Here is a 42369-nt window from a genome sequence, read left to right on the forward strand (position 1 = left end):
GGTCTGACACAGCAGTACATCGCGCAGGGAACTTACACGGATGGTACCACGTTTGATGTCACCGACCAGGTAGCCTGGAGCAGCTCTTCGCCCACGGTTGCTCTTATCGATGCCAGCGGGATGGCAACTGCCCTCACCAAAGGCAACACCAACGTAACCGCCATGCTAAATGGCCTGCGTGCCAGTGCCGAGCTAAATGTCACCGATGCTGTATTGGCTGGACTCATCGTCACTCCGCTGAGTGAGACTATCCCAATTGGTCTGACACAGCAGTACATCGCGCAGGGAACTTACACGGATGGTACCACGTTTGATGTCACTGATCAGGTTGCCTGGAGCAGCAGTTCGCCCGCGGTTGCCCGCATCGACACCCGTGGGGTGGCAACAGCCCTCACCCTGGGCCGCACCAACGTCACCGCCATGCTAAATGGCCTGCGTGCCAGTGCCGAGCTAAATGTCACCGGTGCGGTGCTGACCGGACTCACCGTGACTCCGCTAAATGGGGTCATCCCAAGAGGTCTGACTCTGCAGTACAACGCTAAAGGGAGTTACTCGGATGGCAGCACGTTTGATGTCACTGACCAGGTAGCCTGGAGCAGCAGTGACCGCACTGTTATCAACATCGACGCTAGCGGCATTGCCACAGGCGCAGAGCGGGGAAATGCATCGATAACTGCGCGCTTGGAGAGCATCATGGCAACACAAGCTGTGACCGTTACAATTCCCGGGCGTGTTGTGGTTTGGGGAAATACTGACTTTGGCGGTGATACTACCGGTATAGACGTAACAGACATTCTATATGTAGTCGGCAACAATGGTGCCATTGCCGGCCTCAAACAGGATGGCACCGTGGTGACGTGGGGGGATAGTTCTTCAGGTGGCGACAGCTCATCCGTTACTGACAAGCTCACAGGGGTGAAGACTATTTACTCAACTAGTTCAGCTTTTGCCGCCCTCAAAGAGGATGGCACCGTGGTGACGTGGGGGGATAGTGATTCAGGTGGCGACAGCTCATCCGTTACTGACAAGCTCACAGGGGTGAAGAGCATTTTCTCAACTATTTTTGGAGCCTTTGCCGCCCTCAAACCGGATGGCTCCGTGGTGACGTGGGGGCGGAGTAATTATGGTGGCGACAGCTCATCCGTTACAGACAAGCTCACAAGTGTGACTGCCATTTACTCATCTATTGGAGCTTTTACCGCCCTCAAAGAGGATGGCTCCGTGGTGACGTGGGGGGATAGTCGTTATGGTGGCGACAGCTCATCCGTTACAGACAAGCTCACAAGTGTGACTGCCATTTACTCATCTATTGGAGCTTTTGCCGCCCTCAAACAGGATGGCACCGTGGTGACGTGGGGGGGTAGTGATTCAGGTGGCGACAGCTCATCCGTTACAGACAAGCTCACAAGTGTGACTGCCATTTACTCAAATGGGCTAGCCTTTGCCGCCCTCAAACAGGGTGGCGCCGTGGTGACGTGGGGGCGGAGTAATTATGGTGGCGACAGCTCATCCGTTACAGACAAGCTCACAAGTGTGACGACTATTTACTCAAATGATAACGCCTTTGCAGCCTTAAAACAGGATGGCACCGTGGTAACGTGGGGGCGGAGTTATTCAGGTGGCGACAGCTCATCCGTTACAGACAAGCTCACAGGGGTGACCGCCATTTACTCAACTACTGGAGCTTTTGCCGCCCTCACACAGGATGGCTCCGTGGTGACGTGGGGGAGTAGTGATTCAGGTGGCGACAGCTCATCCGTTACTGACAAGCTCACAGGGGTGAAGACTATTTACTCATCTGCTGGAGCTTTTGCCGCCCTCAAACAGGATGGCACCGTGGTGACGTGGGGGGATAGTGATTCAGGTGGCGACAGCTCATCCGTTACAGACCAGCTTAAAGAGGTGCAGACGATAACTGCCACTAATTTAGTATTCGCCGCATTACTTGCTCCATAAGTGTGATGATTTTGATTAAATTGGGTAGCACGAGCCAAGGTTGAAACCTTGGCTCGTCTATTTTCTAAACCTTCGTTGTGAATAGTAGCGGGCATGGTCAGAAGTAAGCGCCCAGCGAAGAGCCTGTTGACAGTCGTAGCAGGTTATTCAGTAGGTAGAACAACACGCCATGGCTGCAGTTGCTTCTCAAGGCATAGGCGAATGCCTTGGCCAACTCTGAGTGACGCGAGAGGGAGGACATCCTATCCAGTAATCAGGTCTCCAGCTTATTAGACGTCAATTACTTTGGCCGACACGCGACAACTACCCTGCCACTGAGGGGGAATGGCTGTTCAACTTCACCGGAATACGCAGGTATCACCGTCGCTTGCTGGCAGAGACGGCGATGTATCGGTTCAAGCAGCTAATGATGGGCAAAATCAGTCTGCGAATATACAACGGTCAGGTAGGGGAAGTGATGGCGTATGTGAGTGCGATAAACAAACTGAACAGGCTTGGTCTGCCAGTCAGAAAGCCCCGAGTGTAACGGTCATCTGGGGCAGGGGGCATGACTTGTTGGCTGATTTGGGCAACAAATTTATGGAGAATTAATTATTTTTAATTAATTTTAACTCCTAACTTCACACTTAGCACACAGAGCAGCCATATTATTCTTTTCGTGTCTAATCATACAGGAAACACAAAATGAAAACCTTTATCGTAACATCTGCAATTTTTATACAATCGCTGTCTTTTAGTGCATTTGCTTTTGATGCTAGTTTGATTGGAGCTAGAACATTAATTATAAAAGGCATCGACTCGCAGAATGAGCTATTCACTGTAACTGACAATGTCGGTACATTTAGAGATTCACAAGAAGCCACTAAAGCGGTTGCTGTATTTCATCTTCCTATGAGCCTAACTGGTGAGGTTGATGTTTGCAGCAGACAAACATGCAAAAAAATCGCTTTACCGTTCCAGTTTGGGGGGGGGCGTAACAACTAGGAATAGTTTACAAAACCTACATTAGGAGTTATTTATGAAACGTATTGCTATATATTTTGCACTATCAATCTCTACTTCAACAGCTTTCGCTGATGAGCACAACAAAAATATGGCTGATATTGAAGCTGCTTTTGAGGGGCGTGTCGGTGTTTACGCAATAAACACTGGCAGCGGCAAGGCATATTCATATCGAGCCAACGAACGCTTCCCCTTATGTAGTTCATTTAAAGCATTTTTGGCGGCAGCAGTTTTAAAAATGGATCAAGATAGTCCTGGAGTCCTGCTTGAAAAAGTAAATTATCATAACAGAACTATGGAACCCCATTCACCCATAACAGAGAAATTTCAGTCACAAGGAATGGCCGTAGGGGAACTGGCTGCTGCAACACTTCAGTATAGTGATAATGGCGCTGCTAACCTTCTCATGGAAAAATATATAAAAGGACCAGCGGGCATGACTCAGTTCATGAACAGTATTGGTGATACTAAGTTTAGGTTGGACCGATGGGAGTTGGACCTTAATAGTGCTATACCAGGAGATGAACGTGACACATCAACACCGAAGGCCGTGGCAGAAAGTCTGAACAAGTTAATATCCAATGCAGTCTTAGACAACTACCATCAAGAGATATTCAAAAAGTGGATGATTGGTAATACTACAGGAGATAACAGAATAAGAGCTGCTGTGCCTGATGGTTGGGTTGTCGGTGATAAAACGGGAACTTGCGGAAATTATGGCACAGCAAATGATCATGCGTTTATTTTACAAGGTAATAATGCTGCCCCCCTGATTTTATCTATATATACAACCAGAAAAGGAGAAAATATGAAGCATGATGATGAGGTGATTGCTAAAGCAGCTAGGATTGCAATAGAAAATGTAAAGTGATGGTTGTTATGGTCGTACAAACTGTATAGATCTAGTTATCAACTGACACCGGTCTCAAACCGGTGTCTTATTTATGCTACTTTAATGCACACTTCCTTCTGTATAAATTTCAAACCCTTCTTGAACATGCTGTAGGGGGCGGCAGACTGACTCGATGGCCAGCCACCCTAAAATGCCATAAGTTTGCCGAGTATGGGGGTAATGAAGGACTCTTCTTGCAACCAAGCAATCTGTCTTGCAAGCTGTTGGTCCTCATATTTGGTCAGTAGAGATCCTGTGACAAACTGAGCCCAGGCATCCATCATAGGGCGACGTTGCTCCAGCAAGTCAGTACGGTGGTAGGCCGCCTCTACTTTGCTCTCGACTTTATGAGCCAATGCTCGTTCTGCTAAGTCCTTTGGATAGCCTTGTTCACTACACCAATCTCGCAGAGTTGAGCGAAAGCCATGGGCTGTTGCATAGCGTCCAGGAGTAGTACTGGGGGCTTTCACTCTCCTTAAAAAGGAGGTAAGTGCCATGTCAGACAGTGGAACTTGCTTTCTTGGGGATGGAAATACCCATTTTTGATGTAATCCTCTCATGCTCAGCAAAATGTTAATCGCCTGTTGGGATAACGGCACTCTGTGCATCTGCTTTGCCTTCATGCGATCAGCTGGGATAAGCCAAATAGATTTATCCCAATTGATTTCATCCCATGTCATTTCACGGGCCTCCTTGGAGCGGCATCCGGTGAGCATCACAAATAGCATCAGGGACTTTCCTGCATCAAATTGATTGATATTGCTCAAGTGCTGATGCACAAAAGCGGGAACATGGCGCCAGTCCATCGCTGGATGATGCTTGGTATGTTCATCTTTGGTGGGTTGTATCGATAGCAATTTATGAACGACCTTTACCGGATTTGAATTGCAGTACTCATGAGCCCATGCCCAGTCCATCACAGCATGCATGCGCTGTTTAACGCGCTTGGCTGTATCTGGAACTGATAGCCAGATGGGTTTGAGGACATTGGCGAAATGAGAGGGTGTTAATGTATCAACAGCTAGGTGGCCGATCGTGGGTAGCGCATAGTCCTCCAAGGTTTTTAGCCACTGCTTCTCATGTTTGGGGTTTTTCCAGCCAGGTCTCAGACTGTCGTGTACTTGGCGGACAGCCTCAGCGAAGGTGGGAACTGTAGGCTTGCTTGTTTCCAGTTGTTTCTGGTCAAGAGGATCCAGCCCTTTGGCAATGAGCTCACGCATGGACTGCCCTTGTTTACCGGCATCAGCGATGGAGATCTCAGGGTAAGTACCTAAACCGGCATTTCTGCGTTTTTTGGTGACTGGGCTGACAAATCGGAATACCCATTTTCCTCGGCCTTTAGTAGAGGAAGGATGCAGGGTTAGACCGGTCACGCCACCATGTGGTAGTGGCGTATCGTCAGGTTTGATACTGCGAGCTTTCGCATCAGATAGTTGTGCCATGAGGGCTCCCTTGTATGTATATGGCATGCCATCTAGTATGCCAATTTGAGCTGACTTTCTTCAACTCTCATTGGACGTCATTGGTGGGTGGGCTGATTTAACTGATTGAGTTTATTCAGCAATTTAAACTTTCATGTACTTCTCTGAACTCATATATGGCGGTCTCCCTCACCGCCAAATCTAAAAAAACCGACCTCAGGGTCGGTTTTTTGCTTTCCGGCAAACGCAAACACCTATGCCGACAAGTGAGCCAGAGCCACGCAGTGGCAGATCATCCACGCACTCATCCCCCGGTTTGCAAAGCCCTGATGGAACATCACCGCTTTTCGTATTGCCAGCTCCCGCCCCCTACCTTGCTTTTGTGATTGCCCCACCCGACAAGCGTTCCTTCCTGTCACAACAGGAGCAACAAGATGATTGCAATGCCATCTTATGGCCGCAACACGCCTTCTTTTATGGACGTTACCCAGCGCCCATTAATTGCTCAGCGATTGGATTTCATTTTGAAAAACTGATACTTAAGTAGCTACACTAGCCATTATCAACATGCAGGGACGTGTAAAAGATGAGCTTGATTGGCTTGGTACTGGCGTTGATCGCCATCCTTGGCGGCAACATGATCGAGGGTGGTCATCCCAGTGCACTGCTCGATCTGCCCGCATTTCTTATCGTGATAGGTGGCACCATAGGTGCTGCGCTGACCCAGTTCCCTTTCTCCGTCGTCGGCAGCACCATGAGGCGTTTCAAATGGCTGCTCTCTCCCCTCAAACTCGACCTGCTGGAACAGGCCCAGTTGCTGGAGACCCTGGCAGGCAACGCCCGCCGCAGCGGTATGCTGGCGCTGGAAGGGATGATCGAGGAGATCAAGGATCCCTTCCTGAAGAAAGGGGTGCAGATGATGGTCGATGGCTACGAGAAGGCCAAAATCCACGAGGTGCTGGAGAACGAGATCGAATTTGAACAGGAAGATCTCGAACAGACGGTCAAATTCTATGAAGCCATGGGCGGCTACTGCCCGACCATGGGGATCGTCGGGGCGGTATTTGGCCTGATCCACGCCATGGGTCTGCTGGATGCCCCCGACAAGCTGGGCGGCGCCATCGCGGTGGCCTTTATCGCCACCATCTACGGGGTATCCGCAGCCAACCTGATCTTCTTGCCGTTCGGCAACCGCTACAAAGGGTTCGCCCACCAGATCCGCCACTACAAGGAGATGACCCTGACCGGCATTCTCTGCATCGTGGATGGCGAATCCCAGGCACGCCTGCAAGTTACCCTCGAACCTTATCTGGGAGGTCACGGTGGCCAAAAAGAAAAAGGCTGAAGCACCGGAGAACCACGAACGCTGGCTGGTCTCCTATGCCGACTTCATGACCCTGCTGTTCGCCCTGTTTGTGGTGCTCTACTCCTTTGCCATGGCAAAGCAGTCCGAAACCCGGGTGCTTATCCAGGGCTTTATCGAGTCGCTGGGTAAAATCGGCCTCATCTCCCCGCCTGCCGGCTCACCTTTGATGCAGGGGGGCACAGGGATTCTCGAGCCAGAATCAAAAACTACGCCGAGCAGCCCGAAAGAGGAGACTGTGCTGGAGAAAGATGCCCCCATGGCGGCATCGGACCCCTTCAACGAGACCATAGGTGCCTCGGAAAAACCGAGCGCCACCGAAGCCTGGCCCCACAAGACCCAGGAGCAGGAGTGGGTGCAGGTGACCAAGCAGAAGCTGGAGCAGCAGCTAAAGGCCCAGATTGAATCGAAGGATCTGGAGGTCGAGCAGCTTGGCAGTCAGCTGGTGATCCGCATCGGCGAGAAGGCGCTGTTTCCCGCCGATTCGGCGTTCCTGCAGCCCCAGTTCATCCCGCTGGTCAACAAGATCGCCGGCATTTTGGCCAACATCCCGGGGCAGGTAGTGGTCACCGGTCATACCGACAACTCCCAAGCGCCGGTGGAGCTCTATCGCAACAACTGGGAGCTCTCGGTGCTGCGGGCCTCTTCCATCGTGCAGACCATGCTGACCAACCCCCAGCTGGATGCCAGACGAGTCATCGCTCAGGGTGTTGCCGACACCCAACCCCGCTTTGCCAATGACACCCCCGAACATCGCCAGGCGAACCGCCGGGTCGATATCACCCTCTCCCAAGGCAAGGCCGCAGAAGAATCGCTGCAACTGCTCAAGCCCTGATCCCCCCGCTCCCGCCTCGCGCGGGAGCTTCTTTTTAAAAACAAATAACTCAATAATATCAACACCATAAGATCTTAATGATAATGATTGCCATTTATTGTCAAGTGGTCAGGCCTCTGCAATAATGCCGCCCCTCAGGCTTAAATAAAAACAATTATCATTATGAACAAACTGCTTCAGGCATGGCCGGCACTCTTGTGTGCCTCCGCTGGCGCGGCCGATCTCCCCCCTGTGGAGAAGGCTCGCAGCGACGATACCATCATTGTCACCGGGCAACGTGTACAACAGCAACTCTCCGATGTTTCCGGCTCCATCACCGTCATCACCCAGGAAGAGCTGGACCGTCAGGTCGCCAGCGAGCTGACTCATGTGTTTCGCAAGATCCCCGGTGTCTCGGTCACCGGCTCTGCCGGGCGACCGCAAAACATCAGCGTGCGCGGCATCGGTGGCAACCGTATCCTGCTGATCAAGGATGGGGTGCGCGTCAGCGACGGCTTTGGCGCCGACAACATCAATGACAAGGTAGGTCGCTTCAACTTCGACCTTGATGACATCAAGCAGATTGAGGTGGCCAAGGGGGCCGGCTCCTCCCTGCATGGCTCCGATGCCATCGGCGGCACCGTGGTGATGAATACCAAGCAGCCGGAAGATTATCTGCAACAGCAAGATAGCTATCTGGCGGCCAAAACCCTCTACGGTGGCGACAGCAACAAGAAGAAGCTCAGCATGACCGGCGCGGTACGGGCACTGGAGAGCGAACATCTGTTGCGCCTCTCCGGCTGGCGTGGCAACGAAACCGCCAACTTTGAAGAGAACCGCATACCGGCTGATTTGGATGGCATGAGTGCCTCCACCAGCAGCCGCCTCCCCCTCAATGCCCATCACGCTCTGCGGCTGGAGCTGGACTACTACGAGGATCACGCCAAACGCCAGATGGGCCCAAAGGCGGTGCCCCAACCCGATGGCAGCTGGGACGTGATCGGTTTTCAGGAAGATGGCGATCAGCGCACCCAGGGCGGCAAGTTCAGCTGGGAAGCCAGCGATCTGGGCATGGTCGATACCCTCAACTGGAGCCTGTTTGGCAACCAGTCACGCAACGAAGCCAACCAGCGCCAGCTGCTGCGCAACGATGCCCTGAGCGGCTATCCCAGATATCGCAGCCAGCGCACCCTCTCCACGTTCGAGGAGCTGCGCCTTGGCAGTGAGCTGGAGCTGCAGAACAAGCTGAGCACCGGCTCGCTGGATCACACCTTCAGCTACGGTGTGGAAGTGGAGCAGGCCAACCACGAGCGACCGGTCAGCAATCTGACCCTGGAAGATGGCATCACCACCCAGGGACAGAAAGCCCCCTTCAGCAAGGCCGAGACCCGCCGCGATGGCATTTGGCTGAGCGATGTGATCGATCTGGGCAGTTGGCAGTTTACCCCGACCCTGCGCTTTGACCGCCAGCGCCTGCGCGCACCGGACAGCAATCTGGCCGAGAACCACAGCGACCACATCTCCCCCAGTGTGGCGGCCAGTTACCGCTTCAACGAGACATGGCGCAGTTGGCTCAGCTATGCCAACGGCTTCCGCGCCCCCGCTTACGATCAGGTTTACGGCAACATTCCTCACTACTTTGCCATGCCGCCGTTCGAGATCATTGCCAACCCCAACCTCAAGGAGGAGACCAGCCACAGTCTGGAGTGGGGAGTGAATGGCCAAAGCGACAACTGGAGCGTCAAACCAGCCGTTTTCTACAACCGCTACTACAACTTCATCGACTGGCGCCAGACCGGTTTTCGCCTCGATGACGGTGTCTTCCTGCGCCAATATCGCAACGTTGCCAAAGCAGAAACCTGGGGCGCCGAGCTGGCCGCCAGCCTCTGGCTGAGCGACGAGTGGGAGCTTTCGACCAATCTGGCCTGGATGGACGGCAAAGATCACCGCGGTGAGCCGCTGCGCACCCAGACACCGCTGGAAGGCAACACCACCCTGCGCTGGCAACAGCTCGACTGGGGGGTTGAGCTCAGTGGCAACTATGCCGCCGCCATGACCAAGGTTCCCCAGTGCGCCAATGCGCAGACTGGCTACAACGGTGCCTGCCAGAGCAGCGCAGGCTGGTTCAGCCTGGACCTCACCGGCGACTGGCAGATCACCGAGGCGCTCAAGGTCAATGCCACCATCGGCAACCTGCTCGATACCCGCTACGTCCGCTATCAGGATGTGGCCGGACTCCCGGCTGGCAGCGACACCTCCCTCTACAGCCAGAGCGGCCGCTACCTGTCAGCCAGCCTCAGCTACCGTTTCGTGGGGATGTGATGAAGCATCATACAATCATGGCGGCCCTGTTGGCCGCCCCGTTGGCGTGGGCGCAAGAGGCCCTGCCACCGCCGATCCCGTCCCAATCGCACCTGATTTCAGGCAATCCCGTACGCCAGGATCCCTACTTCTGGTTGCGGGACGAGAGCCGTAGCAACCCGGCCATTCTCGCCCTGCTCAAGCAGCAAAATCGCTGGAGCGAGCAGCAACTCGCCGCGCAGCAACCGCTGGAGGCAACCTTGCGCGCCGAGTTTGCCCGTCATCCGGCGGGGGAATCTGTGCCAGAGAACTGGCTTGTCCGCGGCGATCAGGCATGGCTGCTGCGCCCGGATGGCTCACTCTGGCAACGCCACGGGGGCAAGGTGCTGCAGCGGCTTCCCGCCAGAGCGGGTGAGGCCTATTACGAAGCGGGCGGCTGGGCTCTGAGCCCGGATAACCGCACGCTGGCTATCGCCGAAGACAGGCGCGGCGATCTCGACTATCAGGTCACCCTGCTCGATCTCCAGAGCGGCAAGGTGCTGGCCAGTTTGGCGCAGCGCAGCGCTGATCTCGCCTGGTCACAAGATGGTCGCACCCTCTACACCATCGCCAACGAGCGCTACACCCTGCGCCCCTGGCAGCTGCGCGGCTGGCAGGATGGCCAGGAGCAGACTCTCTATGAGGAGCAGGATCCCGCCTGGCTGCTCAGCCTCTATCGCACCACGGATGGCCAGCATCTGGTGTTGCAGGGCAACAACCACGACAGCTCGGAGCAGTACCTGCTCGACTCGGACAAGCCGCAGCAGATCAAACCCCGCCAGCGCGGGGTGGAATACTATCTGGACAGCCAGTCTGGCTGGGTGATCAAGAGCAACCGGGAGGGGGCATTTGCCCTCTACTCAGCCAGCACGCCGCTCGGTGAGTGGCAGCGCCTGTGGCCCGCCAAAGAGGAGGATCTCGGCGATCCCGAGAAGTGGCGACTGTTTGATCGCCATCTGGTGGTGCAGTTTCGCCAGCAGGGGGAGGATTGGCTCGCCCTGCTCGATCGCAACGGCCATGAACGCCAGCGCCTGCCGCTGGCCAGTGGCGCCGGTACCGGCTGGCTGCAAGGAGAACATGACCCGGCCAGCGACCGTATTCTGGTGCGCAGTCAGGGCTTGAGCCAGCCCCCCGGCCAGCGCTGGCTGGATTTGAACAGCGGCCAGTGGATCAACGACCAGCACACCGCAGGCAATAAAGCATTGCCCTATCAGAGCGAGCGGCGCTGGATCACCTCTGCCGATGGCACCCGGGTGCCTGTCTCGCTGGTGTGGCGCAAGGATCTGGTCCCTCGCGCCGTACTGCTCTACGGCTATGGCGCCTATGGCACGCCGATGCGCCCCTACTACCAGAAAGAGCTGTTGAGCCTGCTGGATCGGGGCTTTGTCTACGCCATCGCCCATGTGCGCGGCGGCGGCATGCTGGGGGAGCAGTGGACCCGCGACGGGCGGGGCATCAACAAGCAGAACGGCATCAGCGACTTTATCGCAGCCGGCAACGCCCTGCGCCACTGGTTGCCCGACTCTGCTCCCCTGCCCATGTTTGCCATGGGGGGCAGCGCGGGGGGCACGCTGGTTGCTGCGGCCCTCAACCAGCAACCGACACTCTTTAGCGGCGCCGTGTTGCAGGTTCCCTTCGTCGATATGCTCGGCACCATGAGTGATCCCGCCCTCCCCTTGACCCGTCAGGAGTATCAGGAGTGGGGCAACCCGGCCAAGCCCGCAGAATATCAGGCGATGCGCCGCATCAGCCCCTACGACAACCTGCACCGCGCCCCCTACCCACCCCTGCTGGTCACTACCGCCCTGCACGACAGCCAGGTGCCCTACTGGGAGCCGGTCAAGTGGCTGGCCCGACTGCGGGAGCACAGCACGGGCTCCGGCCCCTACCTACTGCTGACCGAATTGGAGGGAGGCCACCGCGCCGGTGGTGGCGATCGGGCTCGTGAATTTGCCTTCTTGTTGCATCTGGCGGGGATAAATCAATGACCCTGCCGCTGATTGGGAGTACCACTATGAAACCCCTGTTGCCCGCCCTCTTGCTGGGGCTGGCTGGTTTTTCCACTCAGGCCGCCGAACTGCGTTTTGTCGAACAGGACGCCCCGGCCGATACCCGCCTCTGGCTCGAACAGCAGCTCGGCGTCACCCTGAGTGATGCCCCGGCCTATCAGCGCCAAGGCAAGCTGGGCCACTATCTGCATTATCGCCAGCAGCTCAATGGCGCACCGATCGCCGGCCTGATGGCCGCCATCAGTCTCGATGAGCGGGGTCGCCCGTGGCGTCTCTATCACAATACCCGGCTGATGCAGGCACAGGCGGCTCCATGTGATGAAGCAAGCCGCGCCGGGGTGGATGCCTATACCGCCACGCTGGATGGTACGGTGTGGCAATTCGCCGGCAGTGACGAGGCCCAGCCCTGGTACTGGCAGGATGGCGACACACTGACTGCTGCCTGGCGTCTGCTGGCGGTGGAAAGCCAGCCGGGCAACAGCAAAAGCAGCCACTGGCAACTGTTTGTCACCTGCGATGGCAGCGCCCTGCTGGGGCGCACGCTGCAAGAGGCCAACACCCGTGCCGAAGCGGCACCGCTGGCAGGGGAAGCGGCTACGGTGCAGGCCCGCATCTTTGCCCTCGACCCACGCACCCAGCTGCAAGATGGCAACCTGCTGTGGCGCCACGATCTGGTGCTGGACAACGGGGCCTATCGCACCGTGCCGCTCACGGTACAAAAGGTGGATGACACCTACCAGCTAAATGGCCCACGCGCCCGGGTCGTGGATGGCACGGCGCCGGAAACGGCCCCCTTTAGCAGCCCTGATGCCGATGGCTTCCAGCTGGATCACCAGCAGCCCGCCTTCCTCGATATCAATGGCTACTACCATCTGGATCTGGCCCAGCGCCATGTGGAATCCCTTGGCTACCCGACGCTGATGGGCGGCCCCCTGGCCATCGATACCGATGCCGGGGAGCAGGACAACTCCCTCTATGACCCCTTCCTGCGCCGGTTGGAAATTGGCCGGATAGGGGTGCCCGACGCGGAAGATCCCATGGTGATCTGGCACGAGTTTGGCCATGCGGTGCAGCACCATATCCTGCCCGACATGGGAGAAGAGGGTGACTGGGGCGCCATCGGCGAGGGCTTTAGCGACTATCTGGCCGCCAGCTGGCGCCAGCGTAGTCCAGAGGCTCGCCAGTTCGAGCCTTTCATGGTCTTCAACTGGGATGCCAGGATCAGCGGCCGAACGCCCCGTCAGCTCGATGATCTGCGGGCGCGCTATCATCCGGGCTTCCTCTATCCGGCTCACCTCACTATCAACGGCAGCAACGGCGACCAACTGTGGGGCACCCCGCTCTTCACCGCGCTGCGCCAGGCCGTTGAACAATATGGCGAGGTAGCCCGTGACGAGTTCGATACCCTGCTGATTGAATCTCACTTCGGCCTCGGCCCGCAAGTGCGGATGCCCCAGCTGGCGCGCGTCACCGTGGATACCGCCAACCGCCTCTATCCGGACCGCAGCTATGGCAAGCTGCTGGAGCAGGCCTTCCGCCACCACGCCCTGCTGCCAACGCCCATCGCGGCCCGCCTTGCCGATGACAGCTACCTGTTGCCCGGGGAGAAAAAGAGCCTCGCCATCGAATTGACCAACCAGAGCGGCCGCCCCCTGACCGTGGCTGACGCCAGCCTGCTCCCGAGCAAGGGGCTCATGGGTGACGGTCACTGGCAGGGAGAGCTCAACGCCGATGGCACCGCCCGCTGGACCCTGCCGCTGGAAGCAGCGAGCAACCTGACCTGTGGCGAGGCAGTCACCTTGCCGCTGCAGTTCCAGCTCACCCTGCCCAGCCCCACCGAGCGCCAGACCCGCCTTGACCTGCAACTGCCGATCGGTGAACCGCTCTGGCAGCGGGCCATCGGCCAGGGTGGCCAGATCAAGGATGCGGTGAGCGATGAACGGCACGGCCTGTCCCGCTTCACTCTCACCCTGCCCGAGAGCAAGGCCCGCATCGACAGCGGATTCGTGGTCGCCCTCGATCTGGAGCACAGCAAGCTGGAGCAGCTGGAGATCTGGCTCACCTCCCCTTACGGCACCCGGATCAGCCTGTGGAACAAGGGTTACGCCAGCCATACCCGGCTCAAGGGGGAGTTCCCCCGTGAACTGGTACCGTTCGAATCACTCGATAAGCTGCACGGCGAACCGCTCGCTGGCCGCTGGCTGCTGGAGATCAACGACACCAGCGCCGGTGACACCGGTCAGTTGCGCAGCTGGCGGGTAGCCCAGCAAGTCGGCGCCCGCTGTGACAAGGATGAAGCCCTGCCCAACACCGGCATCATTCCCCTTGAGCAGGATGAAGGGGGTGGCGGCACGACTTCGCCCCTGCTGCTGTTGCTGGCCCTCTGGCCCCGCCTATGGCGCCGGAGCACCCCGCGCCGTTGAATCCTGTACCACGGGGGTTACCGCCCCCGTGAACCTGTGACCGAATCAAGGAATGTGAAGTGAAACCATCCGTACTGGTTATTGCAACCCTCTCAGCCCTGCTCAGCGCCTGTGGCGGCGGGGAAGATAACGCACCACTGGCGATCCCGGACTACCGGGTCGATGTCGCCCTGCCAACCGCCGGTACCCTGTGCGCCGATCTGGATCAGAATTGGCAATGTGATCCTGCCGACCCTGCCGTCAGCGGCGAAGGAGCTGTGGCCCTGGTCAGCCGTTCGGCCAACATCGTCAACTCGCCTCTGCTTTTCGTACCGAGGAGCGGAGGCCTGCTACTGGCACATCCGGCCGCCAAAGGGGATCCACAACGGCTGCAACCAACCCTGCTCAGTACCCTGTGGCAGAGCCGCATTGCCGAAGGGGTGGCCGCCGATCGTGCACTGACGCAGCTGCTGGCCGATCTCGCCCCGCTGCAACCGGGCAGCGATCGCGCGGCCCTCGCAGGTCTCGGCCAGTTTGATCAGGCCCTGCAACAGGTGGCGATCAACTTGCAGCAACAGGCCCGCACACGCCTTGCCACCGCCAAGGAGACCCAGCTGCTTACCACCAGCTATCGCGCCATCAGCCTGATGCTGGCGCAATTGGCTCAGGAGTGGCAGCGCAACGGCCAGTTTGCCGAAGAGACCCAAAGCGAGCTGCTGACCCTGCTGGTGCAGCAGCAGCCACGCAACCTGCTGACCGTCACCGGCGTCACCACCTTCAGCGATGGTAACGATCCGCTGCTGGAACAGGAACCCGATGACTATCCGGGACAAGATGCCAGCTGGAATCGCACTCGTCCCCAGCTTGCCTATCGCAAACTCGATGATCGCGGTCAGGTGCTCCCCGACAACGCGCCGAGCTGGCAGTGCGTCAAGGATCTCAATACCGGTCTGGTGTGGGAGGTCAAATCGGACGATCCCTTGAGCCCGGCCTGGAAAAGCAGACCCTTTGCCTATGAGGATGAGCAGTTCAAGGCGACCGCAGGCGAGCAGCAAGCGGCCTACCAGCATATTCATAAGAGGATCGAACAGCTCACCGCCGAAGGAGATCTGTCGGCCCTCGCCCGGGCACAGGCGCTGACCACCATGCTGACCACCCGCGCGTATCAGCAGTGGCTCAATGGCGAGCAGCGCTGCGGCATCAGCCAGTGGCGGCTGCCCACCATGGGTGAACTGATGTCACTGATGCACTACGGCAGCCTGGCCAAGGACCCGCTGGGTCAACGCATCATCGTGGATACCCGTTACTTCCCGGATATCGCCCCCTCGGAAGATGACACCTACCATGGCTACTACTGGAGCGCCACCAGCAACACCGCCCAGCGCTTCTCCGGTGGCCCCATCAGCAAACGCACAGTCCTGCTCCTGGGAGAAGATGCGGGCACCACCTATCCCGCGCTGGTGCAGCAAGATACCTATGTCGAGCTGATGCAGGTACGACTGGTCGCCACTCCCCAATAATCCGAGGAATATCATGAGCCTTTATCGCTTTTCGTTCGCCGTGCTGGCACTGCTGGCCCCCCTGGCCCACGGTGCTGCCATTTGTGATGACACTATGGATCGCACCGCCCCCTCTGCCCGTTTTCTTGACCATGGCAACGGCACCGTCACGGATCAACACACCGGCCTCACCTGGATGCGCTGCAAACTGGGGCAGACATGGAGTGGCAGCAGTTGCCTGGGTGAACCGACCGTTTACTACTGGCAGCAGGGGCTGCAAGTGGCGGAGCGGATCCGCAGTGACAGCAGCCATGCTCTCTATCACTTCGGCGGTATCAGCCAGTGGCGCCTGCCCGACATCAAGGAGCTGGCGACCCTGGTCGAGCACGCCTGCTACAAACCCTCTCTCAATGAAGCCATTTTCCCGCGCGCCATGGCGGGGGGCGGTAAAGAGGTCAATGAGGGCTATGTCTATCTGATGAGCAGCACGGTAACCTCCGCCAATGGTCAGCGGGCGTATCTGGATATCACCTCGGGAGATATCGGTCTTCGCGCCATTGGCGCCTACCCGGATCAGGTCTTGCTGGTCGCCAATAAACCCTGACCGCCCCACGCTCGAAACCGGAACGCGATGACAGGAGAGGCTTGCGAGCCTCTCTTTTTATTGCTCTTGCCCCCCCCTATCTCACCCGCCATCACGCTCTTCTCCCGCCTGTGCCCGCTGCCCGCGATACCGACCTGATCCGGCTTCGCCCGCGGCATTTACCCCTTTCAGGTGATGACGAGGAGCAGCTCTCTGCGCTTTCCAGGCCTTTCTCGCCCGCCATAACCAGCAAAAAAGTGCGCTTCTTAACAAAATTTAATTACCGGTTAACCGATTAATAATTAACCCGTAAAAATGACATGTAAATCAGTGCGAAAGTGTCATAATGCGTAACATTATTGTTAAGTCACTTGATTAATTTGGTTAGGAAAAACCTCTATGTTTGCTGATATTTCTGCTCAACATTGGGCTTTTGCCATTTATGTCATCGGTGCCATCACCATCTGTCTGGTGATGATAGGCCTCGCTGCCCTGCTGGGGGGTCGTGCCTACGGCCGCACCAAGAACAAGCCATTTGAATCTGGTGTCGACTCGGTCGGCAGTGCCCGCCTGCGTTTTTCCGCCAAGTTCTATCTGGTCGCCATGTTCTTCGTCATCTTCGACGTCGAGGCCCTTTACCTGTTCGCCTGGTCTGTCTCCGTGCGGGAGAGCGGCTGGGTCGGCTTTATTGAAGCCACCATTTTCATCGGACTGCTGCTTATCGGCCTGATCTACCTCTGGCGCATCGGCGCACTGGACTGGTCACCGCGCAAACCGCAGTTGAACAACAAAAACAGTGATTGAACCACAGACCCTTTCCTTGAGGTTGCACCATGAAGTACACCCTGACCCGGATTGACCCGGATGCACCCGTTGAGCGCTACCCCCAGGAGCAGCGCCAGACCGTCGATGACCCACTGGCGCAAGAAGCGACGCGCGGCATCATGATGGGCCGTCTCGAGGAGGTGCTGCAAGACACAGTCAACTGGGGCCGCAAAAACTCCCTCTGGCCTTACAACTTCGGCATCTCCTGCTGCTACGTGGAGATGTGTACCGCCTTCACCTCCCCCCACGATGTGGCCCGCTTCGGCGCCGAAGTTATCCGCGCTTCGCCCCGTCAGGCCGATTTCATGGTGATTGCAGGGACCCCCTTCATCAAGATGGCGCCAGTCATCCAGCGCCTGTATGAACAGCTGCTCGAACCCAAGTGGGTGATCTCCATGGGGGCCTGTGCCAACTCCGGCGGCATGTATGACATCTATTCAGTGGTGCAGGGGGTGGACAAGTTCCTGCCGGTCGACGTCTACATTCCGGGTTGCCCGCCCCGTCCCGAAGCCTTTTTGCAAGCCCTGATGCTGCTGCAGGACTCCATCGGCAAAGAGCGCCGCCCCCTCTCCTGGGTGGTGGGCGATCAGGGGATCTACCGTCCGCAGATGCAGGCCGAAAAAGAGCGCAAGCGCGGCGAACGGATCAATGTGACCAACCTGCGCACGCCGGATGAGATCTGACCATGAAACTGACTCGTGATTTTCCCAGCAATTACGCCATGGCCCAGTGGCAGCCCAGCGACCACAAGGATGCCAAAGTCATTGGCGAACTGTTTGCCCACTTCGGGGCCGAGCACTTCACCGTGCAGACCACGCGCACTGGCGTGCCGGTGGTCTGGCTTCCCCGCGAACTGCTTCAGGATGTGATGGGCTTTTTGCGCAAGGTGCCCTCCCCGTTTGTGATGCTGTTTGATCTCAGCGCCACCGATGAGCGGCTGCGCAGCCATCGCGACGGTCTGCCCCAGAGCGATTTCACCGTCTTCTATCACCTCATCTCCATCGACCGTAACGCCGATGTGATGTTGAAAGTGGCGCTGGCCGAAAGTGACCTGCATCTGCCCACCATCACCAACCACTTCCCCAATGCCAACTGGTACGAGCGGGAAGTGTGGGATCTGATGGGCATCACCTTCGATGGCCATCCCCATCTGACCCGGATCATGATGCCCAAGAGCTGGCAGGGTCACCCGCTGCGCAAGGATTACCCGGCGCGCGCCACCGAATTCGATCCCTTCATGCTCGATGCCGCCAAACAGGACATGGAGCAGGAGAACCTGCTGTTCAAACCGGAAGAGTGGGGACTGGCCCGCGGCAACGAGAATGAGGACTACATGTTCTTGAACCTCGGCCCCAACCACCCCTCTGCCCACGGTGCCTTCCGGTTGGTGTTGCAGCTCGATGGCGAGGAGATCCGCAACTGCGTGCCCGACATCGGCTACCACCATCGCGGTGCCGAGAAGATGGGTGAGCGCCAGTCCTGGCACAGTTACATCCCCTATACCGACCGGGTCGAGTATCTGGGCGGGGTGATGAACAACCTCCCCTATGTGCTGGCGGTCGAGAAGCTGGCCGGCATCAAGGTGCCGCAGCGGGTCGACATGATCCGGGTAATGATGGCGGAGCTGTTCCGCATCCAGAGCCACCTCTTGTTCCTCGGTACCTATATTCAGGACGTGGGGGCCATGACCCCGGTCTTCTTCACCTTCACCGATCGGCAGAAGATCTACACCATCATCGAAGCGATCACCGGTGCCCGCATGCACCCGGCCTGGTTCCGTATCGGCGGTGTGGCCCACGACCTGCCGAAGGGATGGCAACGGCTGGTGCAGGACAACCTGTTGAGCTGGTTGCCCAAGCGGCTGATGGATTACGAAAAAGCGGCGATGCGCAACAGCATTCTGCGCGGTCGAACCATAGGCGTCTCTGCCTACACCACCGAGCAGGCGTTGTCCTGGGGCACCACGGGGGCCGGATTGCGCGCCACCGGCCTCAACTTCGACGTGCGCAAGTGGCGCCCCTACTCCGGTTACGATCAGTTCGACTTTGAAGTGCCGGTCGGCAGCAATGGCGATGCCTACGACAGAGCTACCGTGCGGATCGAGGAGATCCGCCAGAGCATGTCGATCATCGAGCAGTGCATGAAAAACATGCCGGAGGGCCCCTTCAAGGCGGATCACCCCCTCACCACACCGCCGCCCAAAGAGCGCACCCTGCAGCACATCGAGACCCTGATCAACCACTTCCTGCAAGTGTCTTGGGGCCCGGTGATGCCCGCTGCCGAGTCGTTCCAGATGATTGAGGCGACCAAGGGGGTCAACAGTTACTACCTGACCAGTGACGGCTCCACCATGAGCTACCGGACCCGGATCCGCACCCCGAGCTTTGCTCACCTGCAGCAGATCCCCTCGGTGATCAAGGGCAGCATGGTGTCGGACCTCATCGTCTATCTGGGCAGTATCGATTTTGTTATGTCGGATGTGGACCGTTAAGTGATCCGCCCTCCCGGCCATGGCCGGGAATTGGGATCGCCGGACGAGCAGTAAAAGGACAAGCCACCAAAGGTCAAGTCATGAGCCAGCAATGTCAGTGTCACAATAATCAGACCCCACAGGGGCAAGGGGCATGCAGCAGCAAACAGGACGACTTCGTTCTGAGCCAGGCTGAACACGATGCCATCGAACACGAGAAACACCACTACGAAGATCCCCGCGCCGCCAGCATCGAAGCGCTCAAGATCGTGCAGCAGGCCAGAGGCTGGGTACCCGACGGCGCCATTCACGCCATCGCGGCCGAGCTCGGCATTCCCGCCAGCGACGTGGAGGGGGTCGCCACCTTCTATAGCCAGATCTTCCGTCAGCCAGTTGGTCGCCATGTCATCCGCGTTTGCGACAGCATGGTCTGCTACATCAACGGTCACGAAGAGCTGCTGGCTGGCCTCAAGGAGGTGATGAACCTCGCTCCCGGCCAGACCACTGCTGATGGCCGCTTCACCCTGTTGCCGGTCTGCTGCCTAGGCAACTGCGACAAGGGGCCGGCCATCATGATCGATGACGACACCTATGGCGGGCTCGACCCCGTCACCTTGCTGAAAACCCTGGAGGCTTACCCATGAGCCTGCAGCAGAGCAAGATCCTCACCTCCTTTGGCACCGCCAACCGTACCCCGCGTGCGGCCGAGACCCATCCGCTCACCTGGCGGCTGCGTGACGACGGCCAGCCGGTATGGCTGGAGGAGTATCAGGCCAAACAGGGTTATGAAGCGGCGCGCAAAGCGCTTGGCCATATGAGTCCGGACGAGATTGTCAGCACCGTCAAGGATGCCGGTCTCAAGGGGCGTGGCGGCGCGGGCTTCCCCACTGGCGTGAAGTGGGGGCTGATGCCCAAAGACGAGAGCATGAATATCCGTTACCTGCTCTGTAACGCCGACGAGATGGAGCCCAACACCTGGAAAGACCGGCTGCTGATGGAGCAACTGCCCCATCTGCTGATCGAGGGGATGATCATCAGTGCCCGGGCGCTCAAAGCCTATCGCGGCTACATCTTCCTGCGTGGCGAGTATGTCGATGCCGCCATCAACCTGCGCCGTGCGGTAGAAGAGGCAAAAGCCGCCGGTTTGCTGGGCAAGAACATTCTGGGCTCGGGTTTTGATTTCGAGCTGTTCGTCCACACCGGCGCCGGTCGCTACATCTGTGGTGAAGAGACAGCGTTGATCAACTCGCTGGAAGGGCGCCGTGCCAACCCGCGCGCCAAACCGCCCTTCCCCGCCGTTTCCGGCGTCTGGGGTAAACCCACCTGCGTCAACAACGTCGAGACCCTCTGCAACGTCCCCGCCATTATCGGCAACGGGGTGGCCTGGTATCACGGGCTGGCGCTGCCGGGCTCTGAAGACCACGGTACCAAGCTGATGGGCTTCTCCGGCAAGGTAAACAACCCCGGGGTGTGGGAGCTGCCATTTGGCATCACCGCCCGCGAGCTGTTTGAAAACTATGCCGGCGGCATGAAGAGCGGCTATAGCCTGAAAGCCTGGCAACCGGGCGGCGCGGGAACCGGTTTCTTGCTGCCTGAGCACCTCGATGCCCAGATGTACACCGCTGGTATCGGCAAGGTAGGCACCCGGATGGGGACCGGCCTCGCCATGGCGGTGGATGACTCCATCAGCATGGTGAGTCTGCTGCGCAACATGGAGGAGTTCTTCGCCCGCGAGTCGTGTGGCTGGTGCACGCCCTGTCGCGATGGCCTGCCCTGGAGCGTCAAGCTGCTGCGGGCACTGGAACGTGGCGAAGGGCAATCCGGCGATCTGGCGACTCTGGAACAACTCTGCGGTTTCCTTGGCCCGGGCAAGACCTTCTGCGCCCACGCACCGGGCGCTGTCGAGCCGCTGGCCAGCGCCATCAAATATTTCCGCTCCGAATTCGAGGCCGGGATCAAAGGCAGCGGTGATAACCGCAAGCCGGTCAAAGGGATCCAGCCCAATCTGCTGGGCGAGCGCTGGTAACGACACCACAGATTTCACAAAACAGGTTTCAGGGAAGTTGTATGGCAACCATTTATGTAGACGGCAAAGAGTATGAGGTAGACGGGGCAGATAACCTGTTGCAAGCCTGTCTGTCGCTGGGTCTGGACGTCCCCTATTTCTGCTGGCACCCGGCGCTGGGTAGCGTGGGAGCCTGCCGCCAGTGTGCGGTGAAACAGTATCAGAATGCCGATGACAAGCGCGGCCGTCTGGTCATGTCCTGCATGACCCCGGCCACCGATGGCAGCTACATCGCCATCGAGGATGAAGAGGCTAAAGAATTTCGCAAGAGCGTGGTGGAGTGGCTGATGACCAACCACCCCCACGACTGCCCGGTGTGTGAAGAGGGCGGCGCCTGCCACCTGCAGGACATGACGGTGATGACAGGCCACAACAGCCGTCGCTACCGTTTCACCAAACGCACCCACCAGAATCAGGAGCTGGGCCCCTTCATCGGTCACGAGATGAACCGCTGCATCGCCTGCTACCGCTGCGTCCGTTACTACAAGGATTATGCCGGTGGCGAGGATCTCGGGGTCTATGGTGCCCACGACAACGTCTATTTCGGGCGGGTCGAGGATGGCACCCTGGAGAGTGAATTTTCTGGCAACCTGGTGGAGGTCTGCCCCACCGGCGTCTTCACCGACAAGACCCACTCCGAGCGCTACAACCGCAAGTGGGACATGCAATTTGCCCCCAGCATCTGCCAGCAATGCTCCGTGGGCTGCAACATCAGCCCGGGTGAACGTTATGGCGAGCTGCGCCGCATCGAAAACCGCTTCCACGGCAGCGTCAACCACTACTTCCTCTGTGACCGTGGCCGCTTTGGCTATGGCTACGTCAATCTGGCGGACCGCCCGCGCCAACCGCTGCTCAAAGATGGCAACGACCAGCTGACCATCACAGTCGATGGCGCCCTCAACCGCGCCGCCGATGCCCTGCGCACGGCCCGTGGCCTCATCGGCATCGGCTCGCCCCGCGCCTCGCTGGAGAGCAACTTTGCCCTGCGCGAGCTGGTGGGTGAAGCCAACTTCTACGCAGGCGTCGAGCAGGCCGAGTGGGCCTGTCAGCTGAAGATGCTGCAGATCCTGCAACAGGGCGGCGTATCAACACCAAGCCTGCGCGACATGGAAGAGGCCGACGCCATTCTGGTACTCGGCGAAGATGTCACCATGAGCGCGGCTCGAATTGCACTGGCCCTGCGTCAAGCTGTCAAGGGCAAGGCCCGCGAGCTGGCCCGCAAGATGAAGGTCGACCTGTGGCAGGTTGCCGCCGTTCAGACTCTGGGTCAGAACGAGCGCTATCCGCTGCTCATCACCAGTCTCGACACCACCCGCCTTGACGATGTGGCGGCCGACAAGCTGCACGCCCCCTATGCCGATCAGGCGCGCCTTGGCTTTGCCATCGCCAACCTGCTCGACCCGGCCGCACCGGCCGTGAGCGACCTCTGCCCCGAGCTGCAGGCACAAGCGACTCGCTGGGCCGAGCTGCTCGGCAACGCCAGGAAGCCGCTCATCATTGCAGGCTCCACTGCCCGCGATGTGGCGCTGCTTGAGGCGGCCAGCAACATTGCCCGCGCCCTGAAAGGCCGAGGTCTGGAAGCCAACATCGCGCTGGTTGGCCAGGAGGCCAACTCGCTGGGTCTGGCCATGCTGGGCGCCCAAACCTTGTCAGACAAGCCACTCGAAGCCGCCCTTGCGCGTATCGAGTCAGAAGAGGGGTTGGCGCTGGTCACCCTGGAGAACGATCTCTACCGCCGCGCGCCGCGCAACCGGGTGGATGCTGCTCTGGCACGGCTGCAGCACCTGCTGGTCATCGACCATCAGGCGACCCCGACCGCCAACAAGGCAGATCTGGTGCTGCCAGCGGCCAGTTTTGCCGAGGCCGATGGCACCCTGGTGAACATGGAAGGGCGCGCCCAGCGCTTCTTCCAGGTCTATGCACCCGCCTTTTACAACGCCGATATTCAGGTGCGTGAAGGGTGGCGCTGGCTGGCGGCGCTGCAAGGGGCGATCGAACGCAAGCCGCTGCGCTGGCAGAACTTCGACCAGGTCAACCATGACTGTGCCACCAGCAATCCGCTGCTCGCTACCATGCTGGAAGCGGCGCCCAACGCAGGCTTGCGGATCCGTGGCATGCGACTGGCCCGTGAGCCGCATCGTTACAGCGGTCGCACCTCCATGCTGGCGGATCAGAACGTCAGCGAGCCGCGGGTAGCGCAAGATCCCGACTCCCCCTTCAACTTCTCCATGGAAGGGTATGCCGGAGCCCGTCAGCCGCTGCCGCAAGTACCGTTCGCCTGGGCGCCGGGCTGGAACTCTCCCTCCGCCTGGAACAAGTTCCAGGATGAAGTGGGTGGCAAACTGCGCGCTGGCGATCCGGGTCGCCGTCTGCTGGAAGCAACAGACCCGCAGGCAGAAGGCAAGGAGCCGCTCGGCTGGTTCACCACCATCCCCGCCCCCTTCAAGGCCGCAGAGGCGCTGCAAGTGGTCAATTATGCCCAGCTGTTTGGCGGCGAGGAGCTCTCCGCTCGCAGCCCGGTCATTCAGGCCCGGATGAACGAACCCGAGCTGGTGCTCAATCCCCTTGATGCGCAGCGTCTGGCCCTCCACGGGGGCAGTCAGGTCTCCTTCTCCTGGGGCGGTAGCCACTGGCAACTGCGTCTGCGGCTGAGCGAGCAGCTGAGCGCCGGTCTGGTGGGGCTCCCCCTTGGGGTGAACGGCCTGCCGACGGCCCTGCAACAAGCCTCAATCACTAACCTGCAGGAGGTGATCGCATGAGCGAGTCGCTGATCGATCTGTTGCTGGAGGTGGGCAAGGCACTGATCGTGCTGGTGGGGATCGTGGGGGCTGGCGCCTTCATGAGCTTCATCGAGCGCCGTCTGCTGGCCCTGTGGCAGGATCGCTACGGCCCCAACCGGGTGGGGCCGTTTGGTCTGCTCCAGCTGGCCGCCGACATGATCAAGATGTTCTTCAAGGAGGACTGGATCCCGCCGTTCGCTGATCGGCGGATCTTTATCCTGGCCCCCATCATCGCCTTCACCGCCTTTATTCTGGCGTTTGCGGTGGTGCCCATCACCCCCACCTGGGGCGTGGCGGATCTCAATGTGGGGCTGCTCTACATCCTGGCCATCGCGGGGCTGGCGGTCTATGCGGTGCTGTTCGCCGGCTGGTCGAGCAACAACAAATACTCATTGCTCGGCAGCTTGCGCGCCTCGGCCCAGACCCTCTCCTACGAGGTGTTTCTCGGGCTATCCCTGATGGGGATTGTGATCCAGACCGGCAGTTTCAACCTGCGGGATATCGTCGAGGCACAAGCAGACTTGTGGAACGTGGTGCCCCAGATCCTGGGCTTTGTCACCTTCCTGTTTGCCGGTGTCGCCGTCACCCACCGTCACCCGTTCGATCAGCCGGAAGCCGAGCAGGAGCTCGCCGATGGCTATCACATCGAGTATGCGGGGATGAAGTGGGGTCTCTTCTTCGTGGGCGAATATATCGGCATCGTGCTGATCTCCTCGCTCATTGTGACCCTCTTCTTCGGTGGCTGGCACGGCCCCTGGCTGCCCCCCTTCATCTGGTTTGCCCTGAAGACCGCCTGTTTCATGGTGTTCTTCATCCTGCTGCGGGCCTCCCTGCCTCGCCCGCGCTTTGACCAGGTGATGTCGTTTGGCTGGAAAGTCTGCTTGCCGCTGACCCTGATCAATATGCTGGTCACCGCGGCAGTTGTACTGATAAGTACGCAGTGAGGCACTCAATATGAAAATTGTTAGCATTATTCAGGGTGTCGGCACCCAGTTACGCAGTCTGGCCATGGTCTTCTCCCATGCCTGGCGGCCCCGTGAAACCCTCAACTATCCGGAGCAGGCAGTCTATGCGGCCCCCCGCTACCGCGGTCGCATCGTGCTGACCCGCGACCCCGACGGGGACGAGCGCTGCGTGGCCTGCAACCTCTGCGCAGTTGCCTGCCCGGTCGGCTGCATCTCGCTGCAAAAATCCGAGCGGGAAGATGGTCGCTGGTATCCGGAGTTCTTTCGCATCAACTTCTCTCGCTGCATCTTCTGCGGCCTGTGTGAAGAGGCTTGCCCCACCACCGCCATCCAGCTGACACCGGATTTCGAGATGGGTGAGTATCGCCGCCAGGATCTGGTGTACGAGAAGGAAGATCTGCTGATCAGCGGGCCAGGCAAATACCCGGACTACAACTTCTATCGCATGAGCGGGATGGCCATCGACGGCAAACCGAAAGGGGAAGCCGAAAACGAAGCCAAACCCATCGATGTCAAGAGCCTGCTGCCCTGAGGAGTCAATCATGGAACTGGCATTTTATGCCTCGGCCCTGGTGGCCATTTACAGCACGCTGCGGGTGATCAGCACCAGCAACCCCATGCATGCGCTGCTTAATCTAATTATCTCCCTCATCGCCGTGGCCATGATCTTCTTCTGCCTGGGTGCCGCCTTTGCCGGCGCCCTGCAGGTGATCGTCTACGCCGGCGCCATCATGGTGCTGTTCGTGTTTGTGGTCATGATGCTGAACCTAGGCTCAGCGCAGGCGCAGGAGAAAAAGTGGCTCACCCCCATGACCTGGGGGGGCCCTGCCCTGCTCTCGCTGATCCTGCTGGGCTTTCTGGCCCACGGCATTCTCGGGGTGACCGGGGGCCTGATCGGAGTGACCGAGGTGACCGCCAAGCAGGTGGGTGTCGAGCTCTTTGGCCCCTATGTGCTGGCGGTGGAGCTTGCCTCCATCCTGCTGCTGGCGGGTCTGGTAACCGCCTATCACCTGGGCCGGGAAGACAAGAGTGGTGAAGTGCTCTCCGTCCCCCGCACAGCATCCCGCTCTGCACAAGAAGGAGGTCAGCAATGAATGGAATCCCCATGGAGCACGGGCTTTTGCTGGCCGCGGTGCTCTTCTGCATCGGCTTGTGCGGTCTGCTGATCCGCCGCAACCTGCTCTACATCCTGATGAGTATCGAGATCATGATGAATGCCTCGGCACTGGCGTTTGTGGTGGCGGGTAGCCGCTGGGCCCAGGCTGATGGCCAGATCATGTATATCCTGGTGATTTCTCTGGCGGCAGCGGAGGCCAGTATCGGCCTTGCCCTGTTACTGCTGCTCTATCGTCGTTACCACACCCTGAACGTGGACACTGTGAGCGAGATGCGCGGATGAGCCTCTTATATCTGACTTTTCTATTTCCGCTGCTGGGATGGCTGGTGTTGGCCTTCTCCCTCGGCCGGTTTGGTGAGCGTACCTCGGCGCTGATCGGGGTAGGCTCCATTGGCCTGTCGGCCCTCACTACCCTGTGGGTGGGCATCGACTTTCTGGGCAACCCGCCCGAGGGGGGCGTCTATGTCCAGCGCCTGTGGCAATGGATGGCGGTGGGCAACTTTACCCCGAGCTTCTCGCTGGCACTGGATGGCCTGTCGCTGACCATGCTGGGGGTGGTGACCGGGGTGGGTTTCTTCATCCACCTGTTCGCCTCCTGGTATATGCGCGGGGAAGAGGGTTACTCCCGCTTCTTCACCTACACCAACCTCTTTATCGCCAGCATGCTGTTCCTGGTGCTGGCCGATGACCTGCTGTTTGTCTACCTCGGCTGGGAAGGGGTAGGGCTGTGCAGCTATCTGCTGATCGGCTTCTACTACAAGGATCGCAAGAACGGAGCGGCGGCCCTCAAGGCATTTGTCGTGACCCGGGTGGGTGATGTCTTCCTCGCCATCGGCCTGTTTATCCTCTATCGGGAACTGGGCACCCTCAATATCCACGAGCTGCTGGTGCGCGCACCGACCCTGTTTGCCGAGGGCTCCCCTGCCCTGTCGCTGGCCTGCCTGATGCTCTTGGGCGGCGCGGTCGGCAAATCGGCACAGCTGCCGCTGCAAACCTGGCTGGCGGATGCGATGGCAGGCCCGACCCCTGTCTCGGCGCTGATCCACGCCGCCACCATGGTGACCGCCGGTGTCTACCTGATTGCCCGTACCCACGGCCTGTTCCTGCTGGCGCCAGAGATCCTCCATCTGGTCGGGCTGGTTGGCGCCATCACGCTAGTGCTGGCAGGCTTTGCCGCGCTGGTTCAGACCGATATCAAGCGGATCCTCGCCTACTCCACCATGAGCCAGATTGGCTACATGTTTCTGGCACTGGGTGTCGGCGCATGGGAAGGGGCCATCTTCCACCTGATGACCCACGCCTTCTTCAAGGCGCTGCTGTTCCTCTCCGCCGGTGCCGTTATCGTTGCCTGCCACCATGAGCAGAACATCTTCAAGATGGGTGGGCTGCGCAAGAGTCTGCCGCTGGTCTATGCCTGCTTCCTGGTGGGTGGCTCGGCGCTGGCGGCGTTGCCGCTGGTCACCTCCGGTTTCTACAGTAAGGACGCCATCCTGTGGCAAGTAGAGGCCTCTGGCCAAAGCGCGCTGCTGTGGGCCGGTCTGGCGGGGGCATTCCTCACCTCGCTCTATACCTTCCGGCTGATCTTTATCGCCTTCCATGGCAAAGAGCAGACCAAAGCCCATGCGGGCCACGGTCTGGCTCACCATCTGCCGCTGCTGGTATTGCTGGTGCTCTCCACCAGCATCGGCGCGCTGATCACCCCGCCACTGGCAGGTGTACTACCCGCAGGCCCGGGGGACCATATCGAAGAGGGGCGCCATGCGCTGGAGGTAGCCTCTGGCATCATTGCCATTACTGGCATTGTGCTGGCCGCGTTTCTGTTCCTTGGTGAGCGCCGTCTGGCCACCTCCATTGCCAACAGCGCGCCGGGCCGCCTGCTCAGCACCCTCTGGTTCAACGCCTGGGGCTTTGACTGGCTCTATGACCAGCTGTGGGTCAAGCCCTATCTGCTGGCCACTCGGCTGCTGGCCCGCGACCCGCTGGACTGGATGATGGGCCTGCCCGCCTGGTTTGCCCTGCGTGGCAACCAGCTGTTGGCCTGGACCGTGACCGGCAAGTTGCGCTGGTATGCCGCCTCCATGGGGATCGGCGCCGTGCTGGTGCTGGCGCTGTTGCTGCTGGGATAACGCGATGAACAACACGAAGATCGTACAGCCGGGCTGTTTGCTCTCCCTGATGGAACAAGGAGCGCAATCTCATATGAACTTGAACGAGAGCTGATACCGTGACCTTACTCTGGATCTTGCTAATTCCTTTTATCGGCGGCTTGCTCTGCTGGCAGATGGAGCGTCTCGGCGGGCAGTTTGTCCGCTGGGTTGCCCTGCTCTCCATGAGCGCCAGCCTGCTGCTCTCCTGTGCCATCTGGCTAAGTGGTGATTTCTCCCTTGCCACCACGGGCCTCGACAGCGCGGGCGTCTCCGGTGCTGCCTCCGCCTGGGCCGCCGAGTGGCGCCTGCCGTGGATCCCCCGCTTCGGCATCTCCCTGCATCTGGCAGTGGATGGTTTGTCACTGCTGATGGTCATCCTCACCTGCTTTATCGGGGTACTGGCCATCCTCTGTTCGTGGAAAGAGATCGTGCAACGCATCGGCTTCTTCCATCTGAACCTGCTCTGGATCCTGGGTGGCGTGCTCGGCGTCTTTATGGCGCTGGATCTGTTCCTCTTCTTCTTCTTCTGGGAGATGATGCTGGTTCCCATGTACTTCCTGATTGCGCTCTGGGGCCATTCGGTCACTGACGGCAAATCACGGATCAACGCGGCGACCAAGTTCTTCATCTACACCCAGGTGAGCGGCCTGATCATGCTGGTGGCCATCATCGGGCTGGTGCTGACCCACCAGCATGCCACCGGTGTCTTCACCTTCAACTATCTGGATCTGCTCAATACCCCGATGAGCAAGGGTGTACAGTGGCTGCTGATGCTGGGCTTCTTCATCGCCTTCGCGGTCAAGATGCCGCTGGTGCCGCTGCACGGCTGGCTGCCGGATGCCCACAGTCAGGCGCCGACCGCAGGCTCGGTGGACCTGGCCGGTATTTTGCTGAAAACCGCGGCCTATGGACTGCTGCGCTTTGCCCTGCCGCTGTTCCCGGAAGCCTCCGCCGAATTTGCTCCCTACGCCATGGTGCTGGGTCTTGTCGGCATCGTGTATGGCGCCATCGTGGCCTTTGCCCAGACCGACATCAAACGGCTGGTGGCCTACACCAGCATCTCCCACATGGGTTTTGTGATGATCGCTATCTATTCGGGTAGCGAAGTGGCCCTGCAGGGTGCCGTTGTGCAGATGATCGCCCACGGTCTCTCCGCCGCCGGCCTCTTCATCCTCTGCGGTCAGCTCTACGAGCGCCTGCACACCCGCGATCTGCGCCAGATGGGTGGTCTGTGGGGACGCCTGCGCTATCTGCCGGGTGTGATGCTCTTCTTCTCGGTCGCCTCTCTGGGCATGCCGGGCACCGGCAACTTCGTCGGCGAGTTCCTGATCCTGATCGGCAGCTTCCAGGTCGCCCCGGTGATCACTGCGGTCGCTACCTTCGGTCTGGTGCTGGCCTCGGTCTACTCCCTCATCATGCTGCAGCGCGCCTGCTTTGGCCCGGCCAAAGACGAGAGCATCCTGAAAGGACTGGATCGCCGCGAACTGACCATGATGATGGTAATTGCGGGCCTGCTGGTTCTGCTTGGCCTCTATCCCCAACCCGTGATTGATACCGCCAGCAGCAGCCTTATCAACGTGCTGCACTGGTATCTGCTGCCAACTGCTGGAGCTCTGCAATGACTTTCTCCGCTTCCCAACTGCTGGCACTGCTTCCCCTGCTGCTGACCACCGGGGCCATGGCGGCCCTGATGCTGGCCATCGCTTGGCGCCGCTGTGTCACCACCGCCTTTACCGTGACCATTGTTGGCCTCAACCTTGCTCTGTTCTCGCTGCCCATCGTGATGGCGCAAGGGGATCAGGGGGTCACCCCGCTGCTGCAAGTTGACAGTTACGCCGTCTTCTACATGGGACTGGTGCTCATCGGCGCCCTGGCCACCTGCACCTTCGGTCAATCGTGGCTGAAAGCCTACCCGGACAACCGGGAGGAGTTCTTCCTGCTGCTGCTGATCGCCACCGCTGGTGGTCTGGTGCTGGCCTGCTCTCGTCACCTCGCCTCTCTCTTTATCGGGATCGAGATGCTGACCCTGCCGATGTTCGGTCTGGTGGGTTACGCCTACCGCGAGCGCCACTCGCTGGAAGCGGCAGTGAAGTACATGGTGCTCTCTGCCGCCGCCACCGCCTTCCTGTTGTTTGGCATGGCGCTGCTCTATGCGCAGGCAGGCAGCCTGAGCTTTGCAGCCCTGGGGCAGACCCTGGCCGAGAGCCCGGCTCACCATCCGCTGCTGATGGGCGGTTTGGGGTTAATGCTGGTCGGCTTTGCCTTTAAACTCTCCCTGGCCCCCTTCCACCTCTGGACCCCGGATGTCTACGAAGGTGCCCCGGCACCGGTCGCCACCTTCCTCGCCACCGTAAGTAAGGTGGCGGTCTTTGCCGTGCTGCTGCGCTTCTATCTGGCGGTACCGGCGGCGAGCGATCCCATGATCCACTGGCTGCTGGCAGCCATGGCGGTCATCTCCATCCTGGTCGGCAACCTGCTGGCCCTGGTGCAGACCAACGTCAAACGGATGCTGGGTTACTCCTCCATCTCCCACTTCGGTTACCTGCTGGCGGTGATCGTGGCGAGCCGATTCGGCCAGATGCCGGTGGAAGCAGCCGGGGTCTACCTGCTGATGTATCTGTTCACCAGCCTGGGTGCCTTTGGGGTGGTGAGCATGATGTCGAGCCCCTATCGCGGCAAGGATGCAGACTCCCTGCACAGCTATCGCGGTCTGTTCTGGAAGCGCCCCTATCTGACTGCCGTACTGACGGTGATGATGTTGTCACTCGCGGGCATCCCGATGACCCTCGGCTTTATCGGCAAGTTCTACCTCATCGGCGTCACCGTCGAGGCGCAGCTCTGGTGGCTCTCCGGTGCCATCGTGCTCGGCAGCGCACTGGGTCTCTACTACTACCTCAAGGTGATGGTGACCCTCTATCTGCGCGAACCGGGTATGCAGCAGCGCGATGCCAGCGCCGACTGGGCTCTCTCCTCCGGTGGAGTGGTAGTGCTGCTCTCTGCAGCGCTAGTGGTGTTGCTGGGGCTCTATCCCCAGCCGGTCATCAGCCTGGTACAAGGGTTCCAGCACGTGGTATTGCAGTAACCTTTACCGTCGCTACCCCTCATTACCCGCAAAACCGGCAGCCTTGGCTGCCGGTTTTCTATTTGCGGACCGACAGCATCGCGCACTCCGCGAGCCAGCAAATGACAGATCAATCAGCGAGGGTGATGTCCATCATGGTTTTTGCCATACAACCAGAACCGGGCGAGATCCTCATACCCTCTTGAATTCCTTATTGATATATTGGTTATATTCTGGAATGGAGTTCAGATTGATGAAGCAACACTACGTTTGCCAATTTAACCCGACAGAACTGGCTGCCACGCTGGCACCCTTGCAAGGAGGCAAGCTGACCATACTGCTGGCCGAACAGGATTGCGCTCAGGTCCCCCTGTTGCAGCAGTTGTGCCGCGACTTCAACATCGCCCTGGATGGCGCCATCTTCCCCCAGCTGATCGGTGCGCAAGGCTTGTTGCCGCAAGGGGCCTGGCTACTGCCCAGAGCCAACCCCTATCACGCCACACTGCTGCCCCTGACACCGCAGGCCAGCGCAGCATCCCTTGCCCAACTGATTGCGGAACAGGTGGAGAGCATGCTGGCCACCTGGCCAACCCCTTCGCAGCCACCAACCCTGTTTCTGACCTTCGACAACCTCATTCCCAATATCGCCTCCATTCTGGATGCGCTTTATCTGCAACTGGCCAATCGCGTCAACTATGCCGGCGCCAATGCAGGCAGCAGCAGCTTCACCCCCCTTGCCTGCCTGTTCGACAATCAACGGCAACTTGCCTACGGGGTCACCTGCACGCTGCTGCCCAGCAACAGCTTTCCCTTTCTGGAACATGGTTACCAACTCTCGGCCCAACCGATGCTGGCCACCAGCAGTGAAGCGAACAAGATTGCCTACATCGACTGGCAACCGGCCTTTCAAAAATATCAGGGGCTGATCAGCCAGCAATTCCAGCACACTATGGTGCGCGAGGAGCTCTACCGTTTCGTGGTGCACATGCCACTGGGCCTGCTGCGGGCCAACGGGGATGTGATTGTCAGGATCCCCGTCGAGGCAAACGATGACGGCGCCCTGCTCTGCGCCGGCGAGGTTGCAGAGCACAGCATCCTCACCCTGCTGAAGGCGCCAGAGAGTGCCACCGCACATGCCTGCTCACTGGCCAGGCGCCTCAACCAGCAACAAACCCTCACCCGGGCACACTTGCTGGAGGTCTACTACTGCGCGGGACGCCAGCTGCACTTCGACCAGCAGACGGTGACCGAGCTGCGCACCCTGCTGACCCACTCGGGGGCCGGCGATCTGGCAGGAGCCCTCTCCCTTGGCGAAATTGGCAGCGTGCGCCATGGGGATTACCCCCAATTTCATAACGGCGCCATTCTCTGTAACGGGGCAGTGATATGAACAACGACCACGCCATGGCCATCGTCTGCGATCTGGCGCTCTGCATCGGGCGTGAAGTCACGCTGGATGCGCTGCTCACCAAGGTACTGCAACGTTTTATGCATCACTGCGCCACGCCGGTTGGCGCGGTATTGCAGCAGCAACAGGAGGGATACAAGCTGCTCAAGGTGATCGGCGACGAGCAGTTGCGTCAGCACACCGGCACCACCCTGACCCTGCCTGGGTGGGTCAGCGAGGAGGAGCACTGCCTGCTGCAACAGACACTCCCCCTGCCGGGCAGCCGCCCCTACCAGTTTGCCTATCGGCTCAAGGTTGAAGGAGGTTATCTCATCTTGCTGCTCGCCCCCCAGCCACATCAGCAGATCGTACCGGTCTGCCATCTGTTCAGCCCGGTGCTCGGCAACCTGGCCCGCGCCATTTCCCTCTGCAAGGACAGCGAGCTGCTCGCCCTGCGTCAGCAGGCCGAACTGAAGGATCTGAAACACTTCAACGAATCCCTGCTCAAGGCCATCCCGATCCCGGTGTTCTACAAAGATATCGAAGGGCGATTTCTGGGCTGCAACCAGGCCTTCAATCAGGTGATCGGCCTCGGCAAGGAGGCGCTGCTGGGTCGACGAGTCGAGGAGCTGCTGCCAGTCGGGCTTGCCGAGGCCTACAGCATGCGGGAAGCCGAGCTGCTGCGAAGTCGCCAGCCCCAGTGCATCGAACAGCAGTTGCATGACCGCAATGGCATGCGCTATCAGGTCATCTGTTTCAAGGATCTCTTCTATGACCATCAGGGGATGGTTGCAGGCATCATCGGCACCCTGGTCGACATCACCCGCCTCAAGGAGAGCGAGCGCCACCAGCGTGACCTGCTGTTCCAGACCATCAGTGCCCTCGCCAGCGCCATCAGCCACAAGGATCGCAACAGTGCGGGCCATGAGCTGAGGGTGCGCGATTTGGCACTGGCCATCGGGCAGGCCATGCAACTGCGGCAAGAGCGGCTGGATGCGCTGGGACTGGCGGCCATGGTGCACAATATCGGCCTGCTGCAGATCCCCACCGAGATCATCACTCGCCCCCGTGAATTGCGGCCGGTGGAGTTCGAACTGATCAAGCAGCACCCCCAAGCCGGCCACGATATTCTCAAACAGATCGACTTCCCCTGGCCCATCGCCACCATAGTGCTGCAGCACCACGAAAACCTCGATGGCAGCGGCTATCCGCAGGGGCTGGCGGGCAACGCCATTACCCTGGAGGCGCGCATTATCCGGGTGGCCGACTCGCTGATCGCCATGACCTCCCATCGCCCGTTCCGCCGGGCCATGCCCCTGAGTGACGCCTTTGCCGAACTGACCCGCTATGCCGGGATCCATTACGATGAAAAAGTGGTCAATAGCTGTATCGTGCTCTGGCAGACCGGCTACCACTTCGGTCCTCCCATCAGTCAACTTGCAGACAAGGCGGGATAAGATGTCCGAACTCCTCACCTCCTGTGCACTCCCCCACCCACTGACCGATGCGCTCCCCTCCTCGGCGCTGTTGCTGACCCAGGTGATGGATCAGCTTCCCTATCGGGTGCTGCTCAAAGACACCCGCTTCAGCTACATCGCGGGCAACCGCCTGCTGGCGGCGGATCTCGCCCTCTCCCCAGAGGCACTGGTGGGCAAGAATGACTGCGACTTCTTTCCCCCCGAACTGGTACAGCGCTATCGGGAGGATGACGCCCGAGTCATGCGCGAGGGGATACACCAGCACATCGAAGAGCCCTATCTGAAGGGGGGAGAAGCCCGCTGGCTCAGCACCACCAAGTTTCCCCTGCGTGATGAGGCGGGGGTCATCGTGGGGGTCGGCGTCTTCTTCGAAGACATTACCGAGCAGAAGTGGCAGCAGGAGAAACTGCAACAGTACAGCTGGACCCAGCAGGCGATCAGCCGCGCCCACCACGCTCTGCTCAAACCGGGCGATGAGCCGCAACTGCTGCAGGATATCTGCGATGCCATCGCCGTCGATGACCGTTTTCCGCTGGTTGCAGTGCTGCAAGGCCAGCCCGAACTCGCCCAACCGCCGATGATCGTGGCGCAGGCAGGCAGTGCCGATGCATCGGAACAAACGCTTTGGTTGAACGATGAGGCCCTCACCCAGGCCATCCTCCACCAGCGGCGTCTCAATCAGGTGATCTTCCACGAGCGGCCCCATACCAGCCGCCACCCGTTGCGATCCCGCCTGCTGATCCCCTTGCCACTGCAGGAGGATCTGGCCGGTGCGCTGATCATTCACAGCGACCAGCCACGGTTGTTCAGCCAGGAGGAGGAGCAACTCTTCATCCAGCTGACCGACTACCTCACCTATGGCCTGCAGGCGCGCCATACCCAGCAGGCTTATCTGCGCTCGCAACAGGAGAAGATCTTTCATGCCCGCCAGCTGGAGCTGGCACTGGAAGATGCGCTGGGTGCCATCGCCGCCGTGCTGGAGCAGCGCGATCCCTATACCGCTGGCCATCAGAAACATGTGGCCAAGCTGGCCCAAGCCATCGGCCGGGAGCTCAGGCTGGAAGAGAAGCGGCTGCGAGGGATCTATCTGGGCGCCATGGTGCACGATATCGGCAAGATCCAGGTTCCGGCCGAAATTCTCACCAAACCGGAGCGCCTCACGCCACTGGAGTTCGAGCTGGTCAAGGAACACCCCGCCATCGGCTATCTGGTGCTCAAGGATATCGACTTCCCCTGGCCCATCGCCCGGATGATCCACCAGCACCACGAGTATCTCGATGGCTCCGGCTATCCGCTGGGACTCAAGGGGGATGAGATCCTGCTGGAGGCCCGCATCCTCACCGTCGCCGATATCGTCGAATCCATGTCCTCTGATCGCCCCTATCGCGCCGCCCTCGGCATTCCCCAAGCCAGGGAGCAGATCATCCAGATGCGCGGCCATCAGCTCGATGCGGATGTGGTGGATGCCTGTCTGCGGATCCTCGACCGGGGAGACTTTATCCCCCAACCGCTCGGCAAGCCGTAACGACACGGATAAAAAAACCGGCCAATTGGCCGGTTTCTGTTTTTATGCGCTGGTGCTGTCTCTATTAACCCAGACGAACCCGGGCGTTGCGGAACATCCGCATCCAGGCGCCGTCCTCGCCCCAGTTGTCCGGGTGCCAGGAGTTGGCCACGGTGCGGAACACCCGCTCCGGGTGCGGCATCATGATGGTGGCACGACCATCAGTGGTGGTCACGGCGGTGATACCATCCGGCGAGCCGTTGGGGTTGGCCGGGTACTGCTCGGTCACGCTGCCGCGGTTGTCGACAAAGCGCAACCCTACCAGACCGCTCTGCTGCAGCGCGTTCAGGTGAGCGGCATCGCGCACCTCGACACGCCCTTCCCCGTGGGAAACGGCAATGGGCATCACCGAGCCAGCCATCCCCGCGAAGAAGGCCGACGGGGACTCCTGTACCTGCACCAGACTGAAGCGCGCCTCGAAGCGCTCGGAGCGGTTGCGTACAAAGCGCGGCCAGAGATCGGCACCCGGGATGAGTTCTCGCAGGTTGGACATCATCTGGCAACCGTTGCAGACACCCAGAGAGAGGGTATCGCCGCGCTCGAAGAAGCGCTGGAACTGCTCGCGGGCGTTGTCGTTGAACAGGATGGACTTGGCCCAGCCTTCACCGGCCCCCAACACATCACCGTAGGAGAAGCCGCCACAGGCCACCAGGGTCTGGAACTCCTCCAGCTTGATGCGACCGGAGAGAATATCGCTCATATGGACATCGACCGCCGCGAAACCGGCACGATCGAACGCCGCCGCCATCTCCACGTGGGAGTTGACCCCCTGCTCACGCAGCACCGCCAGACGGGGGGAGACCCCACGGGCAATGTAAGGTGCAGCCACATCCTCGGACGGGTTGTAAGTCAGCTTGGCATGCAGACCCGGATCGGTGGCGTCCTGACGAACAGCATGCTCCTGATCCGCGCACTCTGGGTTGTCGCGCAGGCGCTGCATCTGCCAGCTGGTCTCGCCCCAGATGGTGCGAAGAGCGGTACGGCTGGCACGATAGACCTCCTGACCGCCCCGCTGCAAGGTGATGAGATCCCCTTCGCGCACGGTGCCGAGCACATGGGAGCAGGCTGCCAGACCGTGACCGGCCAGCAGGGTCATCACCGCCTCTTTATCTTCACGACGCACCTGAATGACGGCGCCCAGCTCTTCGTTGAACAGCGCCGGCAGCAGCTCGCCGCCGATGCGATCGAGCTGGATGTCGAGGCCGCAGTGGCCGGCAAACGCCATCTCGGTCAGGGTGACGAACAGGCCACCGTCGGAGCGGTCGTGGTAGGCGATCAGTTTGCGATCAGCCACCAGCGCCTGAATGGCGTTGAAGAAGCCCTTGAGCTGGACCGGATTGTCGAGATCCGGCGCCTTGTCACCCAGCTGGCGATAGACCTGCGCCAGCGCCGAGGCGCCGAGGCGCTGCTTGCCATTGCCAAGGTCGATGAGGATAAGGTCGGTTTCACCGAGATCGGTACGCAGTTGCGGAGTAACCGTGTTGCGCACATCCTCGACCCGGGCAAAGGCGGAGATGAGCAGGGAGAGCGGCGAGGTGACGCTGTGCTCCTTGCCATCCTGCTGCCAGCGGGTCTTCATGGACATGGAGTCCTTGCCCACCGGAATGGTGATGCCAAGGGCCGGGCAGAGCTCCTCACCCACCGCCTTGACCGCCTCATAGAGCCCGGCATCTTCGCCCGGGTGACCGGCGGCGGCCATCCAGTTGGCGGAGAGCTTGACCCGTTTGAGCGAGCCGATGTGAGCCGGTGCCAGGTTGGTGAGTGCTTCCGCCACCGCCATACGAGCGGAGGCGGCGTGGGAGAGCAGCGCCACCGGGGTGCGCTCGCCCATCGACATGGCTTCGCCGTGGTAGCTGTCGTAGGTGGCGGCAGTGACGGCGCAATCGGCCACCGGGATCTGCCAAGGGCCAACCATCTGGTCGCGGTTGACCAGACCGGTCACGCTACGATCGCCGATGGTGATAAGGAAGGACTTCTCCGCCACGGTCGGTAGACGCAGCACCCGCTCGGCAGCTTCGCCCAGGGTGATGCCATCGAGTTGGAGCGCTTTGCCTTGGGCAGGCAGGCTTGCAACATCGCGATGCATCTTGGGGGTCTTGCCCAGCAGCACATCCAGCGGCAAATCGATGGGGTGGTTGTCAAAATGCTGATCGGAGAGCGTCAGGTGCTTCTCTTCGGTGGCAGTACCGATGACGGCATAGGGTGCGCGCTCGCGCTCGCACAGCGCCTTGAACAGCGGCAGCTTCTCCCTGGCTACCGCCAGCACGTAACGCTCCTGGGATTCGTTGCACCAGATCTCGAGCGGGCTCATGCCCGGCTCGTCGTTCGGGATGGCACGGAGGTCGAAGCGACCGCCGCGATCGCCATCGCTCACCAACTCCGGCATGGCGTTGGAGAGGCCGCCTGCCCCCACGTCGTGGATGAAGACGATGGGGTTATCGTCCCCCAGCTGCCAGCAGCGGTCGATCACCTCCTGACAGCGGCGCTCCATCTCGGGGTTGTCACGTTGCACCGAGGCAAAATCGAGATCTTCGGCCGACTGGCCGGAAGCCATGGAGGAAGCTGCGCCGCCGCCCAGACCGATGTTCATCGCCGGGCCACCCAGCACGATGAGGGCCGCCCCGACCGGGATCTCCCCTTTCTGGACGTGTTCGGAGCGGATATTGCCGATGCCGCCCGCCAGCATGATGGGTTTGTGGTAGCCACGTACCTCGACACCGTTGTGGCCCGGCACCTCCTCTTCGAAGGTACGGAAGTAGCCGAGAATGGCCGGACGGCCGAACTCGTTGTTGAAGGCGGCGCCGCCGAGCGGCCCCTCCTGCATGATATCAAACGCGCTGACGATGCGGCTCGGCTTGCCAAAATCCTGCTCCCAGGGCTGCTCAAAGCCGGGGATGCGCAGGTTGGAGACGGAGAAACCGACCAGACCCGCCTTGGGCTTGGCACCGCGACCGGTGGCACCCTCGTCGCGGATCTCGCCGCCGGAGCCGGTGGCTGCCCCCGGGAAGGGGGAGATGGCGGTCGGGTGGTTGTGGGTCTCCACCTTCATCAGGATGTCGACTTGCTCCTGATGATACTGGTACTCGCCGCTGGCCGGGCTCGGGAAGAAGCGGCCACCCTGGCTCCCTTCCATCACGGCGGCGTTGTCTTTATAAGCAGAGAGGACATGATCCGGCGTCTGCTCGAAGGTGTTCTTGATCATCTTGAACAGCGACTTGGGCTGCTGCTCACCATCGATGGTCCAGTCGGCGTTGAAGATCTTGTGGCGACAGTGCTCGGAGTTTGCCTGGGCAAACATGTAGAGCTCGATATCGTTGGGGTTGCGACCCAACTTGGTGAAGTTCTCCACCAGATAGTCGATTTCGTCGTCGGCCAGCGCCAGACCGAGCGCCACGTTGGCTTCGGCCAGGGCTGCGCGACCACCGCCCAGCACATCCACCTGGGTGAAGGGGCGCGGCTCGTGGTGAGCAAACAGGGCGGCAGCTTCGCTCATCTCGGCAAACACCACTTCCATCATCCGATCATGAAGCACGGCGGCAATGGCACTGCGCTGGGCGGCACTCAGCTCACCCAGCCCCTTGATGGTCAGGTAATAGGCAATACCACGCTCCAGCCGCTTGACCTGTTTCAGGCCGCAGTTGTGGGCGATGTCGGTTGCTTTGGAAGACCAGGGGGAGATAGTGCCGGGGCGGGGGGTAACAAGAAACAGCTGACCGCTGGGGGTGTGTTCGGGGATGGTCGGGCCGTAGCGCAAGAGCTGGCCCAAGGTCGCTCGCTCGGGGGGAGAGAGGGGGCTTGTCAGCTCGGCAAAGTGCACATACTCGGCATAGACATCCTCTATCTCTACTCCGCTCTCTACTCCACTCTCGTTTCTCATCTGTGCGAAGCGTTGCAGCAGTTTTTGGACACGAAAATCAGACAGTGCTGGGGCACCACGCAAGATATCCATATGACCTTTCTCACCAAGTTTTAAAGTGGGGGGGAATTGAGACGCGCGTATTATAGGGATCTGGCTCACAGCGGACAAACGTTTTTCTCACTTCGTGCAGTGTGACTCTGCGCACACTCTCTGGTATAAAGGTGCCTCTTTTTTGACAAATGCCGATTTTTTCAACAAAGGTACTCACCTACTTGCGCTGCATTTTTCGACTGTTTATCGGGCTGTTGTTGACGCTGACACTGGTTGGCTGCGACTTCTATAGCCCCTCCAGCCAGCTGGAGCAGATCCGCCAGCGAGGCGAGATCCGGGTTGGCACCATCTATGGTCCCACCTCCTATTACCAGCGTGACGACCTCGCCCAGGGGTTCGATTACGAGCTGGCGCAAAATTATGCCGACTGGTTGGGGGTGAAACTCACCATCATCCCGGTCGACACCACTGACCAACTGGTCACCCTGCTGAAAAAGGGCAAACTCGATCTGGCGGCTGCCGCCATCATGGTCACCCCCGAGCGACGCGAGCTGTTTCGCTTCGGCCCGGGCTTCTACCAGGTCTCCCCCAAACTGGTCTACCGCAACGGCAAACCCAAGCCGGCCTCATTGAACGATATCAAGGGCAAGCTGGTGGTGGCCGCCGGCTCCACCGGTGAAGATCTGCTCAAAGAGATGAGCAAAGAGAATCCGAAACTAGCCTGGAGCACCAGCGACAACGCCGATGTGGAGGAGCTGCTCAAACAGGTGGTGGATGGCAAGATTGACTACACGGTGGTGCAGGATACCGTGCTGGCCCGTACCCAGCGCTACTACCCGGAGCTCACCGAGGGGCTGACCCTGGCCCAGAAGCAGACCGTTGCCTGGGCCATGAGCAAGCTGCCCGATGACAGCCTCTATGCCAGCGTGATCGACTTCTTCGGTCAGCGCTTTATGGATGGTGCCATCGCCAAGCTGGACGAGAAGTACTTCGGCCACGTGCAGAACTTCGACTTTGTCGATACCCGTACCTTCCTCAAGCGCGCCAAGAGCCTGCTGCCCAAGTACCAGCCGCTGTTCCAGACTCACGCCAAGAATATCGACTGGCGTCTGCTCGCCGCCATCAGCTATCAGGAGTCTCACTGGGACCCGCAGGCCCGCTCTTACACCGGCGTGCGCGGCATGATGATGCTGACCGAGCCAACCGCCAAGGCGATGGGAGTCAACGACCGGCTTCATCCGGAAGAGAGCATCAAAGGTGGCTCCCTCTATCTGCAACAGATGATGGAGAAGGTGCCGGATTCGGTGCCCGATGACGAGAAGGTGTGGTTTGCCCTCACCGCCTACAACATCGGTTACGGCCACATGATGGATGCCCGTCGCCTGACCAAAGAGCTCGGCAAAAATCCCGACGCCTGGAGCGACGTGAAAGAGGTGCTGCCGCTGCTGCAACAGGCGCGCTGGCACCGCAAGGTACGTTACGGCTATGCCCGTGGCAGCGAGGCGCGCAACTATGTCAACAACGTGCGCCAGTATTACCAGAGTCTGCTCTGGCTCGACAACGAGCAACAGAAGGCACATCAGCGGGAGAGTCTCGACAACGACAGCGAGCCCGAGCTGGCCGAGCGCCCCACCGCCATCGCCGAAGTGGTCAATCAGATCACCATGCGCTAACCAGCCATTATTCGGCTGTTTTCACGCAAACTTCTCTGTTACCATCGATTCACATCGGAGCCTATCCGAAATCGCATTGTTTTCATTATGTTGAGAGATTAAATAACAGCAATTTCGGATGGGCTCCATCAATGACCCAAGGCCTGGATGGCCACCTGAGTTGGGAGGAGACCAAGATGCAAAAACGTAGAAAAATCAGTCTGGTCAGAAAAGCGAAGTGCAGCTGGAGCCCCAGACGCAAACTCAAGCTTAATGACATCAAGCGCAATCTGTGGCGCAGAAATCGATCCTATACCCTGCTTATTGCAGAGCACACAGCATAAACCCGGCATTCGCCGGGTTTTTTTATCTTCTTTCTCACCTGAAAATCGTCTTACACCAGCGCAGCTTTGAACTGTACCGACCGCTTGGAGATCAGCGAGTTGCAGTGGTTGCAGAAGTAATCCACCGCGCCGCACGCCTTGAGACGCTCCAGCTCCTGCTGGCAGGTGGGGCAGATGGCCGTGACGCGAACAGGGGCCTGGCACTGGCCACAGGTTTGCTCCTTGCTGCGGGTGTCCAGTTCAGCCTGGCATGATGGACAAAGCAGGGCTTCCATAATCAACTCCTCGAAAAGTGGATCTGCCATGGTCTTGTTCCATGGCAG

30 protein-coding genes and 1 pseudogene are annotated in these 42369 nt (G+C 59.7%); 28 read left to right on the top strand and 3 right to left on the bottom strand.

Going from position 1 to position 42369, the window contains the following annotated elements; genetic code table 11:
* From AB5Z09_RS04670 to blaVCC, 4 genes and pseudogenes are all read left to right on the top strand, one after another.
* Nucleotides 1-1956 (top strand): Ig-like domain-containing protein (locus tag AB5Z09_RS04670; protein WP_368194733.1); only part of this gene is annotated, 1956 nt, incomplete at its 5' end.
* A 355-nt stretch (nucleotides 1957-2311) separates the two neighbouring features.
* Nucleotides 2312-2482: pseudogene (locus AB5Z09_RS04675) on the top strand (IS5/IS1182 family transposase); the annotation flags it as partial.
* A gap of 158 nt (nucleotides 2483-2640) precedes the next feature.
* Nucleotides 2641-2940, top strand: a complete 300-nt coding sequence (locus AB5Z09_RS04680) for a hypothetical protein (protein WP_368194734.1) — start codon at nucleotides 2641-2643, stop codon at nucleotides 2938-2940.
* A 34-nt stretch (nucleotides 2941-2974) separates the two neighbouring features.
* Nucleotides 2975-3829, top strand: coding sequence for a VCC family carbapenem-hydrolyzing class A beta-lactamase (blaVCC, locus tag AB5Z09_RS04685; RefSeq protein ID WP_368194735.1), 855 nt, complete (start codon nucleotides 2975-2977; stop codon nucleotides 3827-3829).
* A 167-nt stretch (nucleotides 3830-3996) separates the two neighbouring features.
* Here blaVCC and AB5Z09_RS04690 read toward each other — a convergent pair whose 3' ends face one another.
* A complete protein-coding gene (locus AB5Z09_RS04690; RefSeq protein ID WP_368194736.1) occupies nucleotides 3997-5292 on the bottom strand; it encodes a tyrosine-type recombinase/integrase in 1296 nt (431 codons plus the stop codon).
* A 565-nt stretch (nucleotides 5293-5857) separates the two neighbouring features.
* Between AB5Z09_RS04690 and AB5Z09_RS04695 the strand changes: the two genes are divergently transcribed.
* From AB5Z09_RS04695 to AB5Z09_RS04805, 23 genes are all read left to right on the top strand, one after another.
* Entirely contained in the window at nucleotides 5858-6616 is a 759-nt protein-coding gene (locus AB5Z09_RS04695) for a flagellar motor protein (RefSeq protein ID WP_005351127.1), read from the top strand.
* The gene (locus AB5Z09_RS04700) at nucleotides 6594-7469 is read left to right on the top strand and encodes a flagellar motor protein MotB (protein WP_005351126.1); all 876 of its coding nucleotides are present in this window, start codon (nucleotides 6594-6596) and stop codon (nucleotides 7467-7469) included. The genes AB5Z09_RS04695 and AB5Z09_RS04700 overlap by 23 nt, the downstream gene beginning before the upstream one ends.
* 162 nt (nucleotides 7470-7631) lie before the next feature.
* The gene (locus AB5Z09_RS04705; RefSeq protein WP_368194737.1) at nucleotides 7632-9770 is read left to right on the top strand and encodes a TonB-dependent hemoglobin/transferrin/lactoferrin family receptor; all 2139 of its coding nucleotides are present in this window, start codon (nucleotides 7632-7634) and stop codon (nucleotides 9768-9770) included.
* The gene (locus AB5Z09_RS04710) at nucleotides 9770-11776 is read left to right on the top strand and encodes a prolyl oligopeptidase family serine peptidase (protein ID WP_368194738.1); all 2007 of its coding nucleotides are present in this window, start codon (nucleotides 9770-9772) and stop codon (nucleotides 11774-11776) included. The genes AB5Z09_RS04705 and AB5Z09_RS04710 overlap by 1 nt, the downstream gene beginning before the upstream one ends.
* Complete coding sequence (locus AB5Z09_RS04715; protein WP_368194739.1) at nucleotides 11773-14220, top strand: proprotein convertase P-domain-containing protein; 2448 nt, start codon at nucleotides 11773-11775, stop codon at nucleotides 14218-14220. Before AB5Z09_RS04710 ends, AB5Z09_RS04715 begins: the two co-directional genes overlap by 4 nt.
* Nucleotides 14221-14279: 59 nt before the next feature.
* Nucleotides 14280-15719, top strand: coding sequence for a DUF1566 domain-containing protein (locus tag AB5Z09_RS04720; RefSeq protein ID WP_368194740.1), 1440 nt, complete (start codon nucleotides 14280-14282; stop codon nucleotides 15717-15719).
* Between the two features lie 13 nt (nucleotides 15720-15732).
* Complete coding sequence (locus AB5Z09_RS04725; protein ID WP_040067275.1) at nucleotides 15733-16302, top strand: DUF1566 domain-containing protein; 570 nt, start codon at nucleotides 15733-15735, stop codon at nucleotides 16300-16302.
* A gap of 378 nt (nucleotides 16303-16680) precedes the next feature.
* Nucleotides 16681-17085, top strand: coding sequence for an NADH-quinone oxidoreductase subunit A (locus AB5Z09_RS04730; protein WP_005344919.1), 405 nt, complete (start codon nucleotides 16681-16683; stop codon nucleotides 17083-17085).
* A gap of 29 nt (nucleotides 17086-17114) precedes the next feature.
* Nucleotides 17115-17789: an NADH-quinone oxidoreductase subunit B family protein gene (locus tag AB5Z09_RS04735; protein ID WP_005344917.1), complete on the top strand. Its 675-nt coding sequence runs from the start codon at nucleotides 17115-17117 to the stop codon at nucleotides 17787-17789.
* 2 nt (nucleotides 17790-17791) lie between these two features.
* The gene (gene nuoC / locus AB5Z09_RS04740) at nucleotides 17792-19597 is read left to right on the top strand and encodes an NADH-quinone oxidoreductase subunit C/D (RefSeq protein WP_040067274.1); all 1806 of its coding nucleotides are present in this window, start codon (nucleotides 17792-17794) and stop codon (nucleotides 19595-19597) included.
* An 80-nt stretch (nucleotides 19598-19677) separates the two neighbouring features.
* Nucleotides 19678-20220, top strand: coding sequence for an NADH-quinone oxidoreductase subunit NuoE (gene nuoE, locus AB5Z09_RS04745; protein ID WP_368194741.1), 543 nt, complete (start codon nucleotides 19678-19680; stop codon nucleotides 20218-20220).
* Nucleotides 20217-21602: an NADH-quinone oxidoreductase subunit NuoF gene (gene nuoF / locus AB5Z09_RS04750; protein ID WP_368194742.1), complete on the top strand. Its 1386-nt coding sequence runs from the start codon at nucleotides 20217-20219 to the stop codon at nucleotides 21600-21602. Before nuoE ends, nuoF begins: the two co-directional genes overlap by 4 nt.
* A 41-nt stretch (nucleotides 21603-21643) precedes the next feature.
* Nucleotides 21644-24400 (top strand): NADH-quinone oxidoreductase subunit NuoG, encoded by a 2757-nt coding sequence (nuoG, locus tag AB5Z09_RS04755; protein ID WP_368194743.1) that lies wholly within the window; start codon nucleotides 21644-21646, stop codon nucleotides 24398-24400.
* Nucleotides 24397-25365, top strand: coding sequence for an NADH-quinone oxidoreductase subunit NuoH (gene nuoH, locus AB5Z09_RS04760; protein ID WP_005337244.1), 969 nt, complete (start codon nucleotides 24397-24399; stop codon nucleotides 25363-25365). The genes nuoG and nuoH overlap by 4 nt, the downstream gene beginning before the upstream one ends.
* 10 nt (nucleotides 25366-25375) lie before the next feature.
* Nucleotides 25376-25918, top strand: coding sequence for an NADH-quinone oxidoreductase subunit NuoI (gene nuoI, locus AB5Z09_RS04765; protein ID WP_323968830.1), 543 nt, complete (start codon nucleotides 25376-25378; stop codon nucleotides 25916-25918).
* A gap of 10 nt (nucleotides 25919-25928) precedes the next feature.
* A complete protein-coding gene (gene nuoJ / locus AB5Z09_RS04770; protein WP_368194744.1) occupies nucleotides 25929-26480 on the top strand; it encodes an NADH-quinone oxidoreductase subunit J in 552 nt (183 codons plus the stop codon).
* Nucleotides 26477-26785 (top strand): NADH-quinone oxidoreductase subunit NuoK, encoded by a 309-nt coding sequence (nuoK, locus tag AB5Z09_RS04775; protein WP_005337247.1) that lies wholly within the window; start codon nucleotides 26477-26479, stop codon nucleotides 26783-26785. The genes nuoJ and nuoK overlap by 4 nt, the downstream gene beginning before the upstream one ends.
* On the top strand, nucleotides 26782-28629 hold the full coding sequence (nuoL, locus tag AB5Z09_RS04780; RefSeq protein WP_368194745.1) for an NADH-quinone oxidoreductase subunit L: 1848 nt from the start codon (nucleotides 26782-26784) through the stop codon (nucleotides 28627-28629). The genes nuoK and nuoL overlap by 4 nt, the downstream gene beginning before the upstream one ends.
* 98 nt (nucleotides 28630-28727) lie before the next feature.
* Entirely contained in the window at nucleotides 28728-30272 is a 1545-nt protein-coding gene (gene nuoM, locus AB5Z09_RS04785; protein WP_368194746.1) for an NADH-quinone oxidoreductase subunit M, read from the top strand.
* On the top strand, nucleotides 30269-31732 hold the full coding sequence (gene nuoN / locus AB5Z09_RS04790) for an NADH-quinone oxidoreductase subunit NuoN (protein ID WP_005351071.1): 1464 nt from the start codon (nucleotides 30269-30271) through the stop codon (nucleotides 31730-31732). Before nuoM ends, nuoN begins: the two co-directional genes overlap by 4 nt.
* Before the next feature lie 232 nt (nucleotides 31733-31964).
* Nucleotides 31965-33101, top strand: a complete 1137-nt coding sequence (locus tag AB5Z09_RS04795) for an FIST signal transduction protein (RefSeq protein ID WP_123172873.1) — start codon at nucleotides 31965-31967, stop codon at nucleotides 33099-33101.
* Entirely contained in the window at nucleotides 33098-34555 is a 1458-nt protein-coding gene (locus AB5Z09_RS04800; RefSeq protein WP_368194747.1) for an HD domain-containing phosphohydrolase, read from the top strand. The genes AB5Z09_RS04795 and AB5Z09_RS04800 overlap by 4 nt, the downstream gene beginning before the upstream one ends.
* A gap of 1 nt (nucleotide 34556) precedes the next feature.
* Nucleotides 34557-36101, top strand: a complete 1545-nt coding sequence (locus tag AB5Z09_RS04805) for an HD domain-containing phosphohydrolase (protein WP_236768245.1) — start codon at nucleotides 34557-34559, stop codon at nucleotides 36099-36101.
* Nucleotides 36102-36165: 64 nt separating this feature from the next.
* On the opposite strand, the gene purL is transcribed toward AB5Z09_RS04805, so the two are convergent.
* On the bottom strand, nucleotides 36166-40089 hold the full coding sequence (purL, locus tag AB5Z09_RS04810; protein WP_368194748.1) for a phosphoribosylformylglycinamidine synthase: 3924 nt from the start codon (nucleotides 40087-40089) through the stop codon (nucleotides 36166-36168).
* Between the two features lie 149 nt (nucleotides 40090-40238).
* On the opposite strand from purL, the gene mltF reads away from it, so the two are divergent.
* Complete coding sequence (gene mltF, locus AB5Z09_RS04815; RefSeq protein ID WP_005344877.1) at nucleotides 40239-41723, top strand: membrane-bound lytic murein transglycosylase MltF; 1485 nt, start codon at nucleotides 40239-40241, stop codon at nucleotides 41721-41723.
* Nucleotides 41724-42096: 373 nt separating this feature from the next.
* Here the strand turns inward: mltF and AB5Z09_RS04820 are convergent, their stop codons facing one another.
* Nucleotides 42097-42321, bottom strand: coding sequence for a zinc ribbon domain-containing protein (locus AB5Z09_RS04820; RefSeq protein WP_005333789.1), 225 nt, complete (start codon nucleotides 42319-42321; stop codon nucleotides 42097-42099).
* Nucleotides 42322-42369: the final 48 nt, after the last annotated feature.

This window comes from Aeromonas sp. R2-2, from assembly GCF_040908355.1.
Taxonomy (GTDB): domain Bacteria; phylum Pseudomonadota; class Gammaproteobacteria; order Enterobacterales; family Aeromonadaceae; genus Aeromonas; species Aeromonas veronii.

Bases quoted from the DNA above. Each gene is read 5' to 3' on its own strand.
- AB5Z09_RS04710 (WP_368194738.1), top strand. From the start codon at position 9,770: ATGAAGCATCATACAATCATGGCGGCCCTGTTGGCCGCCCCGTTGGCG.
- AB5Z09_RS04680 (WP_368194734.1), top strand. From the start codon at position 2,641: ATGAAAACCTTTATCGTAACATCTGCAATTTTTATACAATCGCTGTCT.
- AB5Z09_RS04725 (WP_040067275.1), top strand. From the start codon at position 15,733: ATGAGCCTTTATCGCTTTTCGTTCGCCGTGCTGGCACTGCTGGCCCCC.
- purL (WP_368194748.1), bottom strand. From the start codon at position 40,089: ATGGATATCTTGCGTGGTGCCCCAGCACTGTCTGATTTTCGTGTCCAA.
- AB5Z09_RS04805 (WP_236768245.1), top strand. From the start codon at position 34,557: ATGTCCGAACTCCTCACCTCCTGTGCACTCCCCCACCCACTGACCGAT.
- blaVCC (WP_368194735.1), top strand. From the start codon at position 2,975: ATGAAACGTATTGCTATATATTTTGCACTATCAATCTCTACTTCAACA.
- nuoK (WP_005337247.1), top strand. From the start codon at position 26,477: ATGAATGGAATCCCCATGGAGCACGGGCTTTTGCTGGCCGCGGTGCTC.
- AB5Z09_RS04795 (WP_123172873.1), top strand. From the start codon at position 31,965: ATGAAGCAACACTACGTTTGCCAATTTAACCCGACAGAACTGGCTGCC.
- nuoH (WP_005337244.1), top strand. From the start codon at position 24,397: ATGAGCGAGTCGCTGATCGATCTGTTGCTGGAGGTGGGCAAGGCACTG.
- nuoC (WP_040067274.1), top strand. From the start codon at position 17,792: ATGAAACTGACTCGTGATTTTCCCAGCAATTACGCCATGGCCCAGTGG.
- AB5Z09_RS04715 (WP_368194739.1), top strand. From the start codon at position 11,773: ATGACCCTGCCGCTGATTGGGAGTACCACTATGAAACCCCTGTTGCCC.
- mltF (WP_005344877.1), top strand. From the start codon at position 40,239: ATGCCGATTTTTTCAACAAAGGTACTCACCTACTTGCGCTGCATTTTT.
- nuoG (WP_368194743.1), top strand. From the start codon at position 21,644: ATGGCAACCATTTATGTAGACGGCAAAGAGTATGAGGTAGACGGGGCA.
- AB5Z09_RS04800 (WP_368194747.1), top strand. From the start codon at position 33,098: ATGAACAACGACCACGCCATGGCCATCGTCTGCGATCTGGCGCTCTGC.
- nuoL (WP_368194745.1), top strand. From the start codon at position 26,782: ATGAGCCTCTTATATCTGACTTTTCTATTTCCGCTGCTGGGATGGCTG.
- AB5Z09_RS04705 (WP_368194737.1), top strand. From the start codon at position 7,632: ATGAACAAACTGCTTCAGGCATGGCCGGCACTCTTGTGTGCCTCCGCT.
- nuoN (WP_005351071.1), top strand. From the start codon at position 30,269: ATGACTTTCTCCGCTTCCCAACTGCTGGCACTGCTTCCCCTGCTGCTG.
- AB5Z09_RS04690 (WP_368194736.1), bottom strand. From the start codon at position 5,292: ATGGCACAACTATCTGATGCGAAAGCTCGCAGTATCAAACCTGACGAT.
- AB5Z09_RS04820 (WP_005333789.1), bottom strand. From the start codon at position 42,321: ATGGAAGCCCTGCTTTGTCCATCATGCCAGGCTGAACTGGACACCCGC.
- nuoI (WP_323968830.1), top strand. From the start codon at position 25,376: ATGAAAATTGTTAGCATTATTCAGGGTGTCGGCACCCAGTTACGCAGT.
- nuoJ (WP_368194744.1), top strand. From the start codon at position 25,929: ATGGAACTGGCATTTTATGCCTCGGCCCTGGTGGCCATTTACAGCACG.
- AB5Z09_RS04695 (WP_005351127.1), top strand. From the start codon at position 5,858: ATGAGCTTGATTGGCTTGGTACTGGCGTTGATCGCCATCCTTGGCGGC.
- nuoE (WP_368194741.1), top strand. From the start codon at position 19,678: ATGAGCCAGCAATGTCAGTGTCACAATAATCAGACCCCACAGGGGCAA.
- AB5Z09_RS04735 (WP_005344917.1), top strand. From the start codon at position 17,115: ATGAAGTACACCCTGACCCGGATTGACCCGGATGCACCCGTTGAGCGC.
- nuoF (WP_368194742.1), top strand. From the start codon at position 20,217: ATGAGCCTGCAGCAGAGCAAGATCCTCACCTCCTTTGGCACCGCCAAC.
- AB5Z09_RS04730 (WP_005344919.1), top strand. From the start codon at position 16,681: ATGTTTGCTGATATTTCTGCTCAACATTGGGCTTTTGCCATTTATGTC.